Source organism: Vibrio sp. Vb1980, from assembly GCF_033338615.1.
Classification (GTDB): domain Bacteria; phylum Pseudomonadota; class Gammaproteobacteria; order Enterobacterales; family Vibrionaceae; genus Vibrio; species Vibrio alginolyticus.
In genome coordinates, this window is record NZ_JAWOSZ010000018.1 from 1 (window position 1) to 57671 (window position 57671).

Consider the following 57671-nt stretch of genomic DNA (forward strand, 5'->3'; position numbering starts at 1 on the left):
ATTTTGTTCGGCTCAATGAATACTGAACATTCCTTTCGCTAATAAATAGCAGAAGTAATGTTTGAATTGACTGTGCTCTTATTGGTTTTTACTTTTGAAAAAGTAAAACAAAACAGCTCAAGGCTGCTTCCCAATTCGAATGGTCACTTCGTTTCATTGAAACCTAATTTGATACCGAAGTATCGAATTGGATTATCATCAACGAGTGCCCACACAGATTGATAGGTCTATATTGTTAAAGAGCTTGCTTTGCGAGAAGTTTTTCTCTCAAAGCGGAGGTGCATTCTAGCGATTTAGTTGTTAGTGTCAAACACTTTTTTAAACTAATTTTTTGTAGAAGCTTTTTACCTCTTCGACCCTGCTAAAGCCTTGTGGCGTCTGCCGTGTCGATGGATGCGCATTATAGGGAGAAGATTTTCTTTGGCAATACTAAAAATGCATTTTTTCTAAAAAAACATGCCAAATGGATACTTTCCATCCAACCCTAAAATTACCCAGAAATAACACTCAGGATTTATACAATTTACCCACAAAAAGCTGTGGATAACTACTCATCACTATCAAAGAAATAAGAAATACGCGAACGCGGATTTAGATACTCTTTTACTTTATCCGGTAATTTTGACGGATGAATCGCGTTAACTATCTTTATATCTTTTGAGGCAAGATCAATGATTGGCGCTTGCGTCCTTGGTACTGATGGATCGTAAACCAAGACATTCGGGAATAATAAATGCGATGCATTCACTGAGATAACCAGGCCGACCATATTATTAGAAAGCTGAACTACGGTACCCGGAGGAAACACGCCCATAAACTTAATTAGGATGTTCAGGTTCTCTTCTTTATATAGGTGTTTACAGTTCTTATATAAATGAGAGAGTGCGGTATAAGGAATCTTTTGATCTGAGACTATCGGTGTATGACACAAGTTATCAAACGCATTGGCTACAGCAATAATTTGAGCAAACTCGTTGATCTCATCTCCTTTCAGGCCTTTAGGATAACCAGACCCATCTCTTAGCTCATGGTGCTGCGCGATCACAATTCTCGCGACTTCGGGAAAAGCCTCGATTTGACTCGCAAGATCGACGCCATATTTAGTGTGCAACTTTAAGTAGTTGGTTTCTGGCTCTGTTAGAGGTAGTTGCTTTCTTAATATTGCAGTCGGGATTTTTATTTTCCCGATATCATGGAATAGTGCGGAGAAGGAAAGCTCTTTCAACTGTGCTGCTGAGTACCCTTTAGCACGGCCAATCATCATCGAGATAACAGCCACGTTCAATGAGTGGAAATAAATATCTTCAAACTCATTTTTTCCGTTCATCAGATGTAACGTAACATTATCATCGCACATTAACTTCTCGACGATATCTTCAATAAGAAGCTTTGCTTCATCAACTGCTGCTGTCGGACGGTTACGGATTTTAGTCATGACTGAACGCATACGTGCCAGAGAGCGCTCAAACTCTTTTTCACACTGAATCACGCGTCGACGGTATGCACTTAACTTTTCTATGCGGTTCTGTTTTTCTTGCCACATTTTTTGAGTTTCATGATCTAACGACGCTTCATTTGTTACTCTGTCAGCTTGTCTTTGATCAACAGGGAGTGGAACGGCATCGCTTTGCTCTGGATTAAAGTAAACGAACTTTACGCCGAGGTGGCGGATCATCTCGACTTGCTCTTGGTCTTTAATCTTAAAGCTATTGAGTAGAAAGGGGTGATCGTTCCACTTTAGCGGAAGACGGATATGTAATCCGGGTTGAATACGATCGACCGTTAGTTTAATGGCTGCCACTTATTCACTACTGATTTATATTTCTTAAGAGAGTTAGAATACTAGTAAATTTTGTGAATAAATTCATCAGTAACTATCAAAACATCAAACCGTTATTTCTAAGCGACTCACTTAATTAGATAGAAGTAAGCTACTTTAAGGAGCGATCTGCTTTGCGTATTTTAAGCTTGGCCTCGAACACTGGCTTGTCTATTACTTCTTGATCTTTGACTAGCCCCATTAACGTTTGTACCGCTACACGGGCCATGTCACTGATAGGAAAGTGCACTGCTGATACTGTAGGGTAAAGACTTTCACAAAGATCAACACTGTCAAAGCTAGTTAATGAGATTTGCTCTGGTACAGAAATACTGTGCTCGTGTAAGTACTGCATTGCGCCAACCGTCATTTCTTCACTGCACGAAAAGACAGCCGTCACATCAGGGTGTCGTTGTAAAATTGCAGCCGTTGCATCATAACCACTTTGCCGACCATAATTCCCTTCTTCACACCAGCTTTCATCAATATCTATACCAGCATCCTTCATTGCATCAATATACCCAAGCTTTCTCAATACACTGTTATGACGTTGGGATGGACCGGCAATACAAGCAATCTTTCGATGACCACCAGCTAAAAGGTGCTCAACGGCAATACGGCTTGCATGATGATGGTTAAAGGTAACACAACGCTCTTCTATTCCTTCCACGTAGCGATCCAGAAGAACGAAAGGTGTTGGCTGTTTAGCTAATTCACGTAAGTCATCATCTGACAAATAACGACTATGAAGTACATAGCCGTCACAACGTAAATCATTAAAACGCTGAATTGCCTCTTTTTCACCTTGTGCAGAATGATGGCCTTGAGCTGTAATCAAAAACTTCTTATGAATATCCAGCTCGGTCTGAACCTGCTCCATCATCTCGCCAAAGAAGCCCCCCGTATAGTAAGTCACCAATAACCCAACCATATTACTGGATGAGGTTGCGAGTGAACGAGCAATTGCACTAGGACGATAATTCAATTGCGCCATAGCTTGCTCTACTTTTTTTCGAGTTTCCTCGCGAAATTTCCCCTCTCCATTAATAATTCGAGAAACGGTAGAGCGATTTACACCGGCGAGTTCGGCTACATCTTTAATCCTTGCCATAATGCTATTGGGTCCAACTGCAATTGTTATTAAATATTCGTTTGTGTAGAACGGCTGCCAGCAATTCGTAAGGTGCTATAGGGGGCGAAGCTGGCAGCCTTTAATCATACACCGACCATTTGATTGGTAGAAACAAGCTCAGAGTAATCCGTGACAGTTATGCCATGATGAGCTAACTGTTCTTTTAAAATGGGAGAGGTAAGAACTTGTAACTCTAGCTCTCGCTGAAGCGCATAGCCACTCTTTAAGATAAGCGCCTGATCGGCCTCTGCCGGGTGGCACATCACCTCAACCAAGTAATAGTCAGCTTTTAAGCTCAATAGATGTGCCATTAAGCCATCCAAGCTCACTTTTTGATCATAAAACTCATCAGTAAAGATATACCTGATTGTCATCGATTCTTGACACAAGCCAGTGCCCCGCAGTGGCACTCTGTATTCATTCGCTACTTCTTTAATAACGGGCAAAATTTGAGGGTGAGTATGCGCGTGATGATGGCTATCTAAGTGGCTTAGCTCTAACCCAAGCGATAAAAAATGTTCCACCTGAGCTTTTGCTTCATCATAAATGACCTGAGTTTCGAAGTCCTGCTTACTCCAAAGTTCGTCATAGTTGATAAAGTGCGATCGGCCGTTGGTCAAGTTAGGATGCTTCGTTATAGGCACACCTGCTGTAAACCTAAGATGAACGCCAGTTTTCAAGTCTGGATTATGGCGAGCTAGTTCTAAGGCATGTTGCTCAGCATCCATACCCACCATCATGGTGGTTGAATGAACCACACCTTGCTGATGAGCTTTAACGATGCCGCTATTTACACCTCTCGTTAAACCAAAATCATCAGCATTAAAAATGACTTTCATCGGCGCCCTTCCTTAGTTTTACAACGTCGTTAGTTTAAATTGAGGTAAATACGGAGCGTTCACCGCCAGAATATCATCCAGGATTGACTTGGCGCGGCCAATGTCAGGCACCAATGGGTTATTGGTTAATGCCATAAGCGCCTTGTTATAATTACCTTCGACAGCAGCTTCTATTGTTAGCTGCTCATACGCTTTAACTTGATGGAGTAATCCTTTGATATTGTTTGACAACTCGCCAACCGCAAGAGGTTTCGCCCCCCAGCTACCAATCACGGCACTACATTCAATCACAGCATCGTCAGGTAGGCCGTTGATCGCTCCATTATTTAAAACGTTAACAACATGAATACTATTACGATTGTTATAAATTGAATCAACTAGGTTCAGTGATGCATCAGAATAATAAGCACCACCCCGCTCCTCTAACTCTTTCGGCTTATGATCGAGGGTAGGATCTTGATAGAGCTTAAATAGCGCATTTTCTGTTTCCATTACCTGCTCAGCACGAGTGCCTTTTTCATCGGCACTTTGTTTCTCTTCAGCAAGCATGGCATCAGTTTGATAGAAGTAGCGATGATAAGGACATGGTATCGCCCCCAGTGCTTTTAGAAATGCCAGATCCCACGGTTCTTCCCAGATATTCTTCATACTGAAGTTGGCACCATCACCGACTTTCTCTAATACCGTTTGAGTAATATCTTCCCCATTGAGCCATGCTTTGTGTACCCACACGAGATGGTTTAACCCAGCAAACTCAAGTTGTAGCTCTTTTGGCTCGCACTCCATCATTTCTGCAATCATCATTTCCATTGAAACGGGCACATTGCATAAACCAATACTCTTTACTTTGGTGTACTTACTGACCGCTTCGGAAACTAAACCCGCTGGGTTGGTGAAATTGAGCATCCATGCGTTTGGAGCCAACTCTTCAATGTCTTTACAGATATCAAGAATGACCGGAATGGTTCGCAGTGCTTTAGCAAAACCACCAGGGCCCGTTGTTTCTTGGCCGATGACGTCGTACTTGATTGGGATTCGCTCATCGTTAGCGCGTGCAGCAAGGCCACCAACACGAAACTGCGTCATCACAAAATCTGCATCTTTTATCGCAGCACGGCGATCGAAACCGGCTTTTATCTCAATTTTTGCGCCGGCTTTATCGACCATTCGCTGAGCCAATCCTTTGATGATCTCAAGCTTCTCAGCTCCTGACTCAATGTCCACAAAATGAATCTTCTTAACGGGTAAATATTCTAAGCGCTTAATAACCCCTTCAACCAATTCCGGGGTATAGCTACTACCACCGCCAATAATGGCAAGTTTGATCGCCTCTCTAGACATTTTCATCCCCCTTTATTTGTTCGAGATTTTTTTGTTCAGTGCGACGATTTCTACAGCCATCTCTTGAGCCAAAATCGTAGTCATTAGGTGATCTTGAGCATGCACCATCACTAACGTCATCGGGACTTTCCCTTCTCCCTGATCTTCTTCAATAAGCTGAGTCTGTATTAAGTGGGCTTTATTAATACACTCTCTTGCTTGAGAGAGCTTCTCATCAGCCGCTTCAAAATCTTGTTCTCGAGATAAACGCAATGCCTCGTAGCTTAAACTTCTGGCTTCACCAGCATTGCAAATGATCTCCATTACAACCAATTCTTGTTCCATCATTTTCTCTCCGAAAATCGGGCCGCGGTAATTGCGGCCCATTAAGCACAGTTAAGCAGTAACGCCTTCGCCTGACGGCTGCGTGTCACCTTTAGTTTCCTTCGTCGTTGGTAGTTCTTGCTCCAACATTTGCTTCTCAAACATTTTGAAGAATGGGAAGTAGATGATTAGATCAAGAATCAATAAACCAATGACGAGCAATACTGGCGCAAAGGTCCAACCGCTACCCCACGAAGCACCTATCAGTGCCGGTGTTGTCCAAGGTGTTGTAGCGACACCCATACCCACAAAGCCGACATGCACAGCAAAATACGCAATCGTAGCGTTGATGACTGGAGCGAAGACGAACGGGATAAACAAGGTCGGGTTCATCACAACTGGGCTACCGAAGATCACTGGTTCGTTGATTTGGAAAAAGCCAGGCACCGCACTCATTCGACCAATGCTCTTAAGGTGAACAGAACGGCTAAACGACATCAGCATAACAAGAGCAAGTGTTGCACCAGAGCCGCCAATAAAGATGTAAAAATCCCAGAACGGTTGAGTAAATACGTTTGGAATCGGTTCACCTGCAACAAAGGCTTCAATGTTGGCACCAATGTTGGTCAAAAAGATTGGAGAAAGCAGTCCAACAACAATTGCAGCACCATGAATACCCGCAAACCAAAGCAGCTGGCAAAGCAATAAAGCGCCAATAATGGCAGGCAATGAGTTAGACGCACTAATTAGCGGTTTAAAGATAGCCATAACAGCGTCTGGAATCAGCATGTCGTACTGGGTTTGTACGAAAAGGCTAAGTGGATATAAGGTAATGAATATCGCTAAGACTGGTAGCAATACTTCAAATGATCGCGCAATCGCCGGTGGCACCTGCTCTGGCATGCGAATCGTAATATTGTGCTTTTTCATAAAACGGTAGAGCTCCACCGAGAAAAATGCACACATCACTGCGGTGAAGATCCCGGTTCCGCCCATGTGAGACATAGACAACGCGCCATCTTTAGCTGGGGCCGCAATGAGTAAAAAAGACATTAGTGACAATACAGCACTCGTGATCCCATCCATCTTGTAAGCCTTCGCTAAACTATAAGCAACGCCCAGCGAAACAAAAATAGTCATGATCCCCATCGACATGTTGTAGGGCATCATTATGGTATCAAAATGTGTAGTGGCGAAATCGAGCCAAATTCGACCAAAAGTAAAGGTTGTATCTTCGGCAAATGGGGGGAATGCAAAAATCAAAATGAAACTGCCGACAATAATAAACGGCATTGCGACAATAAAACCGTCTCTCATTGCGCGAACATGGGGCTGATTCCCCACTTTAGCTGCTATAGGGGCTATATGCTTTTCGACTGCGCCTATAATTGCGTCATAAAGCTTCATAGAATCCATCCTTATTTTAGGCAAAAGAATCCCGCATCAAATATTTATATTTGATGTACAGTTATCTTTTTAATTTAAAACTATAGTTTAGTTAATTAATTCTAATGCTTGCTCTAGTACTTCTTCTCCCTTCATCATTCCATAATGCTGAGGAGAAATAGCATCAATGTTTTTACCATGCTCTTGCGCCGTTTTTCTTAGCTCTTCTAGCTGAAAACGTACTTGAGGCCCGAGAAGACAAACATCGTACTCTTTAATTACATCTTCAAACGCATTCACTGACATTGCATCAATTTTGCACTCAATTCCTTTATTTTCAGCAGCTTGCTCCATTTTCTTAACAAGCATACTGGTTGACATCCCTGCGCTACAGCATAAAAGGATCTTTTTCATAGCCTTACTCCCGTTGTGTAAATTTCAACCTGTAAAAACTGTAGCAAAAATAACCAAGACAAAAAAGCGCAACCGGTTGCATTATTCGTGAACACAATCCCAATTTAGAAAATACTACCTATTTTTTTGTAATTATTTAGGTCTAGGATAAAAGTCATAAAATAATTTAATACATCACATTAAGTTTCAAATTATCAATATTTTACTACTGACAACGTCGTTATTAATTTCTTAAAAGGAATAGAGAATGAAATTTAATAAATTGGCTATTGCAGCGCTTGTAAGTGCCGCACTATCACAACACTCATTTGCTCAAACCGACTCTAAAGGCACCATTTATCTAACGTTTGATGATGGACCAATCAATGCATCTATTGACGTTATTCAAGTACTTAACCAGGAAGATATCAAAGCGACGTTTTACTTTAATGCTTGGCATTTAGATGGAATTGGTGATGAGAATGAAGACCGTTCCCTAGAAGCCTTAAAGCTCGCATTAGACACTGGTCATATTGTTGCGAACCACAGTTACGATCACATGGTGCACAACTGCGTGGATGAGTTTGGACCGAACAGTGCTGCGGAGTGTAATGCGACCGGGGACCACCAGCTTAACTCGTATCAAGACCCTGTTTACGATGCCTCAATGTTTACGGAAAACTTATCTGTGTTAGCAAAGTATTTGCCGAACATTACAAGCTACCCGAACTACAAGGCAACAGAGTTTGCTAGACTGCCCTACACCAACGGTTGGCGCGTGACGAAAGACTTCAAAGCAGATGGGTTATGTGCCACGTCTGATAACCTGAAACCTTGGGAACCAGGATATGTATGCGATACATCCAACCCATCCAACAGTGTAAAAGCAGCTATCGAGGTTCAAAATATCCTAGCGAATAACGGCTATCAAACTCACGGTTGGGATGTGGACTGGGCACCCGAAAATTGGGGCATTGAAATGCCAGCAAACAGCCTTACAGAAGCAGAAGCATTTCTTGGATATGTGGATTCCGCGTTAAACACTTGTGCACCAACAACGATTAACCCGATCAACTCCAAAGCTCAAGAGTTCCCATGTGGTACACCTTTACACGCCGATAAAGTTATCGTATTAACTCACGAGTTCCTATTTGAAGATGGTAAGCGTGGCATGGGGGCAACGCAAAACCTGCCTAAGCTCGCTAAGTTTATACAGTTAGCAAAACAAGCGGGTTACGACTTCGACACAATGGATAACTACACGCCGAACTGGCAAGTTGGTCATAACTACGACGCTGGCGATTACGTCTTACACCTAGGTACTGTATACCAGGCTGTAACAAACCATACTGCACAACAAGATTGGGCACCGTCTCCAACCTCTAGCCTCTGGACAAATGCAGACCCAGCCACTAACTGGACTCAGAATGTTTCCTATAAACAAGGCGATGTGGTGACTTATCAAGGTTTGCGTTATCTAGTTGATGTACCGCACGTGTCCCAAGCAGACTGGACTCCGAACACTCAGAATACCTTGTTCACAACTCTATAGGCTGTTCCTACTATCACCATGTAGTAGTTTGCGCGAGGCATACCCCTCGCGCTTTTTTGTTTTGAAGATCCAGATACAACAAAGCCCCGACTTTCATCGAGGCTCTGTCTTAAAATATGGTACCGGTGGACGGAGTTGATTGGACTGGCATTCCTGCCGCCACCGCGAAGGCAACGCTAACTTTCTTTTGATATTTACGAACACCTAAAACGACGAAAGGCCGCTATAAAAGCGACCTTTCTAATATGGTACCGGTGGGCGGACTTGAACCGCCACGCCCGAAGGCAACGGATTTTGAATCCGTCGTGTATACCAATTTCACCACACCGGCATCTTTGGGCTATTGCCCTTTGATGGTTGGCATTATACGTAAGCTTTTGACCTGCGCAAGCAGAAATACCTTAAATAACTATCGTTTGCTGATAATTTCGCCACAAAGTGTGACAAAGCTGTACTCATAAGAAACGTACGCTCCATTTTCTACTACTCTTCCAGATGAAAATGAGTATACGAAACTCTTTTTAAGTTCTATTCACTGTAATATCAGAAACATAACCATTCCCAATGCTCGACAACGCATTATGGAGCATCTCTGCGGCATCTTCTGCTTGCATGAAGTGACTCGTGTCCATCGTATTGCCGCTTGATTTCCAGAATTCCGTATCCATTCCACCAGGATAAACCGCGATAATTTTCATAGGTTTTCCTTTTAGCTCCAAACGAACCGACTCAATTAATCCTTTGACGGCCCATTTCACTGCACAATACGTAGACTCTTGCGCTTTAGGTTGTTGCGCGGCTGTGGACATGATCATGACCACTTTTATTGGATGATCTTTGTAACGCTTTACTAACTCTCTTAGCACATGAATCGCAGAATTCAGGTTGTTATCAATCAACTTTTGAATCTCTTCCGGCTCCTGCTCTTCCAGTAAGCCAAAATAACCACTTCCCGCACTATGAATGACCATTTCAGGGGACTGTTTCACCCCATCAAAGAGCTGTTTCACATTTTGGTGCAATGAGAGGTTGCAAGCTTGATAACCAACGTTATGAGAGAGTTGTTTTGCTAGTGCGGATAGTTTTTCTGTATTTCTTCCTATTACATACGTCTCTTTGCCTTCCGCATCATAACGCTTTGCTAGTTCCGCCCCTAAGCCGCTACTTGCACCTGTAATTACAATCATGCGCTACCTCTTTTCAATCACATACTTTTAATTCATCTATCAATTAAGGTAACAGAATCGTGGTAATTCACACCTCAAGAGCACCATTCTTTGAAGCAAGCAGCTTTCTTACTTTCGTGATGCATGAAATATCAAGCAGAACGACGGGCATTTAACCTATGCTTAAGCAAGAATAACTTTCTGAATTTTCTATCGACTTTCTAGTGAGAACTGAATAGGAGCAAAGAATGACTGGGTCAAAATGGCAGTGGTTACTGAAACAGATGACACGAAAACTGTGGGTCCGGACGTCACTCTACGCATTACTAGCTGTTGCTACCGCCTTAATGTCGATTGTTTTAAACCAGTTCATTACTCTGCCCCCTGCCATCAACGTCAGCAAGGATTTGTTGAACAACATATTAAATATCCTCGCAACCTCCATGCTTGCAGTGACTACATTCTCTCTCAATATTATGGTCTCAGCGTACAGTGCCGCTAGTGCAGGGGTAACGCCGCGAGCGACAAAACTGTTGATGGAAGACAGCACAACACAAAATGCCTTAGCAACCTTTCTTGGCTCTTTTCTATTTAGTTTGGTAGGAATTATCGCGCTAGGTATTGGGGCCTATCATCAACAAGCACAAATTTATCTATTCATCGTGACTATCGCCGTAATCGTGATGATCATACTCACTCTGCTACGTTGGATTCAGCACCTTTCCGTACTAGGAAGGGTCAGTGAAACCACTTCATACGTAGAGCAAGCCTTGTTAGATGCGATAAGAAAACGGGGCAAAGAGCGCTGGCTAGGTGCTCACCCATGGAGCCACCCAGAGCATAAGCCCAGAGGAAGTAAACCTATTTTGAGCCAAGAAATTGGCTACTTACAGCATGTTGATATGCATCACCTCGATAGTATTGCTGAAGCAAACCAATGCACCATCTACCTTGAGCGACAACCGGGAAGTTTTGTGTACGTAGGTCAACCATTGGCTTGGGTTTGTGGTGAATTGCCAGACGAAAGCGAAGTAACGGCAGCCTTCACGATTCGAACGGAGCGTTCATATGATCAGGACCCTCGCTTTGGTTTAGTCGTTATGGCGGAAATCGCCTCACGAGCACTATCTCCGGCTGTAAATGATAATGGCACCGCAATTGACGTTCTTGGGCGTTCTGTACGAGCACTTTCATTATGGGGAGACCTACTCAGTGAGCCGCCTACCAAAACTCGATATCCTAGACTATTTGTGCCCGCATTGAGCTGCCAGGATTTGTTTGATGATGTCTTTTTGCCGATAGCACACGATGGTGCAGCGCAACTCCAAATACAGATTCGCCTACAAAAGGCCTTGCTAGCTCTCTCTAGTATGCACCCTAAGTTATTTTTGTCACCAGCAATCAAGCTGTCAGAAAAAGCTTTAGAGCTTTCATTAAGCCAACATTATACCGAAGATGAGAAACACCAACTCTCTCAGCTATCTAATCTGGTCACAGACCAAAAAGCCAATGGTTAAGAGAGTCGAATTCAGTTGAAACATATTGCTGCACGGCCTCGTGTATCATGACATGTGCTGATAACGTAGGGCAGAAAAGTCTCTTCGTTTATACACAATTAAAGACTCTGTGCGTTAGGTCTCTTTTCTCTTGGTGAGGGAATCTATATTCTGACGCACAATTTTTAAGGTAAGTGATGGAATAATGACAACGTCTACAACTCTTCCACCTGCTGGTCTCTTTCGCCGACTTGCAGCGTTGATTTACGACACATTGATTATTATCGCAATTGAAATGATGGCCGCTGGTATTGTTATGGCCGTTGTGTTTGCACTAAATGCAGCAGGATTGTTGAGCTATGGCGAGTACGCTGATGCCGCAGATATGCTCGGAAAGCACCCTGTATTCAGCCCTCTATTTACACTTTATCTTGCGGGTGTGTGGATATATTTCTTTGTGTTCTTCTGGACGCGAGCAGGACAAACTCTTGGGATGCGCGCTTGGAAGCTTCGAGTTCGCAATGCCAAAGACGGAGCACCAATTACGGTAACTCAAGCTCTGATTCGTATTTCGACATCTGGCTTTGGCTTGGCAAATCTGACTGTACCGATTGATCCGAAGAAACGTGGTTTCCACGACATTTGGGCCAAAACAGAGGTTGTTGTATTACCTAAGGCAAATTAACTTGTCTAGGAACACAAAAAAGGAAGGCGTAATGCCTTCCTTTTACATTTGGTTCGGTAAAACTTGGTTTATTCGATGATGCTTCAGTTATAGCTTTCTTCGTAGCAGTGCAATCGCAATAGCTAAGAACACCAAACTCGGGGCCAAAGCACCAAACACTGGGGATATGCCATACACCAAGCTTAATGGGCCAAAGAACTCACTGGATATGTAAAAAGTAAACCCGGCAACCACGCCCGACAATACCCTTGCCCCCATGGTCACGCTTCTGAGTGGACCGAAAACAAAAGATAGCGCCATTAACATCATCACAGCAATTGAAAGCGGCTGAGTCAACTTACGCCAAAACGCCAACTCATAGCGAGATGCATCTTGTTCCGATGCTTTTAGGTAAGTCACATAATCATACAAACCGCTCAGTGACAGTTCTTCTGGCTTCACGGTCACCACGGCTAGCTTATCTGGTGCCAAAGAGGTGTGCCACTCCATCTGTTCGATGTCTTGCTTCGAAATTACGTTTTCATTTTCCATGTCCGTAATTTGTACGTAGCGCATCAGCCAGTTGTTATCTTGTTGGTAGTCGACTTCTTCGGCGAAAATAACTTTTTGTAGATTCTTATCATCATCAAAACGCCACATATTTAAAGCATAAAGCTTGTCGTCTTCGACTTTACCTATAAAGATAAAGTCGTTTGCGTCACGAGCCCACACACCTGAGCGCACAGACACAATGCTACCACCTGATATCGCAAACGCACGTAAGTCACGGGCCATCTTCTGGGCCTCAGGAGCGCCCCATTGACCTAACGCCATAACGACTATCATGAGCGGGACGGCCGTTTTGAGTACCGATAACCCGATATCTAGCTTAGAGAAACCAGCAGCTTGCATCACCACCAGCTCAGAGCTTGAAGCCAACATACCTAAGCCGATCAGGGCACCGAGTAATGCCGCCATTGGAAAGAACATTTCGATATCACGCGGCACACTGAGTAACACAAAGTACAACGCATGAGTGAGGTCGTACACACCTCGCCCTACTTTACGTAGCTGTTCTACATATTTGATGATGCCCGATAAGCCAACAAACGTCGCTAAAACCAAGGCAGTGGTAGAGATGATGGTTCTACCGATGTAAAGGTCTAAGATTTTGAACACAGCTTACGCGAGCCTCTTCTTGCGGAATTTGTCTTTTATTCGTCTAGCAGCAACGCTGTCCATCATATTCGCCATGATAGCAACAATCAGCAACATCGTATTGATTGGCCACATACCAATAGCAGCCGGGATGTCACCATCTTCTAATGCAGATTTGGTTGCACTGATCGCCAAGAAATACGCTAGGTAGATCAGAATCGCAGGCCCCATTTTGGCAAACCGTCCCTGACGCGGATTCACCGCAGACAAAGGAATAACGAGCATTGTTAAGAGTGGAATACACACAAATAACGAAATTCGCCATTGTAGCTCCGCTTGCGCCTCTGGATCTGGGTGACCTATCAAGTCAACCGTTGGGTATGCTTCCCAGTCTCGCCCTTTCTTTTTGACCTCACGTTGGCCGATAACACCTTCGTATTCATCGAATTTCGTGATCATATATTCAACGCGAGTAGGCACACCTTCATAACGCGTACCTTCTTTCATAGTGATGATCTGACGACCGTCCGAAAGCTCTTTTACTTCACCAGAAGATGAGAACATCACACTCGGTAACACTGAATCTCGAGGGCGCATCTGCGCAACAAAAACGTTGCTCAAGGTATTGTCTTTAATGTCATCGATGAACACAACCGATGAACCGTCTGGTGTACCTTGGAACTGACCTTTTTTAAGTAGGTCAACGCTGTTTTCTGACGCTACCTGCTCATAAAGCTGCTCAACGCGGTCTTGAGACCACGGCGATAGCCACAACGCATTGAAAGCCGCCACCGCTGAAGTAATCAACGCTAGGTATAAGGCCGCTTGAACCAAGAATTTATTACCAATACCTGTCGCGTTCATTACGACAATTTCGCTCTCTGCATACAGACGACCAAATGTGATCAATATGCCGATATACAGACTTAAAGGCAGCATTAACAGACCCATTGCTGGCATATTCAAACCAACAATCGAGAAAATCAATCCAGCAGGAATATCCCCATCAGAAGCATCAGCAAGAACACTTATGAATTTCTGGCTTACAAACACCAAAAAAAGTACGAAAAAAATCGCAAATTGGCTCTTGAGTGTTTCGCGGATCAAATATCTAACAATAATCACGCTGAAATTACCTATACAAAACTTGTTTTTTTGGTCGAATCACTATAGTTTCCCGTTGAACCATTTATTTTTTTAAAAATTATAAACTAGATGTTAGTCGCTTAATCAGCTCTGCATGTAAGCCTGGAGCTAAAATTCAACAAGTAAGCGATCATTATCTAACATTTAGAGCAATTTGTCTTCAGGATGTAGGAGTACGCATGGAGTTCAGTGTAAAAAGTGGCAGTCCAGAGAAACAACGTAGCGCATGTATCGTTGTTGGTGTGTTTGAACCACGTCGCCTTTCTCCAGTAGCCGAACAACTTGATAAAATCAGTGACGGTTACATCAGTTCACTACTTCGCCGTGGTGATCTAGAGGGTAAACCTGGTCAGATGCTGCTACTGCATCAAGTACCAGGTGTTTTGTCAGAGCGCGTTTTACTTGTCGGTTGCGGCAAAGAGCGTGAACTTGGCGAGCGCCAGTACAAGGAAATCATTCAAAAGACGATCAGCACACTTAACGAGACAGGCTCAATGGAAGCGGTATGTTTCCTAACTGAACTGCATGTTAAGGGTCGTGATACATACTGGAAAGTGCGCCAGGCTGTAGAAGCGACTAAAGATGGTCTATACACATTTAATCAATTCAAGAGCGTGAAACCTGAGACTCGCCGCCCACTGCGCAAGCTTGTTTTCAACGTACCAACGCGTCGTGAATTGAACTTGGGTGAAAAAGCAATCACTCATGGTCTTGCTATCGCATCAGGTGTCAAAGCCTCAAAAGACCTTGGCAACATGCCACCAAACGTAGCAAACCCAGCTTACTTAGCCTCTCAAGCTCGTCGTCTTGCTGACGATTACGAAACCGTAACCACCAAGATCATTGGTGAGCAAGAGATGGAAAAACTGGGTATGACCTCTTACCTAGCAGTAGGCCGTGGTTCTAAAAACGAATCTATGATGTCTATCATCGAGTACAAAGGTAACCCTGACTCAGATGCAAAACCGATTGTGCTCGTAGGTAAAGGTCTAACCTTCGACTCAGGCGGTATCTCTCTAAAGCCGGGCGAAGGTATGGATGAGATGAAGTACGACATGTGTGGTGCGGCATCGGTATTCGGTACAATGAAAGCGCTAGCGAAGCTAAACCTACCAATCAACGTTATTGGTGTTCTAGCGGGCTGTGAAAACATGCCTGGCAGCAACGCTTACCGTCCAGGTGACATCCTAACGACCATGTCTGGTCAAACTGTAGAAGTTCTGAACACGGATGCGGAAGGTCGTCTTGTTCTTTGTGACGCACTGACTTACGTAGAGCGTTTCGAACCAGACTGCGTGGTTGACGTTGCAACGCTAACTGGTGCTTGTGTTATCGCACTAGGCCACCATATCAGCGGCGTAATCTCTAACCACAACCCTCTTTCTCATGAGCTAGTAAACGCTTCTGAGCAAGCGAGTGACCGTGCATGGCGTCTACCAATGGCAGACGAGTACCACGAACAGTTGAAAAGCCCGTTTGCGGATATGGCAAACATTGGTGGTCGCCCTGGTGGCACAATTACTGCGGGTTGCTTCTTATCTAAGTTCGCGAAGAAGTACAACTGGGCACACGTCGATATCGCAGGTACCGCGTGGAAATCAGGCGCAGCGAAAGGCTCAACGGGCCGTCCTGTCTCAATGCTTGTCCAATTCCTTTTGAACCGCAGCGGCCAAGAGACAGAAGAGTAATTTCTGAACAGAATCTAAAAGGGCCGCAAGGCCCTTTTTTATTATCCTAATTTTCTAAAATGAAAGTGGGACTTAAGATGGTCTTAGGAAGAGACCCAAGGCAAGTGAGAGAATGATGCAAACTGCAACCTTCTACATCATTAACGAAGAGAGCCCGCAAGCAACGGTGGCTGGCTTTGAAGAATACATCGTGTTTTTGGCTCAGCACTTTGCTCGCCAAGGCGCTAAAGTGTATTTAAACTGCCAAGACAAACCACACGCCGAGCAGCTCGCTGAAGCCTTTTGGCAAGTTGATGCAGACAAGTTCATGGCACATAACCTCGTAGGCGAGGGACCGAAATACGCCACCAATATTGAAATCGGCCATGAAGGTGTAAAACCTAATTGGAACCGTCAGCTGGTAATTAATTTGGCGGAAAATGAGACAACCTTTGCGAACAAGTTTGCTCAAGTGGTAGACTTCGTGCCCTGCGAAGAAAAAGCTAAACAACTCGCAAGAGAAAGATATAAAATTTACCGTCAAGCAGGTTACCAGCTGCAAACGATCGAAATTCAATATCCTTAACGGTCAATCCTTATAGTTAAGGCGATCTTGTTAAGATCCCTCACTTATAAAGATTGACTAAGATTCAACCATCAACGTATCCATTAAAAGAGCGCTATGGAAAAGACATACAACCCAACTTCAATCGAACAAGCTCTGTATCAGACTTGGGAAGAGAAAGGCTACTTTAAGCCACACGGTGACACTACTAAAGAATCATACAGCATCATGATCCCGCCACCGAACGTCACTGGTAGCCTACACATGGGCCACGCGTTCCAAGATACGATCATGGATACGCTTATCCGTTGTGAACGTATGAAGGGTAAAAACACCCTTTGGCAAGTAGGTACTGACCACGCTGGTATCGCAACTCAGATGGTTGTTGAGCGTAAGATCGCTGCAGAAGAAGGCAAAACAAAACACGATTACGGTCGTGAAGCTTTCATCGACAAAATCTGGGAATGGAAAGGCGAATCTGGCGGCACTATCACTAAGCAGCTTCGTCGTCTTGGCGCATCTGTAGACTGGGATCGTGAACGCTTTACGATGGACGATGGTCTATCTAACGCCGTTCAAGAAGTCTTCGTACGTCTATACGAAGACGATCTAATCTACCGCGGTAAGCGTCTAGTTAACTGGGATCCAAAGCTACACACAGCGATTTCAGATCTAGAAGTAGAGAACAAAGACACTAAAGGCCACATGTGGCACTTCCGCTACCCACTAGCAGATGGCGCTAAAACAGCGGATGGCAAAGACTACATCGTTGTTGCAACGACTCGTCCAGAGACCGTGCTAGGCGATACGGGTGTTGCAGTTAACCCAGAAGATCCACGTTACAAAGATCTTATCGGTAAAGAAATCATCCTTCCTATCGTTGATCGTCGCATCCCAATCGTGGGCGATGAGCACGCAGATATGGAAAAAGGTACTGGCTGTGTGAAAATCACACCTGCGCACGACTTCAACGACTACGAAGTAGGTAAGCGCCACCAGCTACCAATGATCAACATTCTGACTTTCGACGCGAACATCCGCGACTCAGCAGAAGTATTCAACACTAACGGCGAAGCAAGCGACGCTTACAGCACTGAGCTACCAGCTAAATACCACGGTATGGAGCGTTTTGCCGCTCGTAAAGCTATCGTTGCTGAATTCGACGAGCTAGGTCTACTTGAAGAAGTGAAAGATCACGATCTACAAGTTCCTTACGGCGACCGTGGTGGCGTTGTTATCGAACCAATGCTAACTGACCAATGGTACGTACGTACTGCGCCTCTAGCGAAAACCGCAGTTGAAGCAGTAGAAAACGGCGACATCCAATTCGTTCCTAAGCAATACGAAAACATGTACTTCTCTTGGATGCGTGACGTTCAAGACTGGTGTATCTCTCGTCAGCTATGGTGGGGTCACCGCATCCCAGCTTGGTACGACAACCAAGGTAATGTTTACGTAGGTCGCACTGAAGAAGAAGTTCGCAAGAACAACAACCTAGAGTCAGTCATTGAACTTCACCAAGACGAAGACGTACTGGATACGTGGTTCTCTTCTGCACTATGGACGTTCGGTACTCAAGGTTGGCCAGAGCAAACTGACGATCTGAAAGTATTCCACCCTTCAGACGTACTAGTAACTGGTTTCGACATCATCTTCTTCTGGGTTGCGCGCATGATCATGATGACCATGCACTTCGTGAAAGACGAAAACGGCAAACCACAAGTACCATTTAAGACGGTTTACGTTACTGGTCTAATCCGTGACGAAAACGGCGACAAGATGTCCAAGTCGAAAGGTAACGTACTTGACCCAATCGACATGATCGATGGTATCGACCTAGAGTCTCTCGTAGAGAAGCGTTGTGGCAACATGATGCAGCCTCAACTAGCGAAGAAGATCGAGAAGAACACTCGTAAGACGTTTGAAAACGGTATCGAAGCATACGGTACAGACGCACTGCGTTTCACTCTTGCAGCAATGGCATCAACAGGTCGCGATATCAACTGGGATATGAAGCGTCTTGAAGGTTACCGTAACTTCTGTAACAAACTATGGAACGCAAGCCGTTACGTAATGATGAACACAGAAGAGCAAGATTGTGGCTTCAACGGTGGTGAGATTGAATACTCACTAGCAGACAAATGGATCGAGTCTCAGTTTGAACTAGCAGCGAAAGCGTTCAACAACCATATCGACAACTTCCGTCTAGATATGGCTGCGAACACACTTTACGAATTCATCTGGAACCAATTCTGTGACTGGTACCTAGAGCTAACTAAACCCGTTCTATGGAAAGGTACTGAAGCGCAACAGCGTGGTACTCGCCGTACACTAATCACGGTACTTGAGAAGACGCTACGTCTAGCTCACCCTGTGATTCCTTACATCACAGAAACTATCTGGCAAAGCATCAAGCCACTAGTTGACGGTGTTGAGGGCGAGACAATCATGCTACAAACTCTGCCTCAGTTTGACGAAGCGAACTTCCACCAAGAAGCGCTAGACGACATCGAGTGGGTGAAAGCGTTCATCACTAGCATCCGCAACCTACGTGCTGAATACGACATCAACCCTGGTAAGCCGCTTGACGTTATGCTGAAAGCAGCAAATGCAGAAGATGCCTCTCGTCTAGAAGCAAGCAAGCAAGTACTGATGTCACTAGCGAAGCTAGAAGCAGTACGCGTGCTTGAAACTGGCGAACAAACTCCTGCATGTGCGACAGCACTGGTTGGTAAGTCTGAGTTGATGATCCCAATGGCAGGTCTGATCGACAAAGATGCTGAGCTTGCTCGTCTAGATGGCGAAATCAAGAAAACTCACGGCGAAATCAAGCGTATCGAAGGCAAACTAGGTAACGAAGGCTTCGTAGCGAAAGCACCTGAAGCAGTTGTTGCTAAAGAGCGTGAGAAGCTTGAAGGCTACAAAGAAACGCTAGCTAAGCTAGAAGAGCAGAAGACAACGATCGCTGCGCTTTAAGCCTCAGTGAAAGAGAAGAATTAACACTTCTCACTTTTGGTTCAAAAGGTTGGTCATCATGGCCAACCTTTTTTGTATACATTTCACCAAAACCATCATCAATAGCTTCCCCCTATCACAACAATACTCATTACCCATTATCATTAATGAGAATTATTATCGATAATGAACTCATCGAAACAAACACGATTGAGTAATTATCATGAAAAAGACACTAACTTTCGCAGCACTGCATTTTACTATCGCATTTAGTGTCGCTTACGTACTCACAGGCGACATTCTAATTGGTAGTTTAATTGCCATGATTGAGCCTTCAGTGAACACCGTAGCCTTCTACTTTCATGAAAAGGCATGGGCAAAAGTCCCAGCACTTAAAGCTCGTCAGTGGATGACCAAATTAAAAACCGCAAGCTTTGCGACCGTGCACTTCAGCGTCGCTTTTACCGTGGTTTACTTACTAACAGGTGATGCATTCGTCGGCGGCGTAATGGCGATGCTAGAGCCGAGTTTGAACACGGTGGCTTACTACTTCCACGAGAAAGTATGGATGCGTAAATCATCAGAAAAAGCTCCAGCACCGCAGTTTTGTTTACATCACCACGCTTAAACATGGAGGCTCACTACGTCTCCTAACGAGAAAAATGACATTTACCATTGACAAGGTTGCGCACCGCAATTAATTTAATTGCGGTGCGCAACTTTATTTTTAGAGGTAAGTGATAATGAACGCTCGTCAACTTCGACACTACTCCCGTCAAGCCGTCCGATTGCTTGGTATGCTTGATAAACAATGCAGCGATGTCGCTCTCACTCCAGTGCAAGCGCACGCATTGGGTGAAATCCAATTGCAGCCATTGACCATCAATCAGCTGGCACAGCAGCTTAATGTCGACAAGTCCAACGCGAGCCGAACCGTTACTGGTTTGATTAAATTAGGTTTGGTCGAGAGCATCGAAAACCCAAAAGACAAACGTAGTCAACTCGTAGCGATTACAGAGCAAGGCCAACAGGCGTTATCACAACTGGACCAACAGCAAAACCACTTCTTTGAACAACTGCTTACCCAACTCGATGACAGCGAGCAAGAGCAACTCAAACTTGGTCTAGAGACTTACCTAAAAGGGCTAACAAAAGTGTGTCAGTCTGAGGAATACGTTCTTCGACCTCTTACTAAAGCAGACAACCCGCAAGTCGCAGATGTGATTCGTAAAGTCTCTGCAGAATACGGCTTAACCGCAGACAAAGGTTATGGTGTGGCCGATCCAACGCTTGATGATATGTATTCGGTTTACAATCAATGCGGGGCCGCCTATTGGGTCATTGAACATCGCGGAGAGATCGTTGGTGGCGGTGGCTTTGCCCCTTTAGCGGGCGAGCCAAATGTGTGTGAACTACAAAAGATGTACTTCTTACCTCAAACACGAGGACACGGTTTAGCCAAACGCATCGTCGCATTGAGCTTACAATTGGCGAAACAATTTGGGTATCAGCAGTGCTATTTAGAGACAACTGAATGTCTGAGAGAAGCGGTAAGCTTGTATGAAAAGCTAGGCTTTGAGCATCTCGATGCCCCGCTTGGACAAACAGGGCATGATGCATGTGAAGTCGTAATGATTAAGATGCTGTAATAGATAATATTATTAGACGTTAAAGCACAACATGGGTAACACAAAGCTCCTGGCTCAAGGCAACAGTGAAGTTTTGGTGCTGCCCATCCAACTCAACAGACAACTGGTAGAGATCACTTGGATCAGGATCAGTAAGATCGGCATACTTTGGCGCTTCGATCTGGAATAAAGCGCTCGCATGCTCCGCTCGGACATCAATAGGAATATGGTAAGTCATGCCATTGAACTTAACCGATGCCGATACTAAACCCGGCGCAAAAGTTTGGTAGTACAAATCCACCTTAAACTCACAACCACCACCGTGGTGCCAAATCTGTTCAGTAGCCACGCGGTCTAAACGCACATTGCGAATAAACTGCAGATACGGCTCTTGCCATACCCCTAAGCGCTCGTCACTCTTTTGGTATTCATGATCTGCAAGTGAACACAACTCCGGTTTATCCTCATCCAACAGAAGATCTTCTTCTTCCTCAAGGAATAGGATCTCAAAACGGTTGCGCCCCATCTGCATGAACGGGCGAATGTCTTTCTTGTAGACATTTTGAGAACCGTCACAGTCAAACAATGCTACTCCGTTCAAACGCACTTCTGCATGGTAATCCACACCACCCAACACCATTTCTACCGCTGGGAATGCCATCATGGATTCATCCACTTCAATGTCATGCATCAGGTGCCACTCTTGCTGACGAATTGCTTCTTCTGTCAGTTCAGCTGGCAATACCTGACTCAAAGGAGCAGGGAAAGTAATGTCATCCTGTGGGATAGAAAGGTCCGTCAGTGGAGAGACTTGCCATAAACCGGCGAGTGAGAGTTGCATATACACCTTGAGCTAGATCAATTTTCACGCATTATAGGGAGAAATCCCCTATAAACTCAATGTGAATTATTTATCGCCTCCACATTCGTCAGTTTTTCAAGGAATAAAAAAACCAGCGTTAAACGCTGGTTTTTCCAAAAGTAGTGAGCTTTGATTACTCGTCGTCTTCATCTTCTTCAGGGTAAAGCGCATCTTCGCCTTCGTAGTACGTACCCCAACCGTCATAGATGATGTCGTATTTTTCTGCCAAGTGAATCAATTTTTCAACTTGCGCATCAATCGCTTCTGCGTCTAGTGCGGACTCCATAGTCGCATCACAGCAAAGCAACTTGTTACCATCTTCATCTTCAGTTTCTTCTGCTTCAAGAACTTCAAAGCCCATCTTGAATGCTTCAACTACCGCTTTTTCTAGCGTGTCAAAATCTTCGGCAAACAGGTGGTGCTCAATTTCGTATAGCGAATCTGGATCGCTGCCATCTTCTAGCAATGCTGCAATGATATCGCGAGTCTCTTCCTTTTGAATCTCAATTAATTCTTCTACTGATAGATATTCATCTTCGTGAGACATGTTTTGGCTCCAGATTAGTTACTTGATGGAAACACAATACCCGATACTGAGTATGCTGATCCGGTGAAATATGGCATGGATTGCGATGAAAAGCCACAAACAAACATCATACCACTGCGATTCTTATCGGTTATTTGAATCTAAATATTAAACCGACCACACAAAGAAACAAAAAATTAACAAAGAATGGCATTTTTTAATATTCAGAACATCCTAATTGACACTTAATGTGGTTATTTTCTCTTTCTATGCGTGTTTATGATGCTTTCTTGAATACACTCACGTGTAAAACGAAGAAGCATAACGAATAAATTCACTTTAATAATGCATAATTTAGAATAAAAATGCACGTTTTATGCACTGTGCGTGTATTCTTTCTCAACGGGAAAATTAGAATAAAAACGCACGCACTCTAATTTTAGTAAAATAGCATTTATATCTAATAATAAATTTCATAAGAATAAAAATAAAAATAAAAAACTCACAAAACCAGAAACACCAGAATATAAACAAAGCTTGATAACTTGCATCTTTCTAGGAAGCTTGTCATAACTAATGGCTGGAAAATTTGTAAGGATACAAAATGAGCAAGCTGTACGTTGGATCAGAAGTTGGTCAACTTCGACGAGTTCTATTAAATCGCCCTGAACGCGCCCTAACCCACTTAACTCCGTCAAACTGTCATGAGTTGCTATTTGATGACGTTCTTGCTGTAGAAGCGGCAGGTGAAGAGCACGATGCATTCGCACGTACGCTGCGCGAGCAAGACGTTGAAGTGCTTCTCCTCCACGATTTACTGGTCGAAACCCTCGCCGTTCCAGAAGCAAAACAATGGCTGCTGAACACTCAGATTTCTGACTTTCGCTACGGGCCAACATTTGCGCGAGACCTACGCCAATACTTTTCAGAAATGGATGATGAACATCTTGCCTGCATCTTTTTAGGTGGCTTAGCTTACTCAGAGCTACCGATCTCCTCATCTTCTATGCTTCCAAAAATGAAGCGTCCTCTCGACTTTGTTATTGAGCCGCTACCTAACCACCTATTTACGCGTGATACCTCGTGTTGGGTTTATGGCGGCGTTTCTCTTAATCCGATGATGATGCCTGCACGTCAACGTGAAACAAACCACCTACGTGCGATTTATCGTTGCCACCCAATTTTTGCTGGCCAAGATTTTATCAAATACTTCGGTGACGATGATCTGCATTATGATAACGCGAATGTCGAAGGCGGTGATGTGTTGGTTATTGGTAAAGGTGCAGTTCTTATCGGTATGTCTGAGCGTACGACTGCGCAAGGTGTAGAGAACCTTGCAGCGAGCCTATTTAAAGCAGGCCAAGCGACCGAAGTGATTGCAATTGATCTGCCTAAACACCGCTCATGTATGCATTTAGACACCGTGATGACCCATATGGATGTAGATACTTTCTCTGTCTACCCTGAGATCATGCGCAAAGATCTCGACACATGGCGCTTAACACCAAAAGGCAACGGTGAAATGCATGTTGAAGCCTCACATAACTATCTGCACGCGATTGAGTCCGCTCTTGGCTTAGATCAGCTGAAAATCATCACCACTGGTGGCGACAGCTATGAAGCGGAACGCGAACAATGGAATGACGCCAATAACGTTCTAACTGTAAAACCGGGCGTAGTAATTGGTTACGAACGCAACGTATACACCAACGAAAAATACGATAAAGCTGGCATCAAAGTACTGACAGTACCTGGTAACGAGCTTGGTCGTGGTCGCGGTGGCGCTCGCTGTATGAGCTGTCCAATAGAACGAGACGATATATAACTTACTCGTCCCTTTACATTAGGTGAATCAAAACTAAGGTTGATGTGAATACATCAACCTTTTTTAGCTTTAATTAAAAATAATTATTCACAATAAAAGCATTTATATGTTTTAATGAATTCTATTAATCTAATCACATGTACTAAGGGACGAGCTATGGCTTTCAATTTACGTAACCGCAACTTTTTGAAGCTATTGGACTTCTCAACCAAAGAAATCCAGTTTTTGCTCGAACTGTCTGCAGAGCTGAAAAAAGCTAAATATGCAGGAACAGAGCAGAAGACACTTCAAGGTAAAAACATCGCACTAATCTTTGAGAAATCTTCGACTCGTACCCGATGTGCGTTTGAAGTCGCTGCCTTTGACCAAGGTGCTCAAGTCTCTTACATCGGCCCTTCTGGCTCGCAGATCGGTCATAAGGAATCGATGAAAGACACCGCTCGCGTCCTTGGTCGTATGTATGACGGGATTGAATACCGAGGCTTTGGCCAATCCATTGTTGAAGAGCTTGGTACTTATGCTGGTGTTCCAGTGTGGAATGGTTTAACGGATGAGTTCCACCCAACCCAGATCCTTGCTGACTTCCTGACCATGCAAGAGCACGGCCGTGGTAAACAGCTACATGAAGTAACCTTCGCTTACCTAGGTGATGCGCGCAACAACATGGGTAACTCACTTATGGTGGGCGCAGCGAAAATGGGCATGGATATTCGCCTTGTCGCGCCAAAAGCGTTCTGGCCTGAAGAAGATCTCGTGGCAACTTGTCAAACTATCGCGCAACAAACCGGTGCAAAAATCACGTTAACAGAAAGCGTTGAGGAAGGTGTGAAAGGTTGTGACTTCCTATACACCGACGTTTGGGTGTCTATGGGTGAGTCTGCCGAGGCATGGGATGAGCGTGTAGCGTTAATGACACCTTATCAAATCAATATGAACGTGATTAAGCAAACGGGTAATCCACATGTGAAATTCATGCACTGCCTTCCAGCTTTCCACAATGATGAAACCACCGTCGGCAAAGAAGTCGCTGAAAAATACGGTATGAAAGGCCTTGAAGTAACAGAAGAGGTATTTGAATCGGAATACTCCATCGTATTCGACGAAGCTGAAAACCGTATGCATACCATCAAAGCCGTGATGGTTGCGACGCTAGGAAGCTAAACCAGCGCGCAAAAACAGCCGATAAAAACCATGATGTAATCGCTTGCGCTCACGAAAGTTAAGCGTATAATGCTCGGCAATTTGTCTGAGGATTAAGAAATGACCACGCTGATTGCTGACGTAAAAACGCGATTTGCTCTCGCTAAGCGACTACGCTTACGTGGTGTTATTTTCGTTAATTCTATTGAATTTTAAAACCTCCCCATTGGGGAGGTTTTTTTATGTCCAAAATTCCTTTCGGTTATTTGGATGTAGTCATCAATGTTATAGGGAAGAAGATCATGGCGAACTCGCTTTACCAGAAGCACATCATCTCTATTCCAGAGCTTTCACGCGAAGAACTGGAACTTATCGTAGAAACAGCAGGTAGCCTTAAAAAAGCACCTCGACCAGAACTGATTAAAAACAAAGTCGTTGCAAGTTGTTTCTTTGAACCATCAACACGTACACGTTTATCGTTTGAAACAGCGATTCAGCGCATTGGTGGTGACGTGATTGGCTTTGATAATGATGGTAATACCTCTCTGGCGAAAAAAGGCGAAACACTCGCAGATTCAGTACAAGTCATCTCTTCTTACGTCGATGCCTTTGTGATGCGTCATCCACAAGAAGGCGCCGCTCGCTTGGCCTCTGAATTTTCAAATGGCGTGCCAGTGATCAACGCGGGCGACGGTGCAAACCAACACCCAACTCAAACGCTACTCGACCTATACACCATCGCGGAAACACAAGGGCGTCTAGACAACCTGAACGTCGCATTCGTAGGTGATCTAAAATATGGCCGCACAGTGCACTCACTGACTCAAGCCTTAGCAAAGTTTAACAACATCCGCTTCTTCTTTGTTGCACCAGATGCGCTGGCAATGCCAGATTACATCTGCGAAGAACTAGATGAAGCTGGCATTCAATATAGCCTACACACAGACATGGAAAGTGTGATTCCTGAACTGGATATTCTGTACATGACACGCGTACAGAAAGAACGTTTTGACGAATCGGAATACGCACATATTAAGTCGGCTTACATCCTAACAGCGGCACTACTAGAAGGCGCGCGTGAGAACTTGAAAGTGCTGCACCCACTACCACGTGTGGATGAAATCACAACTGATGTTGATAAAACGCCTCATGCCTACTTCTTCCAGCAAGCTCAAAATGGCGTGTATGCTCGCCAAGCACTGCTGGCGCTTGTTCTAAACGAAACGCTGTAATCGAGGGGAAAAATCATGGCTAAAGAAACTCAATTGCAGGTAGAAGCAATCAAAAATGGTACGGTCATCGACCACATCCCTGCGCAAATCGGCATCAAAGTATTAAGACTGTTCGATATGCACAATTCATCACAACGCGTAACGATTGGACTGAACTTGCCATCATCAGCACTCGGTCATAAAGATCTACTCAAAATCGAAAATGTGTTTATCAATGAAGAGCAAGCGAGCAAGCTAGCGTTGTATGCTCCTCACGCGACCGTGAATCAAATCGAGAATTATGAAGTGGTGAAAAAGCTCGCGTTAGAGCTTCCTGAGCGCATCAATGATGTATTTGAATGCCCGAATTCAAACTGTATTTCTCATAATGAACCAGTAGAAAGCAGCTTTAGCGTGTTCGAGAAGAAACAAGAAATCCGCCTAAAGTGTAAATACTGCGAGAAAGTGTTCTCACGCGAGATCGTAACCGAGCGATAAACACGCCGCACGACTAGGCTGTGATACGTTTAAAATACCCTGCAATGTCAGGGTATTTTGCTCTTTACCTACCGAGGGTTTAGAGGCAAACTGAGAATCTTTATTCCCTACAACTGATGGAAAAAATCAAATGACGAAAGTACTTCACACTGAGTCTGCACCAGCAGCAATCGGTCCTTACGTTCAAGGCGTAGATCTAGGTAACATGGTTCTTACTTCAGGCCAAATCCCAGTAAACCCAGCGACAGGTGAAGTGTCTGCTGATATCGCAGAACAAGCTCGTCAGTCTCTAGAAAACGTAAAGGCTGTAGTTGAATCTTCAGGTCTTAAAGTATCTGATATTGTAAAGCTAACGGTTTTTGTTAAAGACCTAAATGACTTTGGCACAGTGAACGAAGTTTACGGCAAGTTCTTTGATGAGCACGGCGTAGCAAACTACCCTGCACGCTCTTGTGTAGAAGTGGCTCGCCTACCAAAAGATGTTGGCATCGAGATTGAAGCAATCGCTGTTCGCAAATAATTGCACTTGCTGACAAACATAAAAAAACGGGTAGCTCAGGCTACCCGCTTTTTATTGTCTTTTCGTGATGATATCGCAGTAAAACTTAAGCAGCGTTGCGCTGTTTGACTTCTTCATCTAACGATTCAAGCTTCTCTTTCATCTGTTCACGACAGATATTCGCTAACTCGCGAATGCCCTCTTTACCATAGCCTTCAGTGCTGATTGGAGGTAGCATTTCAACAATCACATGACCATTGTTCCAACGGTTCAGCTTAATTTTATTCGTCGAGCTACATACGATAGGAATGATTGGCACACCTGCACCAATTGCCGCATGAAAAGCACCTGTTTTGAATGGAAGCAAACCACGCCCACGAGAACGCGTGCCTTCTGGGAACATCCACACCGAAACATCACTTTCTTTCATGCTGCTCACGACCTGATCGATAGTACCTTTTGCTTTAGAACGATTCGCTCGGTCAATCAGAATGTTACCCGTAAGCCAGTAAAGCTGACCAAACAGTGGCATCCAAGCCAAGCTCTTTTTACCTACTGTCACAACTTTCGGAGTCACAGCCGCAGAAACAGTAAACATGTCCCAGTTGTTCTGGTGGTTAGCAATGTAAACATGTTGGCCGCGTGAATACGCATCTTCAGGGATACGCAACTCTAACTTAATCCCAAACACACGAGACATCTTGGCAAACAAACGGCCAAAAGTGAAAACGTGCTTAGGGTTTCTAGGGCTTAATAGGCAGTAACCACAACCACCAATAAACATAACAATCGCAAAGATAGCGACAGCAAATACACGTAACAGTGCAATCATTCTTGTTCTCCAGGAACCGGCTTTTGCCAGATACAGCTATTAATATCTCTCTTTCCATAAAGGGAAAATATGGTCATGAGAGTGATATAAAAAAGCCGAAACTCAGGTTTCGGCTCTCTTGATATCCAAGTTACCTGCGGTGCAGTTTAACTTGCCTAGCTCACTCGCTCAATATTTGCGCCAAGTGCAGCCAGTTTATTTTCGATTTTGTCGTAACCACGGTCGATATGGTAAATACGATCAACGACGGTTTCGCCTTTAGCAATGCAACCTGCAATAACCAAACTAGCCGAAGCTCGTAGATCGGTTGCCATCACTTGCGCACCGCTGAGTGACTCAACATCACCACAGATAACCGTATTGCCTTCGATCTCAGCTTTAGCGCCCATACGCATGAGTTCTGGTACGTGCATAAAGCGGTTTTCAAAGATAGTCTCAGTGATTACGCCGCCACCTTTCGCCATCATGTTCAGTAGCGTAAATTGAGCTTGCATATCCGTCGGGAAACCAGGATGTGGCGCAGTACGTACACTTACCGCTTTTAGCTCGCGGTCGGTCATATCAACGGAGATCCAATCTTCACCCGTTTCGACAAGCGCGCCAGCTTCTTCCAGCTTGGCGAGAACCGCTTCAAGCAAATGAGCATTAGTGTTGCGACATACCACTTTACCGCCAGATACTGCTGCTGCGACAAGGAATGTTCCCGTCTCAATACGGTCAGCAACCACGTTGTGTTTACAACCGCCTAGGCGCTCAACACCTTCAATCGTAATGGTATCTGTGCCAGCGCCAGAGATTTTTGCGCCAAGCTTATTTAGGAAATCAGCGGTATCGACGATTTCAGGCTCACGCGCAGCGTTATCTAGTGTTGTTGTGCCTTCCGCCAGCGCAGCGGCACACATGATGGTGATCGTCGCGCCTACGCTGACTTTATCCATCACGATGTGCGCGCCTTTTAGACGACCATCCACTTCTGCTTTCACATAACCATCTTCTAATGTAATGGTTGCGCCAAGCTGCTCTAAACCAGAAATATGCAGATCCACAGGACGAGCGCCAATAGCACAACCGCCTGGTAAAGAAACCTGACCTTGACCAAAGCGCGCCACCAAAGGACCCAAAGCCCAAATAGAAGCACGCATGGTTTTCACCAAGTCATAAGGCGCACAGTATTCTGTAATACTGCTTGGATCAACATGAACAGAGCCATTGCGGCTTACTTTCGCGCCTAAACGCTTAAGCAATTCCATGGTTGTATCGATATCACGAAGGTGTGGTACGTTTGCCACTTCTACTGGCTCTTCCGCCAAGATAGACGCAAATAAAATCGGCAGTGCTGCGTTTTTTGCACCTGAAATGGTCACTTCACCAACTAGTGGTTTATCTGACCCAATAACTCGAAACTTTTCCATCAATAAACCTTAAAGCGACATCAATTTCTTATCACGAGCCCACTCTTCTGGTGTGAACGCTTTGATTGATAATGCGTGAATGTCGTTACGCTGGATGTATTCCATCAGAGGAGCATAAATTAGCTGCTGCTTCTTAACGCGGCTCATTCCATCGAAACAAGCATCAACAGCAACCACTTCATAGTGGCTACCTTCACCTTTCACATGCACTTCTTGAAGGTTTAGTGCTTCTTCTAATAACTGTTGTACTTTTGCGCTATCCACAATTTACCCCTGATAATTCTGTATGTGTTTGGCCACTAAAGATTCAACATTGCTCAGTTGAAACAAAGTGCGCAGTTGCGCCGGCACGAAACTGAGCATTATATGACAGTTTTGCTTTTTTGCATGCTCTAATAAGTGGATTAACATCACCATTCCTGCAGAGTCGACGCGCTCTATCTCTTTTAGCGAGCATTCCAGCTCCGATTGAGCAGGTTGCCATTGCTGTGCATACGCCCACAATGAAGGCACTGTATCTCTATCAAGTGCCCCTGTTAGCTTAAGAATGTTTTGATCCAATTGCCACTGAGCGGGAGTCTGGGCCATTATTTCTTCGCCTCGAAGCGGATCGGTTCTGCGGCCAATTTTTCTAGGTCTTTAGCAACAGATAGAATACCTTCTTGACGAATTTTACTGTTCCATTCGGATTGTTTACTAGAAAGCAAACTAATGCCCTCTGCAATCATATCGAATGCTTCCCACTCACCAGACTGGTTGTCTTTACGCAGTTTAAACTCAAGTTTGATGTTTGGACGCGGAGTATCGATGATATCAACTTTAATGCTTGTAATACGCTTAGAGTCATCAATGCTAGGCTCAGGACCAAACTCAATTTTTTGGTCAGAGTATTGCGTCAACACTTGTGCATAAGACGCAATTAGGTACGCACGAAATGCATCGATAAACTCAAGTACATCTTCACGCTTAGCACCTTTTAAGTTTGGACCAAGAAGTTTTAACCCTGCATAGCGGTAGTTGACGTAAGGCATTAGCTCTTCTTCAACGATCACTTTAAGTAAATTTGGATCTTGTTTGATTTTCGGCTGTTCGGCTTTCAATCTTTCGAACGTGACTTCAGCTACCTGCTTCATCATCTTATAAGGTTCAGTTTTATCCACCTCTGCTGCTGTTGTTCCAAAGACGCTAAACACAGCACAAACTGAAAGTAGTAATCTCGCTAACATAGTTATTCCTTACTTGAGTCGTCTGAACCACCTACGCTGTATAGTACTTGACCAATTAAGTCTTCAAGCACAAGCGCCGATTTGGTGTCTTCGATGGTATCACCATCCACCAGCATGACTTCATCATCAAAAACGAAGCCAGGTACTAAACCAATGTATTGCTCACCAATCAGGCCAGATGTCAAAATTTGTACGCTCGACGTTTCTGGGAACTGATTGTATTTGCTATTGATAGATAGTGTTACAACTGGCAATAAGTTGTCTGGGTTAAGCGAAATACTACTTACTCGACCAATCACAACGCCCCCCACTTTTACGGGCGAACGAACTTTTAAACTGCCAATATTATCGAACTCGGCTTTGAGGGTATAAGTATCACCAGAGCCAATGCTTTTTACGTCAGCAACTTGAAAAATCATCACAAGAATCGCGCAAATTCCCGCTAATACAAAGCTGCCAACCCATAATTCAGTTTTACGTGTTTGTTGCATGATTAATTCCCAAACATCAATGCGGTCAGTACAAAGTCTAATCCTAGTACTGCTAAAGAAGAATGCACAACAGTGCGCGTAGTTGCTCGGCTGATCCCTTCCGATGTTGGAATAGCATCATAACCGTTAAATAGAGCGACCCAAGTAACCGTAATTGCAAACGCAAAACATTTGATCATACTGTTACCAATGTCTTGTCCTAGCTCAACAGAGGACTGCATCGCTGACCAAAAACTGCCGTAATCAACGCCTTTCCAGTCAACACCAACAAGCTGAGCGCCCCAAATTCCCACAGCCATGAAAATCATAGCCAGTAAAGGCATTGAGATAACCCCAGCCCAAAACCGTGGTGCAATCACTCGTTTCAATGGGTCTACCGCCATCATTTCAAGGCTAGACAGTTGTTCCGTTGCTTTCATTAGACCTATCTCTGCGGTTAACGCAGAACCGGCACGACCAGCAAACAAAAGTGCAGTAACAACGGGTCCTAATTCACGGAGTAACGAAAGCGCTACCATTTGCCCCAAACTGCCTTCTGCGCCGTAATCCACCAACACAACATAGCCTTGTAGACTCAAAACCATTCCAATGAACAGACCAGATACGACGATGATCGCCAGCGACTGAACACCAACAGAATAAAGTTGCTTAACAAGCAGAGGAAAGCTTCTGATCGGTTGTGGCTTAGAAAATAGCGCCCCAATCAACATGAAAGTCGCACGACCAAATGCTCCGCAAATAGAAAGCGTGCGTCGACCCAACGAGGCGACAAAGTGAATGAAGTTATCGACCATCAAATAAGTCCTTTTCGATACTTTGAGAAGGGAAACGAAACGGTACAGGACCGTCGGCATCACCTTGTAAGAACTGCTGGACACGAGGATCAGAGTTTTGAGTCAGCTCTTCTGGCGTACCATAGGCGATGATTTTTCCATCGGCCATCAGGTATACCCAGTCAGCAATACTCATGACTTCAGGTACGTCGTGAGAAACCACAATAGAGGTCAAACCTAACGCTTGGTTTAGATTGCTAATTAGCTCAACCAAAACGCCCATAGTGATTGGGTCTTGCCCCACAAACGGCTCATCGTACATGATCAAGTCAGGGTCAAGTGCGATTGCACGAGCCAAAGCAGCGCGTCTTGCCATACCACCTGAAAGCTCACTCGGCATTAATTGCGCCGCGCCGCGCAGACCGACAGCTTCGAGCTTGAGTAACACCATGGTGCGAATCAAATCTTCCGATAAATCGGTATGCTCTCTTAATGGAAAGGCGACATTATCAAAAACATTCAAATCAGTGAATAAAGCCCCTGACTGGAACAACATGCTCATTTTCTTTCGAGCGTGGTAGAGTTTTTTACGCGAGAGAGAGGGAATATTGTCGCCATCAAACCAGATCTCTCCTTGCTCGGGATACAACTGACCACCAATCAAACGCAGCAGTGTTGTTTTACCAATTCCCGATGGTCCCATAATGGCCGTCACTTTGCCCTCAGGAACATGCAGATCAATATCATCAAAGATCATGCGTTCTCCCCGTGAAAAAGTGAGGTTGTTCACGGTGACTAAATCGTTGTTCGACATATCATCTCTTCTACTGTAGGAGCGTTGCAACTCACGGAATCATCAAGCAGATACTCATCGGAGTTGAATTCTACGTTTAATAAAGTAACGTCGGTACATTTATTAGGCTGCAATCATAAGCACATTGGCGTTGAATTTAAAGCACTGTTCAATTAAATAAAGTCGAGTATATCCCTGCAATTTCTCATGGTTTATGACCGAATTAGCACGAAGTGTTTAAATCCTAGACCAGAATTGCTCATTTAAATGAGTGAGATTTACATACATTTTCGTTACTAACCTTTAATTTATTCTTCGTTTATCTTCCATTTTAGGCCGCAAAAGGTCAAAATTAGCGGTTATTCATTTTACTTATTTAATACTTAGGAATTCTCATGCTCGAAGCCGTTGCGTTGCTTATAGTCGGTCTTGTTTTGCTTGTTTGGAGTGCAGATAAACTTGTTTTTGGCTCTGCAGCGATAGCCCGCAACGTCGGTATTTCCCCGCTTGTCATCGGCATGACAATCCTCGCGATGGGCTCATCCGCCCCTGAGATGATGGTATCTGCAACCGCTGCTTGGGATGGCAAAACAGATACAGCGGTGGGTAACGTATTAGGCTCAAACATAGCGAACATTGCGTTAATCCTAGGTATTACAGCGCTGATCAAGCCTTTGTCGATTAGCTCCGCCGTCATCCGCCGAGAACTTCCACTCATGATAGCCGTAACCGTACTCGCTGGTATTCTGCTTTGGAATAGCCATCTCGGTTTTTATGAGGGTGTCTTATTGTTTGTACTCTTTGGGGCATTTTTATTTGCTATGTTGCAAATCAGCCGCAAAGAGCAAAAATCAGGTGATGTTTTTCTTGATGACCAAGAGTCAGAGATCCCTGAAGGCGTCAGTAACCCTAAAGCAATCATGTGGGTGGTTATTGGCTTGATACTGCTTCCTTTGGCAGCCAGCATGCTGGTTGATAACGCGGTAATTATTGCTAAACACTTTGGTATGAGCGACCTTGTTATCGGTCTAACTATTATCGCCATTGGCACTAGCCTGCCTGAACTGGCCGCATCACTTGCGGGAGTTTTAAAGGGTGAAGACGACATGGCTGTCGGTAACATTATCGGTTCGAATGTGTTTAACATTCTGGCGGTAATGGGGATTCCTGGCATCATTAATCCATCGGTGCTCAGTGAGTACGCGATGGGACGTGACTTCTGGGTCATGTTAGGCGTTTCATTGTTACTTGTCGCGATGTGTTTGGGTAAATCACGCAGTATTAACCGTATTGAAGGTGCCATCTTGTTTGTGTGCTTCTTAGGTTACCAAGTGTACTTATTCGCAAACATGACCGCTTAATTACCACGATCAATAAGTAGAGATCTGATATGTCCAATCAATTTGATTTTCGCGCTGCTGCTAAACAAGTTCTTGATATCGAAGTTGCTGCTCTGCAAGAGCTAGATACCTACTTTGATGATCAATTTGAAAAAGCGTGTGAACTTATCCTTTCCAACAACGGCAAAGTTGTCGTTATGGGTATTGGCAAGTCAGGCCATATTGGTAACAAGATTGCCGCCACTCTGGCAAGCACTGGGACTTCGGCGTTTTTCGTTCATCCAGGCGAAGCCGCACATGGTGACTTGGGTATGATTAGCCCTGGTGACATTGTGCTGGCAATTTCTAACTCTGGTGAATCAAACGAAATTCTGTCTCTATTTCCAGTATTAAAGCGCCTGAATATTAAGATCATCAGCATGACAGGTAAGCCAGAATCAAATATGGCCAAGCTGTCTGACTTACACCTGCAAATTACGGTACCTCAAGAAGCTTGTCCGTTAGGCCTGGCGCCAACTAGCAGTACGACTGCCACATTAGTGATGGGAGATGCATTAGCCGTAGCTCTGCTTCAAGCTCGTGGTTTTTCTGCCGAAGATTTTGCCCTATCTCACCCAGGTGGTGCACTGGGGAGAAAACTGCTACTTAAGTTGTCTGATATTATGCACTTTGGAGAAGCGTTACCTAAAGTTTCTCCTGACGCATTAATTCGCGATGCCCTGCTTGAAATTTCAGAAAAGGGGTTAGGCATGACAGCCATCGTCGATGAGCACGATGCTATGCTTGGTATATTCACCGATGGTGATTTACGTCGTACCTTAGACAAGCGTATCGATATTCATACGACGGCAATTGGCGAGGTCATGACGACAAACCCAACCACAGCACACCCTGATATGCTGGCGGTTGAAGGTTTGAACTTGATGCAGAATAAAAACATTAACGCTCTGATTTTATGTAAAGACGAAAAAATTGTGGGTGCACTGAACATGCACGATTTACTAAAAGCTGGCGTGATGTAATATCAGCACAAACATTTAAATCATTTATTAGACGAATAAAGGCAATGGTCAGGGAAGTACTGAGCTAAACGATAGGCCTTCATTATATGAGTTTTACTCGCCTTATTTATTTGCTCTTGATCTTCGTTGTAGCGTGGTGCGGTTATTACCTACTAACCCCTAAAGGCAACGACGCAATTCAAGTAGCACCAGATTCTGAACTGCCCATGTTCAGTGGTTCTGGATTAGAAAACATCACCTACGGTGAAGATGGTGTCCGCAGTTACATCATTCGCTCCACTAACTTAGACCATTATGCTAAGAGTGGAGATACTATTTTTAATAACCCGACTTTGATGGTTTACCGTGAAGGTAGCGTCATTGAATGGAAGGTGACTGCCACAAGAGCAGTGTTAGATGAAGACCAAGTTTTGACTTTATATGACAAAGTCTTAATGCAAAATCTTCTGCCTGGTGCGAGTTTTGATACCATGGCAACAGACAAATTGGTCATTAATCTAACCAATCGTGATTTTAAAGCTGACCAACAAGTGATGTTGGTTGGACCACAATTTGAAACTACTGGAGGCGCAATGCAAGGCAACTTAAAACAGCATACTGCGACTCTGACAGATGAAGTTCAAGGTCGATATGAAACCGTTACACCTTAGCCTACTGGCACTGGTATTGGCGGCGCCTCAAGCGCTGGCACTCAAGTCGGATACTCAACAGCCGGTTTACATAAACTCTGACACCCAACAGGTGGATATGAAGAGTAACCAGGTTGTTTTTGAAGGCGATGTATCTCTTAAGCAAGGGAGCATCAATATCGATGCTGATAGAATCGTGGTAACTCGCGATCCTAAAACCGAAGCAATTAAACAGATTCAAGCATTTGGTAAACCTGCGAAGTTTTCTCAGCTGATGGACGATGGTAAAACACTTAGTGGTCAAGCTACGGAGTTGGATTACCGTATTTCTACAGACGAACTGACCATGAAAGGTCAAGCGCAGCTGGCGCAAGACAACAACACCATCAAAGGTTCTTCGATTCGTTACCAAATTGGTAAACAAAAGCTAGTCGCAGATAGCTCTAAGGAAGAGCGCGTTACGACCATTTTGCAACCCAATCAGATAGAGAACTAATATGGCAGTACTGAGTGCGAAAAACTTGGCGAAAAGCTACAAAAAACGCAAAGTCGTCACTGATGTTAGCTTAGAAGTTGAATCTGGTCAGATTGTTGGGCTGCTCGGTCCAAACGGTGCGGGTAAAACCACCTCGTTTTACATGATTGTCGGCTTAGTACCTCGCGATGAAGGCACCATTACCATTGACGACAATGACATCAGTATTTTGCCGATGCATAGCCGTTCACGACTTGGCATTGGCTATCTTCCGCAAGAAGCGTCGATTTTCCGTAAGCTTTCAGTAGAAGATAACATCATGGCCGTACTTGAAACTCGTCAAGAAATGACGAGGGAAGAGCGCCAAGATAAACTGGAAGATTTGTTGGAAGAATTCCACATCCAGCACATCAGAACCAGTGCTGGTATGGCACTATCAGGGGGTGAGCGACGCAGGGTGGAAATCGCTCGCGCTTTAGCAGCCAACCCTCAATTCATTTTGTTGGATGAACCTTTCGCAGGTGTTGACCCAATATCGGTTAATGACATCAAGAAAATCATCGAGCATCTACGCGATCGCGGCCTCGGAGTGTTAATCACTGACCATAACGTGCGTGAAACACTGGACGTATGCGAAAAAGCCTATATCGTAAGCCAAGGGCACCTAATTGCATCGGGAACTCCGGCAGAAGTTCTCAATAATGAACAGGTGAAACAAGTTTATCTCGGCGAACAATTCCGTCTATGATTATATTAGGAACGGTAAGATTCTGAGCATTACAAGGTAAGTAACACTGAATGAAACCTTCATTACAACTCAAGCTAGGTCAACAGTTAGCCATGACGCCACAGTTGCAACAAGCGATTCGCTTACTGCAACTGTCGACACTCGATCTTCAACAGGAAATCCAAGAAGCCTTGGATTCAAACCCATTATTGGAAGTTGAAGAAGGCCAAGATGAGCCTCTAGCAAACGGTGAAGATAAATCAGCGGTCGAGGCTGCTGATAGCAACAGTGCTAACGAACCAGCAGACATTGACGTTCCAGACAGTTCAGACGTAATTGAGAAGTCAGAGATCAGCTCTGAACTTGAAATCGATACCACTTGGGATGACGTCTACAGCGCGAATACCGGTAGCACTGGCTTAGCTCTTGACGATGATATGCCCGTCTACCAAGGCGAAACCACGGAATCATTGCATGACTACCTAATGTGGCAGCTTGACCTGACACCATTCAGTGAAACCGATCGTACGATTGCATTAGCGATTATTGACGCTGTTGACGACTACGGTTACCTAACCCTATCTCCTGAAGAAATTCATGAGAGCTTCGATAACGAAGAGATTGAGTTAGACGAAGTAGAAGCCGTTCGTAAACGCATTCAACAATTCGATCCTCTTGGCGTTGCATCGCGTAACTTACAAGAATGTTTGTTACTGCAACTGACGACCTTCCCAGAAGACACGCCATGGCTTGCTGAAGCCAAAATGATACTTGCGGATCATATTGATCACCTAGGCAACCGTGACTACAAGCTCGTCATCAAAGAGACTAAGCTGAAAGAAGCCGATCTGCGTGAAGTCTTAAAGCTTATCCAACAGTTAGATCCTCGTCCAGGTAGTCGCATCACTCCTGATGATACCGAGTACGTAATTCCAGACGTATCCGTTTTTAAAGACAATGGCAAATGGACCGTTTCTATAAACCCGGATAGCGTGCCAAAATTAAAAGTAAATCAACAATATGCTCAATTAGGCAAAGGTAATAGCGCGGATAGCCAGTACATCCGCAGCAATTTGCAAGAGGCAAAATGGTTAATTAAGAGCTTAGAGAGTAGAAACGAGACGCTACTCAAAGTTGCAAGATGTATTGTTGAACATCAACAAGATTTCTTCGAGTATGGTGAGGAAGCCATGAAGCCAATGGTACTCAATGATGTCGCTTTGGCTGTGGACATGCATGAATCCACGATTTCTCGTGTAACAACGCAAAAATTTATGCATACACCACGTGGTATTTTTGAATTGAAGTACTTCTTCTCTAGCCATGTTAGTACTGACAACGGCGGAGAATGTTCGTCAACAGCAATTCGTGCACTCATTAAAAAACTGGTCGCAGCAGAGAATACTGCCAAACCACTGAGTGATAGCAAGATTGCTGCTCTTCTGGCTGACCAAGGGATTCAGGTCGCAAGACGTACGATAGCCAAATATCGCGAATCCTTGGGAATTGCCCCTTCAAGTCAGCGTAAACGCCTATTATAAGGCACTAACTGAAAAGGAAAGTCTATGCAAATCAATATTCAAGGCCATCACGTTGATCTTACCGATTCAATGCAAGACTATGTAAATTCTAAGTTTCAGAAGCTCGAAAGGTTCTTCGACCATATCAATCAAGTGCATGTTGTACTAAAAGTTGAAAAAATTACTCAAATCGCGGAAGCTACGCTTCACATAAATCAAGGCGAAATCCACGCATCAGCCGATGACGAAAATATGTATGCCGCGATCGATTCGCTGGTAGATAAATTGGTTCGCCAACTTAATAAGCACAAAGAAAAACTAAACAGTCATTAATCATGCAACTGAGCGAAATACTGTCATTGGACTGCACCAAAAGTGCGGTCCACTGCACGAGTAAAAAACGCGCCCTTGAAATGATCAGCCGTATCGTGGCTGATCAAACGGGCCAAGATTCTACCGAGCTGTTCGAATGCATGCTCAATAGAGAAAAAATGGGCAGTACCGGTATCGGAAACGGTATTGCGATCCCTCACGCGAGAATGCAATCAAGCGACAAGGCCATTGCTGTCTTACTGCAATGTGATGAAGCAATCGAATTTGATGCGATTGACAATCGACCTGTCGATCTTCTTTTTGCGCTCCTTGTACCAGAAGAACAGTGCAAAGAGCACCTCAAGACTCTATCCTCTATGGCAGAACGTCTGAGCGATAAGCAAGTATTAAAACTACTGCGTAATGCTCAGAGTGATGAAGAACTTTACGACATCATGATTCACCAATAAGCAGGACTAACTCCATGCGACTAATCGTTGTTAGCGGGCACTCAGGTGCCGGTAAAAGTATTGCGCTTCGTGTACTGGAAGACTTAGGTTACTACTGTGTTGATAACCTGCCAGTTAACTTGCTGGACGCATTTGTTCATTCTGTTGCTGACAGCAAACAGAATGTTGCAGTCAGCATTGATATTCGCAATATTCCTAAAAAGCTAAAAGAACTGACGAGTACACTAGAACAGTTAAAAACTGAGCTTGATGTGACCGTGCTTTTCTTGGACGCCAATAAAGAAACGCTACTCAAACGCTACAGCGAAACACGCCGAATTCACCCGTTATCTTTAGGTGGCACCTCCCTCTCGCTCGATCAAGCCATCGAACGTGAGAAACAAATTTTGACGCCACTCAAAGCGCATGCAGATCTGGTCCTAAATAGTAGTGGGCAGTCTTTGCATGAATTGAGTGAAACCGTGCGTATGCGCGTTGAAGGCAGAGATCGCAAAGGGCTCGTTATGGTATTTGAGTCTTTTGGTTTTAAATACGGCCTGCCTTCCGATGCCGATTACGTATTCGACGTTCGCTTCTTACCTAACCCACATTGGGAACCAGCACTACGCCCGCTTACAGGTCTGGATGCTCCTATCGCCGCATTTTTAGAGCAACACCAATCGGTGTTAAGTTTGAAATATCAAATTGAAAGCTTTATAGAGAATTGGTTACCTCTGCTTGAGAAAAACAACCGCAGCTACCTGACCGTTGCAATCGGTTGTACTGGTGGTAAGCACCGCTCGGTGTACTTAACTCAGCAAATCGGTGAATACTTCGCCAACAAAGGACACCAAGTACAAATTCGCCATACCTCACTAGAGAAAAACGCTAAGGAGTAGCCGTGGAGTTAAGTCGTAAAGTATTGATTCAAAACCGCCTTGGCTTACATGCTCGTGCAGCAGTCAAACTGGTCGAACTGGCACAGAGCTTTGAAGCGGTCATCACCATCGACAATGAAGAAGACAAAACCGCCACAGCAGACAGCGTAATGGGCCTGTTAATGCTAGAGTCCGCTCAAGGACAATACGTCACGATCCACGCAACGGGTGGGCAAGCGGAAGAAGCACTGGATGCCGTTTGCCACTTGATCGAAGATAAATTTGATGAAGGCGAGTAGTTTACTCGCTTTTTTCTTACCTCCCATTATCTTTCTCTTCCCTGACCTAATAAATAAATTTGCTTAGTATCATAAGTTGTTATTAAAAGGCGCCTAGAATTAAGTTATTATTCAACGCATTGTAAATATCAGGAATTGGGAGGAATGAATGGCAGAGCAAATTGAATTCGACCAAGCTCACCAAGCCCTCCAAGAAGTCACAGAAGCGCTAGAAAATGGCCGCTTCGTCCATGTTCGTCGTCAATTACAGGACATGGAACCTGAGGATATCGCTCACCTTTTAGAAGCCTCCCCACGTAAGAGCCGTGAAGTTCTTTGGCAACTCACCGACCCTGAAGATTATGGTGAAATCCTTGACGAGCTGAACGAAGACGTCAAAGACAGCCTCGTATCCAAAATGGCACCAGAAGCGCTTGCAGAAGCGACAGAAGGCATGGATACCGATGACGTGGCTTACGTACTGCGTAGCTTGCCTGACAACCTGTCACGCGAAGTCCTGTCGCAAATGGACTCATCTGACCGCCTACGGGTCGAAACCGCCCTATCCTACCCAGAAGACACCGCGGGTGGACTGATGAACACCGACGTCATCACAATTCGTGGTGACGTAGATGTGGACGTAGTTTTGCGTTATCTACGTATGAAAGGCGAGCTTCCAGAAGCTACGGATGCCCTGTATGTGATCGATGAAGAGAGTAAGCTCATCGGTGAACTGCCGATCACGACGCTTATTACCACTCAGCCAGACGTAAAAATCATTGATGTAATGGAAGACGCGGACGAGGCCATCACCGTCGATACTAGCGACTCAGATGTTGCGAGTCTGTTCGAACGCCGTAATTGGGTATCTGCACCTGTTGTTGATGAAAACTTGCATTTGGTCGGTCGTATCACCATCGATGACGTGGTTGACGTTATTCGTGAAGACGCGGAACACTCGATGATGAGTATGGCGGGTATGGACGATGACGAAGATACTTTCGCGCCTGTTGTAAAATCAGCTCGCAAACGCAGTATCTGGCTTGGCGCTAACGTATTAGCCGCCCTTGCTGCTGCTTCCGTTTCTAACATGTTTGAGGCCACATTAGACCAAATGGCCGCCATTGCGGTATTGATGACGATTGTTCCGTCCATGGGTGGTGTCGCTGGTAACCAAACCGTCGCACTAGTGATTCGTGGTCTTGCTCTTGGTCATATCGGTGACTCAAACAAACGCGAACTGTTAATGAAAGAAGCCTCGATCGGCTTACTTAACGGCATCATGTGGGCGCTGATTATTGGTGGTATTGTTGTTGCTTGGAAAGGTAACTGGATGCTCGGAGGAATCATTTCCGCCGCCATGCTGACCAACTTATTGGTCGCAGGTATTGCCGGAGTAACGATTCCAATCCTATTGAAAAAAATGAACATCGATCCCGCTTTAGCTGGTGGTATGGCATTAACAACAGTGACGGATGTGATTGGTTTATCTGTCTTCTTAGGGCTTGCCACAATACTGATTACCTAACAGCAAAAACGAAAAAGCCTGATGAACACATCAGGCTTTTTTGATTCTGAATTGCTAGAAAAGCTTATTCACCCGCCACTTTCATGGTATCCAGTAGGATAGAGCCCGTTTGGATTTGTGAGCGCGTTTCAATATCACTACCAACCGCTACAATCTTGGTGAACATGTCTTTTAGATTACCTGCGATGGTAATTTCTGATACTGGGTATTGGATCTCGCCGTTCTCAACCCAGAAGCCTGCGGCACCGCGAGAGTAATCACCCGTTACCACGTTCACACCTTGTCCCATAACCTCTGTCACTAGAAGACCAGTACCGAGCTCTTTAAGCATTTGCTCGAAGTTTTGGCCTGTCGACTTCACGTACCAGTTATGAATCCCACCAGCGTGACCTGTCGGCGTCATCTTCATTTTACGTGCGGCATAACTGGTTAACAGATAAGTTGCTAGCACACCGTCGGTAATGATCTCACGGTCTTGAGTGTACACACCTTCACTATCGAATGGACTTGATGCCAAACCACGCAATACATGCGGACGTTCTGAGATATTGAACCATTCAGGAAGCACTTGTTTGCCTAGATGGTCAAGTAAGAAAGAAGATTTTCGGTACAGGTTACCACCGCTGATCGCCATAACGAGATGGCCAATCAAGCCTGTCGCAACATCAGCCGCAAACATGATTGGGTATTGACCTGTTTTTAGACGCTGCGCATCTAAGCGGTTAACCGTATTCTCTGCCGCCTTACGACCCACCGTTTCTGGGGTCCATAAGTCATCACGATGACGTGCCACGGTGTAGCTGTAATCACGTTCCATCTCGCCGTTTTGACCAACGCCAATTACACAACAGCTAGTACTATGGCGGCTAGACGCATAACTAGCTAATAAGCCATGGCTATTGCCATACACTTTCACGCCGTAATGACTATCATAACTCGCGCCATCACTTTGTTTGATTGCACTGTTATAACTTAGCGCCTCTTTTTCTGCTGCAATCGCCACATTGGCAGCATAGTCTGGATCGGGTGCGTCAGGGTGGAAAAGATCAAGCTCAGGGATATCTTGCACCATGTATTCTTTCGCTGCAGGGCCTGCAAATGGGTCTTCAGATGTGTAATGTGCAATATCTAGCGCCGCTATAACGGTTTGCTCGATTGCCGCTTCACTTAAATCAGACGTGGAAGCACTGCCTTTGCGTTGACCTCGGTAAACGGTAATGCCCAGCGCACCATCGCTGTTGAACTCGACATTTTCTACTTCACCCATACGAGTTGAAACACTTAAACCAGTGCTTTTAGTAATTGCGACTTCGGCGGCGTCAGATTTTGCCGATGCAAGCTTTAAGGCTCTTGCGACGGCTTGCTCTAGCTCGGTACGTTGCTCAGCAACCTGCTGTTTAATATCCATTGTCTTTCACATCTTGTCTTTGATGAACAATAGGATAACAAGAATTTCGCTTTCTCCCCATGATTCTTGTTAAAATAGTCATAATATTAATCAAAACACAGGCAACTGAAATGGCACGTAAGAATCAAAAAGCGCCATGGGAACCAGAAGAAGAGATCATCTGGGTAAGTAAATCCGAGATGAAGCGAGACATGGAAGAACTGCAAAAGCTAGGTGAGGAGCTTGTCGGCCTCAAACCTTCAGTTCTAGAAAAGTTTCCATTGAGCGAAGATTTGCGAGAAGCAATTGCTGACGCGCAACGCTTTAAAAATGAAGCGCGTCGTCGCCAATTGCAACGTATCGGTAAATTGATGCGTTACGAAGATCCAGAGCCAATCCAAGCCGCACTGGATAAAATTCGTAATAAGCACTCTCAATTAACGGCGGTATTCCACAAACTTGAAGCGTTGCGTGATCGCGTAGTGGAAGAAGGTGACAAAGCCATTGATGACGTAATGGAAATGTACCCAGAAGCGGATCGTCAGCGTCTACGCCAACTTGCTCGCCAAGCAGCGAAAGAGAAAAAAGCTGGGAAACCAGCAAAAGCGTACCGCGAAATCTTTCAGATCCTTAAAGGTCTAAACGAAGAAGAGTTTTAATTCGAGGGCTCACGCAATGAGCATTCGATTTAAACGCAAAAAGCAGACGTCAATGTCTGCTTTTTTTATCTTTGGTTTTACAGTCAGCGTTACACTAAGCGATTAACGCGGTCTCCGCGATCGAAAGCGTTAATGTTCTCAATCAGGATTTCCGCTAAACGTTGGATAGATGAGTCGCTGCCCCATGCAACATGCGGTGTCAGTAACAAATTAGGTAAACTCATATTGGCAATCAGCGGATTGCTCTCATCAGCCGGTTCTTGTGTAAAAACATCAAAACCAGCCGCTGCAATTTCTTGCTGTTTTAAGGCATCCACCAGTGCGCTCTCATCCACCAAACCTCCACGCCCTGTATTAATCAAAATGGCGTTGGACTTCATTTGTTTCAACTCTGCTTGACCAATTAAATTCTGAGTATGATCGTTGAGCGGGCAATGCAAAGTCAGCGCATCGGAGCGTTTTAATACTTCCTCAAACGACACATAACCTGGTCTACATTCTGCCGCCCCTTTACGCTCAGAAAACAAGACGGTCATTCCTAACGCATGAGCCAGATTCGCCGTCGCTTGCCCTAGTGCCCCGCTACCAACAACACCTAACGTGCTACCACCAATATCCCCGATTGGGTGCGTAAAAAAACAAAACTGCTGGTTACGCTGCCACTCACCTGCGGCAATATCTTGGTGGTACCCAAATAAATTCCGTCTTAAAGCGAATAACATTGCCATCACGTGCTCGGGCACCGAACGCGTCGCGTAACCACGTACATTAGCAACCGCAATATCATGATTAGCACAGTAGTTCACATCGACGTTGTTAAAACCAGTTGCGGCAACCGCGATCATCCGTAATTTTGGTAGTTGCTCTAATACATGTTGGTCAAGCAGGACTTTATTGCTAATCACGATATCGGCATCTGCTAACCTTTCTATTACCTGCCCAGGCGCAGTTAGGTCGTACTCACGCCAGTGGTGCGGAAAGCTAGGTCGTGGGATCTCAATATGTTCTGGGATGGTCGCTCGATCTAAAAATACGATGCTTGGCAAAGACATAACAACTCCTTGTTCACGGCTGAAAGACAGGATACATCAACCACAGTAACGAAATAGCCAAAAATAGCGAACTAGAAAGAACCGCTGTTGAGTGCAATTGGCATTAAGGGTGTGGCAACGTTTTATAATCAGGCAATGTACGCTCTGGCGAAAAATAGTTAAAGATCATCGCCTCGGCTTCAGAATAAAAGTCACAGGGTACAAAAATACTGCTCAGCTGATCCGTAGCTGGATGATAAAAACTTAGCTCCGCAGCGTGCAACTCTAAACGCTCTGAAAACTGATACGCCTCTTCGCTTGCATAAAACTCATCACCCACAATCGCATGACCAATCGCCATCAAATGCACGCGTAACTGATGCGATCGACCAGTAATGGGCAGTAGTCGCACAACGGTTGTATGGGTGCCATCAGGGTGCACTTCACGCTTCACTACTTGGAATAAAGTTTGAGATGGTTTGCCGTCGTCAAAACATACTTTTTGTCGTGGACGATTTGGCCAATCACAAATTAATGGAAGATCAATATTCCCTTCTTGCGACTCAACATGCCCCCAAACACGTGCGTAATACACCTTGTGAGTGAGGCGATATTGGAACTGCTTTTTTAATGCTCGCTCCGCGGGTTTGTTTTTCGCCAGCAACATCAACCCTGATGTCGACATATCCAAGCGATGCACAACTTGAATTTCTGGATGCAACTCTTTGAGGCGGCTCCACATGCTGTCGTAATGCTCTGCAAGGCGACCAGGGACAGACAGCAGCCCTGATGGCTTATTCACTGCCAGAATGTCGTCATCCTCAAAAACGATATCAACCCAAGGGTCGGTGGGAGGGGTATATTCAAGCATTGCCATGGGAGATCTCTACAAAATAAAAACGCCGCGATTATATACCCAAATAGCACCCAGATGCAGGATTCTGAAGAAAAGTTCAACCCAATAAAACAAAGTCAATCCTTTAGCATAAAAACTAAAAATAGCACGTTGTAAATTTAGTTTGACAACAAGACGCATAACTGAATAGAGTGCTAGATGCACACAGCATGATATTCGCAAAGAATACTTAAAATAAATACATCAAAACACAGCATTTAAAAGACATTACCGTTGCGCAGTATAGGGCGAGCGCTCAGTTTGTCATGTACTGCGGTATGTATCTCTTTAGAAAGATACATAAGATAAAAAGGACAATAAGCAATGGACTCCGCCGTTATAGATAAACCCCAATCCAAACTTTCCTTATTTTTTCGTTCACTAGGCCCCGGCATATTAATGGCATCTGCTGCGGTCGGTGGCTCTCACCTCGTGGCATCAACCAAGGCTGGTGCGATTTATGGTTGGCAATTGGCTGCACTGATTCTGCTCGTAAACCTGTTTAAATACCCTTTTTTCCGAGCGGGCGTACAGTACACCATGGGGACAGGGCTCACCTTGGTTGAGGGCTACGCGAAATTAGGTCGGCCTTATCTATGGCTATTTCTATTTCTTAGCGTGGTATCGGCCGTCATCAATACCGCCGCTTTGTTGATGTTTAGCGCTAGCTTGCTGGGCTACTTCATTCCGTTTTCACTATCAATGGCATCACTCAGCATCATTGTGATTGTCACCTGCCTGATCATATTATTTGCTGGCCATTACAAAGCGCTCGATACGCTATCTAAGGTGATCATGTCGGTGTTAACCATCGCGACTTTACTCGCTGTTTCTATCGCCTTTGGTAACCCTGTTGAGCAAGTAGCCAACTTCGAGCCGCCGTCACCTTGGTCTATTGCGGCTATTGGTTTTATCGTCGTGACAATGGGGTGGATGCCTGCACCGATAGAGATCTCCTGTTTAACCTCAGCGTGGCTAAAACGCCAATCAAGCCAGCAAGAAGTAACATACCGCTCTGCTCTATTTGACTTTAATGTCGGTTATATTGGCACGGCGTTTCTTGCCATTATCTTTGTATCTCTAGGCTCTTTGATGCTTTATGGTTCTGGCGTTGCGCTTGAAAGCTCTGGCGTTGGCTTCTCCCACCAATTGGTTGGCTTATATGCGGCAACGATTGGCGAATGGTCTCGTTACTTAATCGCGGTAATTGCGTTTTTCTGTATCTTTGGCAGCACGATTACCGTTATTGATGGCTATTCGCGCGTTATTTCGGATTCTCAACGCCTACTGCGCTCACAACCAGACACTAACCCTAAAACCACTTCAGCGATCATGCTGGTAGTCTCCTTACTTGCATTAGGTATTGTGGTTTTCTGGGCTTCTGCGTTATTGCCTATGCTGAACTTTGCGATGATTCTCGCCTTTATGACCACGCCATTCTTTGCTCTGCTAAATTACACCTTAGTGAGCAAAACTGAGTTACCTGAGCCTTTGGCTGTTGGACCTAAACTAAAGTGGTTGTCGATTGCAGGCCTGATTTACTTGTTTGGCTTCTTGGCTGTATTTATCTGGTGGAAGTGGTTGATGTAAATGAGATAGCTATCAGTGATTAATGCATTCCGCATAAAGAAACTAAACCGTAAATAAAGAAAAAGGTCTTCAACTGAAGACCTTTTTTAATGAGCAATAAATACTTACTTAGTTGTGGCTCACCACAATCAAACGCAGCGAGTCGAGCTGAACCTGAGCTTGGTTGATATAACCAGTAAGCTCTTTAATTTGTGCGTCGATAGCTTCAATTTCTTCGTCACGAATATTTGGGTTCACCGCTTTCAGTGCTTGCAAACGCTCAAGTTCTGCATTCAAACTATGCTGCATATCTTGATGAGCTTGCTTGCGTACTTCTTCGACCTTCTCTTCAATAAGAACATCACCAGCTTCAATTAAGCGGTGTACGTCTTTCTGTACCGACGTAACCAACTTGCTACCTAAGTGACGGTTTACAGGGCTGAGCTGGCGGTTAAAGCTTTCAAACTCCACTTGAGCAGACAAATCATTACCACGCGAGTCCATCATTAAACGGATTGGCGTTTTCGGTAAGAAGCGCGCGATACCACTGCGTTTTGGCGCTTGCGCATCTACCGCGTAAATCAACTCAAGAAGAATAGTCCCGACTGGTAACGCTTTGTTTTTCAATAGAGATACCGCAGACGTCCCCACCCCTTCACTCATAAGAAGATCGATACCACCCTGGATCATTGGGTGTTCCCAACTGATAAAGTGCATATCTTCACGAGATAACGCTGTATCACGATCAAACGTGATCGTCGCTCCTTCGTATGGCAGACCTGGGTAGCTTGGCACCATCATGTGCTCAGATGGGGTCACAATCAGGGCGTTTTCACCTTTATCGTCTTGATTCAGGCCAATCGTGTCAAAAAGAGAAAGTGCGAAGGTGACCAGATTGGTATCGCCGTCAGTTGATTCAATTTTCTCAACGATTTGTTGTGCTTTTTCCCCGCCATTCGAATGCATTTCTAATAGGCGATCACGGCCTTGCTCCAATTGGGATTTCAGCTCTTTATTCATTTTTGCTGACGCTTCAATGATCTCATCTAGCGTGCTGGTATCACCAGAGGCAAGAATTTCAATCAGATCATCGGAGTACTTATCGTAAACAGCACGGCCTGTTGGGCAGGTTTCCGCAAAAGCGCTCAGGCCTTCATCGAACCAACGTGCTAGGATCGCTTGCGATGTGCCTTTCAGGTAAGGAACATGAATGTCGATATCGCGATTTTGACCGATACGGTCCAAACGACCAATACGTTGCTCAAGCAAGTCTGGGTTAAATGGCAAGTCGAACATGACAAGTTGGTTGGCAAACTGGAAGTTACGACCTTCAGAGCCGATTTCGCTACAGATAAGAACTTGTGCTCCACCTTCTTCTTGCGCAAAGTAAGCCGCCGCTTTGTCACGTTCAAGAATCGACATACCTTCGTGGAAAACGGTGGCGCGGATACCTTCACGCTCACGCAGTGCTTGCTCCAATTGCAGTGCGGTACTCGCACGAGAAGCAATCACGAGGATTTTCTCGCTGCGCTTCTCTTTTACTTTTTCAAGCAACCAATTCACACGCGAGTCAAACTGCCACCAGCTCGCGTCATCGCCTTCAAATTCTTGGAAAATTTCTTCCGGGTAAAGGTTCTTCATCGCACGTGCTTCAGAACTCATCTTACCGCCAATCATTCCAGCAACACGCATTGATGTAGTGTATTGCGGTGGAATATCCATTGGCATCAGATGCACGTTACGCGTAGGGAAGCCTTTGATGGCCGCGCGCGTGTTACGGAACAAAACACGCCCTGTACCATGACGATCCATCAAGTTATCGATCAGCTCTTGGCGTGCCGACGCTTTAGCTTCTTCGTCCGCTTCACTTTCAATAATACGGAAAAGTGGTTCTACGTCTTGTTCAGACAACAACTCAGTGATCTGGTTTTTTGCTTCATTAGGTAGCTTTTCACCGGAAAAGAGTGAAGTAATCGCATCTGCTACGGGCGCGTATTGCTCTTCTTCCTCAACGAATGCTTCGTAATCATAGAAGCGGTCTGGATCCAACAAACGCAGACGAGCAAAGTGACTCTCACGACCAAGCTGCTCTGGCGTTGCAGTCAGTAGCAACACACCTGGAGTACGTTCAGCCAAGCCTTCTACCACTTGGTATTCACGGCTCGGTTTATCTTGGCTCCATTCAAGGTGATGCGCTTCATCGACAACCAGTAGGTCCCATTCACCTTCCAGTGCTTGTTCAAAACGCTTGCGGCTCTTGCGTAGGAAATCCAAAGAACACAGCACATATTGCTGAGTATCAAATGGGTTTTCTGCATCCGCAAACGCTTCGATACAGCGCTCTTCGTCAAAGATAGAGAAATGCAGATTGAAACGACGCATCATCTCAACCAGCCATTGATGCTGCAGTGTTTCAGGCACCACAATCAAAATGCGTTCGGCACGACCAGACAGAACTTGTTGGTGGATGATCATACCCGCTTCAATGGTTTTACCCAAACCTACCTCATCCGCCAACAAGACGCGTGGCGCGTGACGACGGCCAACTTCGTGCGCGATGTAAAGCTGATGAGGGATCAAACCTGCACGCATACCGCATAGGCCACGCATTGGGCTCTTATGCTGCTCAAACTGGTTGGTTAGCGCACGGTAACGCAGAACAAAGTTGTCCATACGGTCGATTTGACCGGCGTACAACTTATCTTGAGGTTTGTTAAAACGAATTTGGTTGCTAAGGAAAATCTCACGCAGAACAACAGCGGTTTCTTGCGTGTCTTCACGAGTACCGAAATAGGTGTAAAGACCTTCATCTTCCAGTACTTCTTCTACTTTTAGAGACCAACCTTCTTGGCAATCGATGACATCCCCAACATTAAAGGTGACTCGGGTAACAGGTGCATCGTTACGTGCGTAAACTCGGTTTTCCTCTGACGCTGCAAACATCAATGTCACAGTACGAGCATCCATTGCTACAACGGTACCTAAACCTAAATCGCTTTCCGTATCGCTAATCCAGCGCTGCCCCAAAGCAAATGTCATGAATTGACTACCTCGTTATTAGTTCTTGATTCGTATTTCTTGTTGGTCTACTCATGCCCGTAGGCACGGATAATAGTTTAGATCTGATTCTGGCTTCTGCTATGCCGATAGCATTCGTCATTCCAGTATGAACTGAGTATTTTTTAAGCCAGCTCAACATGATAAATCGGACGTAGCCTATACGCAGAAAAAGGTCGCTAATCTTACTTGAAGCTGTGATTTAGGTCACGCCGAAACCGCACCAAGCAGAAACTTTTTTTCCCAAACTCTAAATGCAATCAAATTGTAAAATACTCATGCCAATTATTAAGTTGTAGAACGTAAATATTACGTATACTTCTAATGAGGGGCGTTTAAAACCATTGCATATGATTTAAGCGCGTTAGTACACGATTAGGATCAACACGGGTTTGCAGTAAGTTGTCTTGCTACTCGGTTGCACACTAGCCGACATCAGCCCGACAACCTCTATTGCAAGCAATCAGAGTTAGGTCACTTCACACCTATTTGGAAACGACCTAACAACTCGCATGCAGAGCCGTACTACGGCAAGGAGACGCTATGGGCGATACCGATCGGAAACTGTTTGTACTCGATACCAACATTCTTCTTCATGAACCCTTTGCCATCTTCTCTTTCCAAGAACACGATGTCGTTATCCCCATGACCGTGTTGGAAGAACTCGACCGAATCAAAGACAGTAAGCGCGACGTTGCAAGAGATGCGCGCGTGGCTATTCGCACCTTGGAAGATTTGTTTAAAGAAGCAACGCCAGATGAAATCTCTGAAGGCATTCCTGTTTCTAAAGACAACCCCGACCAAGGTACTATTTCCATTTTGGCGGATTTTGAACTGCAGGAAACTGTCAAAGCCTTCGCCGACAAAGCCGGTGACAACCGTATTCTCAACGCGGTGCTTTATCTGCAAAATAAACGTGCACCACGTGAAGTGGTACTGATCACGAAAGACATCAACATGCGTCTGCGAGCCAAAGGGGCTGGTGTACGCTTTGTTGAGGACTATAGAACCGACCAACTGATTGACGACATTCAATACCTAACCAAAGGCTTTCAATTGCGTGAAGGTGATTTCTGGAGCGGTATTGAGGAAGTAGAAAGCTATGCTCTGGGCGGAAAAACTTACCACAAACTCAGTCGCGAACCCTTCGACCCAACCTTTATCAACCAATACGTTATTGATGAAGACAGTGACTTTGCTGGTCGCGTAGAAACCATCAATGAAGACAAGCTAACGCTTCTCGACCTGAGCCGCGAACGTCTAATGCATCGTAAGGCTTGGGACATCACACCTAAAAATATCTACCAGGGAATGGCGTTAGATGCCTTACTCGATCCAGAAATTGACTTGGTGATTCTAACGGGTGCGGCGGGTAGTGGTAAGACATTACTGGCAATGGCAGCAGCATTGGAGCAAACCATTGAAAAAAGCATGTTCGATAAAATTATCGTAACACGTAACACGCCAGATATCGGTGAATCCATCGGCTTCTTACCCGGCTCCGAAGAGGAGAAAATGATGCCGTGGTTAGCGGCGGTGACCGATACCTTGGAAGCACTACATAAACACGATCACTGCACTGAAGGCTCATTGAAGTACATCTGCGATAAAGCCAACATTCAATTTAAATCGATCAACTTTATGCGTGGCCGTTCGATTCAAAATGCGTTTGTACTGCTTGATGAGTGTCAAAACCTCACTGCATCACAAATCAAAACCATCATTACCCGCTGTGGCGAAGGAACCAAAATCGTCTGCTCCGGTAACTTGGCGCAGATTGACTCTCATTACCTCACCCCAGTGACATCAGGATTGACGTACATGGTTGAGCGCTTCAAGAACTTTGAAGGCAGCGCAAATATTCACCTCAACGGCGTGGTTCGTAGCCGCTTGGCGGAATTTGCTGAAGAAAACCTGTAATTGACACCGACTCACAAAGCAAAAGAGCGCTCTAATGAGCGCTCTTTTTATAACGATTCGACTGAGTTACTCCGTGCCACCCACTGTCAGTGAGTCCAGCTTCAAGGTCGGCTGACCAACACCAACTGGCACACTTTGACCTGCTTTACCACATACGCCAACGCCCTTGTCGATACTTAGGTCGTTACCGACCATAGACACTTGCTGCATTGCTTCGATACCTGAGCCAATCAACGTCGCACCTTTAACAGGGCGCGTAATTTTACCGTTTTCAATCAAGTACGCTTCCGATGCAGAGAACACAAACTTACCCGAAGTAATGTCCACCTGGCCGCCACCAAAGTTTGGCGCATACAACCCTTTCTCGACCGTCGAGATAATTTCTTCTGGCGTATGTTCACCTGGAAGCATGTAGGTGTTGGTCATACGAGGCATTGGCAAGTGTGCATACGATTCACGACGACCGTTACCCGTTGGATTTACACCCATTAGCCGCGCGTTTAGCTTGTCTTGCATATAGCCTTTCAGCACACCATTCTCGATAAGCGTGTTGTACTGACCGTTTACCCCTTCATCATCCACATTCAGTGAACCACGAAGGTCTTTTAACGTGCCATCATCGACGATGGTACACAACGAAGACGTCACTTGTTGACCCATTTTGCCAGAGAAAACCGAAGATTCCTTCCGGTTAAAGTCACCTTCTAGGCCATGACCTACCGCTTCGTGTAGCAACACGCCAGGCCAGCCAGAACCCAATACCACTGGCATCATGCCAGCTGGTGCGGCTTCTGCTTCAAGGTTGATTAACGCCATGCGAATCGCTTCGTCTGCGTAATGAAAAGCTTGTTTCACACCATTGCTTTCCGTTAAAAAGAAATCGTAACCGAAACGGCCGCCGCCACCAGCACTACCGCGTTCACGTCGTTCACCTTTTTGTGCGAGCACGCTAATAGACAAACGCACCAAAGGACGAATATCGCCTGCATAAGTACCGTCTGTTGCCGCAACAAGCATCTGCTCATGCACACCGCTGATGCTGATCGAAACTTCTTTAATCAATGGTTCTTTAGTGCGGATGTAAGCATCTAGAGATTTGAGTAATTCTGTTTTTTGCTGCTTTTCCCATTCAGCTAGTGGATTCACAGCCGCGTAGTACGCTTGGTTTTCGGTGCGTTTAAACGCTTGGACTTTGCCATTTTGCCCTTGCTGAGCAATACCGCGCGCCGCCATTGCACTCTGCTTCAGGCCTTCAGGCTGGATTTGATCAGAGTAGGCAAAGCCGGTTTTCTCGCCAGTTACTGCACGGACACCAACACCACAATCAATGTTAAAAGAGCCATCTTTGATGATGCTGTCTTCTAGAACCAGAGACTCATGCCAGCTGGACTGAAAGTAAATGTCCGCATAATCGATCTGGCGCGTCGCAATGCTGGCAAGCGTGTCAGCAATGTCTTGTTCTGTCAGACCATTTGGGGCAAGGAGTGCCTGTTCTATTTGGTTTGTGCTCATAGTTAGCTCTTTTATTTCCGTCTCAATTCATTTTGAAAGCGACTGTGTTGAGTCAGCGGCATATTCTGCCTTACTTGTTGGCTTTGTGACAAATCTATCTCAGTCACCAATAAACCTACTTCATCCTGAAGCTGTTTATGGATACGTCCCCAAGGGTCAACGACCATTGAGTGTCCCCATGTTTTTCGTCCACATGGATGCGTTCCAGTTTGTCCGCTTGCCAAAATCCAACATTGTGTCTCAATCGCTCTAGCTCGCAATAATACTTCCCAGTGAGCTTGCCCCGTCACAGCGGTAAACGCAGCGGGCACCACAATGATATCCGCCCCTTCTTGACGCAATACTTTATAAAGTTCTGGGAAACGTAAATCATAACAAATACTCAATCCAACACTGCCGATATCAGTTTCCGCAACGACTATTTGATTACCCGCCATAAACGTATCCGACTCACGATAACTACCATAACCATCGGCTACGTCGACATCAAACATATGCAGTTTGTCATAGTGAGCAATGCATTTACCGTGCGGCGGCAATACCAGTGTTGTGGTGGTGACACCTTTTGCGGTTTGAATGGGCATGCTTCCGACAATTAGCGTTAACTGGTTCTTTCTAGCGATTTCACAGAGCCGCTGTTGAATCATGCCACTGCCAAGTGGCTCTGCATGTTGATGATAAGCTTCGCGACTGGAAAATAGCACTGTATTTTCAGGAGTAAGAACAAGTTTGGCACCTTGCTTGCTCGCTAAAGCACACTGTTTTTCAATGAAGTCCAAATTCGCGTTAATATCCGGACCCGAAGTCATTTGAATAATGCCAACACGTTCCATGTGTTTCCTCCCTATTCCATTATATTCGGTGAGTTATTTGGCCTGTTCACGCAGTTTTTCTGGCAGCTTGTATTCACCTTTACTTCGCGAAATTTCTTTCACCGTTGGTGAATCTAGTGGGCCTTTCACTTCATAATTGACTTGAGTGAAGACCTCAACCACCGGAGATATCACCGTAGAGATGGCCAAGACATACAAAGCAGTTTGAGGCGCAACGGCAAACGCGGTCAGCATTGGTAGGCCTGATGTGATGTCTGGTGTGAATTTCACTTCCGCATCAACCATTCTGCTGTTCATATTAGCGATGCCGCGGATTTGCATTTCCCCTGCTAACGCATCCATTACGATATCATTGGTGATAAACACACCGTCTTGGATTTTGCCCGTTCCCGTGATCGAGTTGAATGCCATGCCTTTATCGAATACGTCGGTAAAGTCGAGCTGCATCTTACGGATGATAGAATCCAAGCTAAACAAGCCTAACAAGCGTGCCGCACCACTAACTTCACTGATCACGCCTTTACCAAATTCCGCTGAGACGTTTCCTTGCAAGGTTTGTGTCTTCATTGACCAAGGTGCGCCGTCCCATTCCATATTGGCATTGATCTCAAATGGTGCTTGTTGAATGCCTGATGTAATACCAAAGCGCTCCATAAGATCGGTGTTGTTATCACCTTTCATTTTCATGGTTAAGTTGGAATGACTACTCTCTTTCGTCAGGTCCCACCAACCACTCATATCAATGCGGTTTTTGCCGCTACTAAAGGTGATATTTTTCCACTCCAAGCGGTTCTGGCGACGCTGCAAATCAACATTCACTTTGCCCACTTTGTAGCCTTGCAGCCAAAAATCATCAATGTTCAAAGTTAAGTTTGGCATCTCAGCGTGAAACTTGCGGTCAAAATTGGTAATCAAAGGTGCGTTTTGATCTTCACTCGCAAAGATTGAGCTGCGCTCTTTGGTCATCTCTTCAAACCCTGGGATGTAGAGATGCAAGTGCTCTAAAGAGACCGATAGATCATAGGGTTTCAGATAGTTAGCTTTCCCTTTAACCTCTTGACTGTCCACATCGAGTTGCCAACTCAAATTTTTCTTGCTTGCTGAAAAATCCACATCATGAAACTCAATCCCACCGAGCTGTAAGTTTGGCGTTTCAACTTCAATGCGTGTCGGCAATGGAATGGTCGGCGTTTTCATGCTTGCCAAAACAGACGATGAAGGCTTGCTCTCAGAGACCTGCGCAAGCTCAGCCCATTGGTCTAAATTCAGTTCTTCGACGCGCACCGAAGCATCGTGCCCGACAATAGGACTAATCCGGAAGCCACCTTTGCCAACCATTAAATGAGTCGCAGTCAGAACCGGGACATCGCCAGCGATATCTATCTCAGTTTGATACTTCACATTTGGGATCTGTAGTCTTGCTGAAATACTCTCTTGGTTGCCGGATGCTTGCAGTTTCGCTTGCCCAGACTCGCCAATTTGTTTCGCTAAAGGATTAGGATATTGACTAGCCAGACGATTTAGCTGCGCCAGCACTTCAAGCTGATAAGTGAAACCAACATCATTGAGTTGCAAGTCAATGTCCATTTGCCACGGCGCATGGCCAGAAACAAGGTTTAACCAACGCTCACCGACATAGGGTTTGAGAGGCTCGACATCCCAATCTCCTAGTGTATTAATTGTCACGTTGTAGCCTTGCTCCGCACTCTCTCCATGGAAATCAAGAGAGATAGGCTGTTGTAATAATTCGGCCGACAAACCCGATGTGGTAACCACATCATTGTCGAAGGTGATACGCCCTGTGGCGTTTTCAAGCGTCATTGGCGGCGCTTCAATATCAACACGATTTTCTGTTAAATCGGCATAACCCCAAGCGCGAGACTCTTTCTCAAAATCAAACGGTATATTGAGTTGAAACTCAGAGTAAACGGGACCACTCACTTGCAGCGCTGTCAATGCGGCACCGACTGAATCCACTAATGGCGTCGCCATCATGTAGTCACGGACTTCATTACCCGGCGCGCTTGCTTTCGCTTCAATCTCAATGTGCCCACCTTCTGCCAACTCAGGGATTCGCCCAGTGATACGCTTGGCATGAACGCCATTTAGTGTGGCTGATTTTGAATCCAAATACATGGCATCATTTTCAAACAGCAAGTCTAGCTGCAAATCCGTGATGGTTGGCCATGCCGTATCAAAGCTAAATTTTGCGTCTTTTAATCCAACCCAAGCTTGGAACATGCCATTATGTTCTTTGTAAGGAAAATCACCTAACTCGCCATACCACAACAATTTCGCTGTATTCACTTTTCCGCCCTGAATCGCGGTCGAAAGATAGTCGGTCAAGTCTTG

55 protein-coding genes and 1 tRNA gene (1 of these 56 running past the window's edge) are annotated in these 57671 nt (G+C 45.0%); 28 read left to right on the plus strand and 28 right to left on the minus strand.

Annotated features, from left to right (window positions below; all coding sequences use genetic code 11):
* Window positions 1-547: 547 nt before the first annotated feature.
* From R7F64_RS20250 to R7F64_RS20280, 7 genes are all read right to left on the minus strand, one after another.
* Window positions 548-1801 carry an HD-GYP domain-containing protein gene (locus tag R7F64_RS20250; RefSeq protein WP_005381029.1) on the minus strand — a complete coding sequence of 418 codons (1254 nt, stop codon included), beginning with the start codon at window positions 1799-1801 and terminating at the stop codon, window positions 548-550.
* A gap of 130 nt (window positions 1802-1931) precedes the next feature.
* Window positions 1932-2930, minus strand: a complete 999-nt coding sequence (locus tag R7F64_RS20255) for a LacI family DNA-binding transcriptional regulator (RefSeq protein WP_318072041.1) — start codon at window positions 2928-2930, stop codon at window positions 1932-1934.
* A gap of 104 nt (window positions 2931-3034) precedes the next feature.
* Window positions 3035-3790 carry a chitin disaccharide deacetylase gene (gene chbG, locus R7F64_RS20260; RefSeq protein WP_318072042.1) on the minus strand — a complete coding sequence of 252 codons (756 nt, stop codon included), beginning with the start codon at window positions 3788-3790 and terminating at the stop codon, window positions 3035-3037.
* Window positions 3791-3808: 18 nt separating this feature from the next.
* Window positions 3809-5131, minus strand: coding sequence for a 6-phospho-beta-glucosidase (locus R7F64_RS20265; RefSeq protein WP_064377288.1), 1323 nt, complete (start codon window positions 5129-5131; stop codon window positions 3809-3811).
* 12 nt (window positions 5132-5143) lie between these two features.
* The gene (locus R7F64_RS20270; RefSeq protein WP_031777269.1) at window positions 5144-5455 is read right to left on the minus strand and encodes a PTS lactose/cellobiose transporter subunit IIA; all 312 of its coding nucleotides are present in this window, start codon (window positions 5453-5455) and stop codon (window positions 5144-5146) included.
* Between the two features lie 51 nt (window positions 5456-5506).
* Window positions 5507-6841 (minus strand): PTS sugar transporter subunit IIC, encoded by a 1335-nt coding sequence (locus R7F64_RS20275; protein ID WP_005381064.1) that lies wholly within the window; start codon window positions 6839-6841, stop codon window positions 5507-5509.
* A gap of 87 nt (window positions 6842-6928) precedes the next feature.
* The gene (locus tag R7F64_RS20280; protein WP_020480920.1) at window positions 6929-7234 is read right to left on the minus strand and encodes a PTS sugar transporter subunit IIB; all 306 of its coding nucleotides are present in this window, start codon (window positions 7232-7234) and stop codon (window positions 6929-6931) included.
* 247 nt (window positions 7235-7481) lie between these two features.
* Here R7F64_RS20280 and R7F64_RS20285 point away from each other — a divergent pair, with 247 nt between their 5' ends.
* Window positions 7482-8765 (plus strand): carbohydrate-binding protein, encoded by a 1284-nt coding sequence (locus R7F64_RS20285; RefSeq protein WP_158156880.1) that lies wholly within the window; start codon window positions 7482-7484, stop codon window positions 8763-8765.
* 246 nt (window positions 8766-9011) lie between these two features.
* On the opposite strand, the gene R7F64_RS20290 is transcribed toward R7F64_RS20285, so the two are convergent.
* Together R7F64_RS20290 and R7F64_RS20295 are read right to left on the minus strand one after the other, a co-directional pair.
* A tRNA-Leu gene (locus R7F64_RS20290) sits at window positions 9012-9096 on the minus strand.
* A gap of 190 nt (window positions 9097-9286) precedes the next feature.
* Window positions 9287-9952 carry an SDR family NAD(P)-dependent oxidoreductase gene (locus R7F64_RS20295; protein ID WP_318072043.1) on the minus strand — a complete coding sequence of 222 codons (666 nt, stop codon included), beginning with the start codon at window positions 9950-9952 and terminating at the stop codon, window positions 9287-9289.
* Between the two features lie 227 nt (window positions 9953-10179).
* Between R7F64_RS20295 and R7F64_RS20300 the strand changes: the two genes are divergently transcribed.
* Together R7F64_RS20300 and R7F64_RS20305 are read left to right on the plus strand one after the other, a co-directional pair.
* Window positions 10180-11448 carry a DUF2254 domain-containing protein gene (locus tag R7F64_RS20300; RefSeq protein ID WP_005385537.1) on the plus strand — a complete coding sequence of 423 codons (1269 nt, stop codon included), beginning with the start codon at window positions 10180-10182 and terminating at the stop codon, window positions 11446-11448.
* A 184-nt stretch (window positions 11449-11632) separates the two neighbouring features.
* A complete protein-coding gene (locus tag R7F64_RS20305) occupies window positions 11633-12112 on the plus strand; it encodes an RDD family protein (RefSeq protein WP_005385535.1) in 480 nt (159 codons plus the stop codon).
* An 87-nt stretch (window positions 12113-12199) separates the two neighbouring features.
* Here R7F64_RS20305 and lptG read toward each other — a convergent pair whose 3' ends face one another.
* Window positions 12200-13270, minus strand: coding sequence for an LPS export ABC transporter permease LptG (gene lptG, locus R7F64_RS20310; protein WP_005381071.1), 1071 nt, complete (start codon window positions 13268-13270; stop codon window positions 12200-12202).
* A 3-nt stretch (window positions 13271-13273) separates the two neighbouring features.
* The gene (lptF, locus tag R7F64_RS20315) at window positions 13274-14374 is read right to left on the minus strand and encodes an LPS export ABC transporter permease LptF (RefSeq protein ID WP_170897657.1); all 1101 of its coding nucleotides are present in this window, start codon (window positions 14372-14374) and stop codon (window positions 13274-13276) included.
* A gap of 200 nt (window positions 14375-14574) precedes the next feature.
* On the opposite strand from lptF, the gene pepA reads away from it, so the two are divergent.
* The 5 genes from pepA to R7F64_RS20340 all read left to right on the plus strand — a co-directional run bounded on the left by pepA (window position 14575) and on the right by R7F64_RS20340 (window position 21231).
* A complete protein-coding gene (pepA, locus tag R7F64_RS20320; RefSeq protein ID WP_005381073.1) occupies window positions 14575-16083 on the plus strand; it encodes a leucyl aminopeptidase in 1509 nt (502 codons plus the stop codon).
* Window positions 16084-16198: 115 nt separating this feature from the next.
* Window positions 16199-16648: a DNA polymerase III subunit chi gene (locus R7F64_RS20325; protein WP_031777270.1), complete on the plus strand. Its 450-nt coding sequence runs from the start codon at window positions 16199-16201 to the stop codon at window positions 16646-16648.
* A 96-nt stretch (window positions 16649-16744) separates the two neighbouring features.
* The gene (locus R7F64_RS20330) at window positions 16745-19603 is read left to right on the plus strand and encodes a valine--tRNA ligase (RefSeq protein WP_104975631.1); all 2859 of its coding nucleotides are present in this window, start codon (window positions 16745-16747) and stop codon (window positions 19601-19603) included.
* A 202-nt stretch (window positions 19604-19805) separates the two neighbouring features.
* Window positions 19806-20210 (plus strand): DUF2061 domain-containing protein, encoded by a 405-nt coding sequence (locus R7F64_RS20335; RefSeq protein ID WP_005381078.1) that lies wholly within the window; start codon window positions 19806-19808, stop codon window positions 20208-20210.
* Window positions 20211-20325: 115 nt separating this feature from the next.
* A complete protein-coding gene (locus tag R7F64_RS20340) occupies window positions 20326-21231 on the plus strand; it encodes a bifunctional helix-turn-helix transcriptional regulator/GNAT family N-acetyltransferase (protein ID WP_104975632.1) in 906 nt (301 codons plus the stop codon).
* A gap of 19 nt (window positions 21232-21250) precedes the next feature.
* On the opposite strand, the gene R7F64_RS20345 is transcribed toward R7F64_RS20340, so the two are convergent.
* Together R7F64_RS20345 and rraB are read right to left on the minus strand one after the other, a co-directional pair.
* Window positions 21251-22051 carry a glycosyl hydrolase 2 galactose-binding domain-containing protein gene (locus tag R7F64_RS20345; RefSeq protein WP_104975633.1) on the minus strand — a complete coding sequence of 267 codons (801 nt, stop codon included), beginning with the start codon at window positions 22049-22051 and terminating at the stop codon, window positions 21251-21253.
* 154 nt (window positions 22052-22205) lie between these two features.
* The gene (gene rraB, locus R7F64_RS20350) at window positions 22206-22619 is read right to left on the minus strand and encodes a ribonuclease E inhibitor RraB (protein WP_005381081.1); all 414 of its coding nucleotides are present in this window, start codon (window positions 22617-22619) and stop codon (window positions 22206-22208) included.
* A 583-nt stretch (window positions 22620-23202) separates the two neighbouring features.
* Between rraB and arcA the strand changes: the two genes are divergently transcribed.
* The 6 genes from arcA to R7F64_RS20380 all read left to right on the plus strand — a co-directional run bounded on the left by arcA (window position 23203) and on the right by R7F64_RS20380 (window position 27792).
* Window positions 23203-24423, plus strand: coding sequence for an arginine deiminase (gene arcA, locus R7F64_RS20355; protein WP_318072044.1), 1221 nt, complete (start codon window positions 23203-23205; stop codon window positions 24421-24423).
* Window positions 24424-24579: 156 nt separating this feature from the next.
* Window positions 24580-25584: an ornithine carbamoyltransferase gene (locus tag R7F64_RS20360; RefSeq protein WP_213915392.1), complete on the plus strand. Its 1005-nt coding sequence runs from the start codon at window positions 24580-24582 to the stop codon at window positions 25582-25584.
* A gap of 99 nt (window positions 25585-25683) precedes the next feature.
* Window positions 25684-25779, plus strand: coding sequence for a hypothetical protein (locus tag R7F64_RS20365; protein ID WP_005381084.1), 96 nt, complete (start codon window positions 25684-25686; stop codon window positions 25777-25779).
* A gap of 86 nt (window positions 25780-25865) precedes the next feature.
* The gene (pyrB, locus tag R7F64_RS20370) at window positions 25866-26795 is read left to right on the plus strand and encodes an aspartate carbamoyltransferase (RefSeq protein ID WP_005381085.1); all 930 of its coding nucleotides are present in this window, start codon (window positions 25866-25868) and stop codon (window positions 26793-26795) included.
* A 15-nt stretch (window positions 26796-26810) separates the two neighbouring features.
* On the plus strand, window positions 26811-27272 hold the full coding sequence (gene pyrI, locus R7F64_RS20375) for an aspartate carbamoyltransferase regulatory subunit (RefSeq protein WP_005381086.1): 462 nt from the start codon (window positions 26811-26813) through the stop codon (window positions 27270-27272).
* Between the two features lie 130 nt (window positions 27273-27402).
* Complete coding sequence (locus tag R7F64_RS20380) at window positions 27403-27792, plus strand: RidA family protein (RefSeq protein WP_005381087.1); 390 nt, start codon at window positions 27403-27405, stop codon at window positions 27790-27792.
* Between the two features lie 85 nt (window positions 27793-27877).
* On the opposite strand, the gene R7F64_RS20385 is transcribed toward R7F64_RS20380, so the two are convergent.
* The 8 genes from R7F64_RS20385 to mlaF all read right to left on the minus strand — a co-directional run bounded on the left by R7F64_RS20385 (window position 27878) and on the right by mlaF (window position 33319).
* Window positions 27878-28603 (minus strand): 1-acylglycerol-3-phosphate O-acyltransferase, encoded by a 726-nt coding sequence (locus R7F64_RS20385; protein ID WP_005381088.1) that lies wholly within the window; start codon window positions 28601-28603, stop codon window positions 27878-27880.
* A 155-nt stretch (window positions 28604-28758) separates the two neighbouring features.
* On the minus strand, window positions 28759-30015 hold the full coding sequence (gene murA / locus R7F64_RS20390; protein WP_005388419.1) for a UDP-N-acetylglucosamine 1-carboxyvinyltransferase: 1257 nt from the start codon (window positions 30013-30015) through the stop codon (window positions 28759-28761).
* 9 nt (window positions 30016-30024) lie between these two features.
* On the minus strand, window positions 30025-30279 hold the full coding sequence (gene ibaG, locus R7F64_RS20395; protein WP_005381092.1) for a BolA family iron metabolism protein IbaG: 255 nt from the start codon (window positions 30277-30279) through the stop codon (window positions 30025-30027).
* Between the two features lie 3 nt (window positions 30280-30282).
* Window positions 30283-30603: a lipid asymmetry maintenance protein MlaB gene (locus R7F64_RS20400; protein WP_005381093.1), complete on the minus strand. Its 321-nt coding sequence runs from the start codon at window positions 30601-30603 to the stop codon at window positions 30283-30285.
* Entirely contained in the window at window positions 30603-31241 is a 639-nt protein-coding gene (gene mlaC, locus R7F64_RS20405) for a phospholipid-binding protein MlaC (protein WP_033907408.1), read from the minus strand. The genes R7F64_RS20400 and mlaC overlap by 1 nt, the downstream gene beginning before the upstream one ends.
* Window positions 31242-31243: 2 nt before the next feature.
* Entirely contained in the window at window positions 31244-31732 is a 489-nt protein-coding gene (gene mlaD / locus R7F64_RS20410) for an outer membrane lipid asymmetry maintenance protein MlaD (RefSeq protein ID WP_005381099.1), read from the minus strand.
* 2 nt (window positions 31733-31734) lie between these two features.
* Window positions 31735-32526 (minus strand): lipid asymmetry maintenance ABC transporter permease subunit MlaE, encoded by a 792-nt coding sequence (gene mlaE / locus R7F64_RS20415; protein WP_206949690.1) that lies wholly within the window; start codon window positions 32524-32526, stop codon window positions 31735-31737.
* Window positions 32516-33319 carry a phospholipid ABC transporter ATP-binding protein MlaF gene (gene mlaF / locus R7F64_RS20420; RefSeq protein ID WP_005388422.1) on the minus strand — a complete coding sequence of 268 codons (804 nt, stop codon included), beginning with the start codon at window positions 33317-33319 and terminating at the stop codon, window positions 32516-32518. The genes mlaE and mlaF overlap by 11 nt, the downstream gene beginning before the upstream one ends.
* 374 nt (window positions 33320-33693) lie before the next feature.
* On the opposite strand from mlaF, the gene R7F64_RS20425 reads away from it, so the two are divergent.
* The 11 genes from R7F64_RS20425 to mgtE all read left to right on the plus strand — a co-directional run bounded on the left by R7F64_RS20425 (window position 33694) and on the right by mgtE (window position 42456).
* Window positions 33694-34659: a calcium/sodium antiporter gene (locus R7F64_RS20425; RefSeq protein WP_005381102.1), complete on the plus strand. Its 966-nt coding sequence runs from the start codon at window positions 33694-33696 to the stop codon at window positions 34657-34659.
* Between the two features lie 29 nt (window positions 34660-34688).
* Window positions 34689-35660 carry an arabinose-5-phosphate isomerase KdsD gene (kdsD, locus tag R7F64_RS20430; protein WP_005381104.1) on the plus strand — a complete coding sequence of 324 codons (972 nt, stop codon included), beginning with the start codon at window positions 34689-34691 and terminating at the stop codon, window positions 35658-35660.
* Between the two features lie 86 nt (window positions 35661-35746).
* A complete protein-coding gene (lptC, locus tag R7F64_RS20435; protein ID WP_005381106.1) occupies window positions 35747-36310 on the plus strand; it encodes an LPS export ABC transporter periplasmic protein LptC in 564 nt (187 codons plus the stop codon).
* Window positions 36291-36785, plus strand: a complete 495-nt coding sequence (gene lptA / locus R7F64_RS20440; RefSeq protein WP_005381109.1) for a lipopolysaccharide transport periplasmic protein LptA — start codon at window positions 36291-36293, stop codon at window positions 36783-36785. Before lptC ends, lptA begins: the two co-directional genes overlap by 20 nt.
* 1 nt (window position 36786) lies before the next feature.
* Complete coding sequence (gene lptB, locus R7F64_RS20445; RefSeq protein ID WP_005381111.1) at window positions 36787-37512, plus strand: LPS export ABC transporter ATP-binding protein; 726 nt, start codon at window positions 36787-36789, stop codon at window positions 37510-37512.
* Between the two features lie 50 nt (window positions 37513-37562).
* Window positions 37563-39032 carry an RNA polymerase factor sigma-54 gene (locus R7F64_RS20450; RefSeq protein WP_318072045.1) on the plus strand — a complete coding sequence of 490 codons (1470 nt, stop codon included), beginning with the start codon at window positions 37563-37565 and terminating at the stop codon, window positions 39030-39032.
* A 24-nt stretch (window positions 39033-39056) separates the two neighbouring features.
* Window positions 39057-39344, plus strand: a complete 288-nt coding sequence (gene hpf, locus R7F64_RS20455) for a ribosome hibernation promoting factor (protein WP_005381114.1) — start codon at window positions 39057-39059, stop codon at window positions 39342-39344.
* 2 nt (window positions 39345-39346) lie between these two features.
* Window positions 39347-39793, plus strand: a complete 447-nt coding sequence (ptsN, locus tag R7F64_RS20460) for a PTS IIA-like nitrogen regulatory protein PtsN (RefSeq protein ID WP_005381116.1) — start codon at window positions 39347-39349, stop codon at window positions 39791-39793.
* 14 nt (window positions 39794-39807) lie between these two features.
* The gene (gene rapZ / locus R7F64_RS20465) at window positions 39808-40671 is read left to right on the plus strand and encodes an RNase adapter RapZ (protein ID WP_005381118.1); all 864 of its coding nucleotides are present in this window, start codon (window positions 39808-39810) and stop codon (window positions 40669-40671) included.
* A gap of 2 nt (window positions 40672-40673) precedes the next feature.
* Window positions 40674-40949, plus strand: a complete 276-nt coding sequence (locus R7F64_RS20470) for an HPr family phosphocarrier protein (RefSeq protein WP_005381120.1) — start codon at window positions 40674-40676, stop codon at window positions 40947-40949.
* Window positions 40950-41097: 148 nt separating this feature from the next.
* Complete coding sequence (gene mgtE / locus R7F64_RS20475; protein WP_005381121.1) at window positions 41098-42456, plus strand: magnesium transporter; 1359 nt, start codon at window positions 41098-41100, stop codon at window positions 42454-42456.
* Window positions 42457-42520: 64 nt separating this feature from the next.
* Here mgtE and pmbA read toward each other — a convergent pair whose 3' ends face one another.
* Window positions 42521-43864, minus strand: a complete 1344-nt coding sequence (pmbA, locus tag R7F64_RS20480; protein WP_005381122.1) for a metalloprotease PmbA — start codon at window positions 43862-43864, stop codon at window positions 42521-42523.
* A 110-nt stretch (window positions 43865-43974) separates the two neighbouring features.
* On the opposite strand from pmbA, the gene yjgA reads away from it, so the two are divergent.
* Entirely contained in the window at window positions 43975-44502 is a 528-nt protein-coding gene (yjgA, locus tag R7F64_RS20485) for a ribosome biogenesis factor YjgA (RefSeq protein WP_005381124.1), read from the plus strand.
* A gap of 89 nt (window positions 44503-44591) precedes the next feature.
* On the opposite strand, the gene R7F64_RS20490 is transcribed toward yjgA, so the two are convergent.
* Window positions 44592-45554: a D-2-hydroxyacid dehydrogenase gene (locus R7F64_RS20490; RefSeq protein WP_318072046.1), complete on the minus strand. Its 963-nt coding sequence runs from the start codon at window positions 45552-45554 to the stop codon at window positions 44592-44594.
* 103 nt (window positions 45555-45657) lie between these two features.
* Window positions 45658-46410, minus strand: coding sequence for a pseudouridine synthase (locus R7F64_RS20495; RefSeq protein ID WP_005381128.1), 753 nt, complete (start codon window positions 46408-46410; stop codon window positions 45658-45660).
* A gap of 342 nt (window positions 46411-46752) precedes the next feature.
* On the opposite strand from R7F64_RS20495, the gene R7F64_RS20500 reads away from it, so the two are divergent.
* Window positions 46753-48018, plus strand: coding sequence for an NRAMP family divalent metal transporter (locus R7F64_RS20500; protein WP_005381130.1), 1266 nt, complete (start codon window positions 46753-46755; stop codon window positions 48016-48018).
* Between the two features lie 108 nt (window positions 48019-48126).
* On the opposite strand, the gene rapA is transcribed toward R7F64_RS20500, so the two are convergent.
* Window positions 48127-51036 (minus strand): RNA polymerase-associated protein RapA, encoded by a 2910-nt coding sequence (rapA, locus tag R7F64_RS20505; protein ID WP_213908218.1) that lies wholly within the window; start codon window positions 51034-51036, stop codon window positions 48127-48129.
* A gap of 561 nt (window positions 51037-51597) precedes the next feature.
* Here rapA and R7F64_RS20510 point away from each other — a divergent pair.
* Window positions 51598-52974 carry a PhoH family protein gene (locus R7F64_RS20510; protein WP_005381133.1) on the plus strand — a complete coding sequence of 459 codons (1377 nt, stop codon included), beginning with the start codon at window positions 51598-51600 and terminating at the stop codon, window positions 52972-52974.
* A gap of 66 nt (window positions 52975-53040) precedes the next feature.
* Here R7F64_RS20510 and tldD read toward each other — a convergent pair whose 3' ends face one another.
* The 3 genes in view from tldD to R7F64_RS20525 are tightly spaced (at most 33 nt apart) and all read right to left on the minus strand, a layout consistent with a single transcriptional unit that may run on beyond the window.
* A complete protein-coding gene (tldD, locus tag R7F64_RS20515; protein ID WP_005381134.1) occupies window positions 53041-54486 on the minus strand; it encodes a metalloprotease TldD in 1446 nt (481 codons plus the stop codon).
* Window positions 54487-54497: 11 nt separating this feature from the next.
* On the minus strand, window positions 54498-55319 hold the full coding sequence (locus tag R7F64_RS20520) for a carbon-nitrogen hydrolase family protein (protein WP_005388437.1): 822 nt from the start codon (window positions 55317-55319) through the stop codon (window positions 54498-54500).
* A 33-nt stretch (window positions 55320-55352) separates the two neighbouring features.
* Window positions 55353-57671, minus strand: partial view of a YhdP family protein gene (locus tag R7F64_RS20525; RefSeq protein WP_318072047.1) — the 3' portion only. 1563 nt of this gene lie beyond the right edge of the window; 2319 of the gene's 3882 nt are visible here — the last part of the coding sequence; its start codon lies off the right edge, out of view; its stop codon occupies window positions 55353-55355.

Excerpts from the sequence above, each read along its gene's own strand:
- R7F64_RS20255 (WP_318072041.1), bottom strand. The coding sequence starts at position 2,930 with ATGGCAAGGATTAAAGATGTAGCCGAACTCGCCGGTGTAAATCGCTCT.
- chbG (WP_318072042.1), bottom strand. The coding sequence starts at position 3,790 with ATGAAAGTCATTTTTAATGCTGATGATTTTGGTTTAACGAGAGGTGTA.
- R7F64_RS20265 (WP_064377288.1), bottom strand. The coding sequence starts at position 5,131 with ATGTCTAGAGAGGCGATCAAACTTGCCATTATTGGCGGTGGTAGTAGC.
- R7F64_RS20270 (WP_031777269.1), bottom strand. The coding sequence starts at position 5,455 with ATGGAACAAGAATTGGTTGTAATGGAGATCATTTGCAATGCTGGTGAA.
- R7F64_RS20275 (WP_005381064.1), bottom strand. The coding sequence starts at position 6,841 with ATGAAGCTTTATGACGCAATTATAGGCGCAGTCGAAAAGCATATAGCC.
- R7F64_RS20280 (WP_020480920.1), bottom strand. The coding sequence starts at position 7,234 with ATGAAAAAGATCCTTTTATGCTGTAGCGCAGGGATGTCAACCAGTATG.
- R7F64_RS20285 (WP_158156880.1), top strand. The coding sequence starts at position 7,482 with ATGAAATTTAATAAATTGGCTATTGCAGCGCTTGTAAGTGCCGCACTA.
- R7F64_RS20295 (WP_318072043.1), bottom strand. The coding sequence starts at position 9,952 with ATGATTGTAATTACAGGTGCAAGTAGCGGCTTAGGGGCGGAACTAGCA.
- R7F64_RS20300 (WP_005385537.1), top strand. The coding sequence starts at position 10,180 with ATGACTGGGTCAAAATGGCAGTGGTTACTGAAACAGATGACACGAAAA.
- R7F64_RS20305 (WP_005385535.1), top strand. The coding sequence starts at position 11,633 with ATGACAACGTCTACAACTCTTCCACCTGCTGGTCTCTTTCGCCGACTT.
- pepA (WP_005381073.1), top strand. The coding sequence starts at position 14,575 with ATGGAGTTCAGTGTAAAAAGTGGCAGTCCAGAGAAACAACGTAGCGCA.
- R7F64_RS20325 (WP_031777270.1), top strand. The coding sequence starts at position 16,199 with ATGCAAACTGCAACCTTCTACATCATTAACGAAGAGAGCCCGCAAGCA.
- R7F64_RS20330 (WP_104975631.1), top strand. The coding sequence starts at position 16,745 with ATGGAAAAGACATACAACCCAACTTCAATCGAACAAGCTCTGTATCAG.
- R7F64_RS20335 (WP_005381078.1), top strand. The coding sequence starts at position 19,806 with ATGAAAAAGACACTAACTTTCGCAGCACTGCATTTTACTATCGCATTT.
- R7F64_RS20340 (WP_104975632.1), top strand. The coding sequence starts at position 20,326 with ATGAACGCTCGTCAACTTCGACACTACTCCCGTCAAGCCGTCCGATTG.
- R7F64_RS20345 (WP_104975633.1), bottom strand. The coding sequence starts at position 22,051 with ATGCAACTCTCACTCGCCGGTTTATGGCAAGTCTCTCCACTGACGGAC.
- rraB (WP_005381081.1), bottom strand. The coding sequence starts at position 22,619 with ATGTCTCACGAAGATGAATATCTATCAGTAGAAGAATTAATTGAGATT.
- arcA (WP_318072044.1), top strand. The coding sequence starts at position 23,203 with ATGAGCAAGCTGTACGTTGGATCAGAAGTTGGTCAACTTCGACGAGTT.
- R7F64_RS20360 (WP_213915392.1), top strand. The coding sequence starts at position 24,580 with ATGGCTTTCAATTTACGTAACCGCAACTTTTTGAAGCTATTGGACTTC.
- R7F64_RS20365 (WP_005381084.1), top strand. The coding sequence starts at position 25,684 with ATGACCACGCTGATTGCTGACGTAAAAACGCGATTTGCTCTCGCTAAG.
- pyrB (WP_005381085.1), top strand. The coding sequence starts at position 25,866 with ATGGCGAACTCGCTTTACCAGAAGCACATCATCTCTATTCCAGAGCTT.
- pyrI (WP_005381086.1), top strand. The coding sequence starts at position 26,811 with ATGGCTAAAGAAACTCAATTGCAGGTAGAAGCAATCAAAAATGGTACG.
- R7F64_RS20380 (WP_005381087.1), top strand. The coding sequence starts at position 27,403 with ATGACGAAAGTACTTCACACTGAGTCTGCACCAGCAGCAATCGGTCCT.
- R7F64_RS20385 (WP_005381088.1), bottom strand. The coding sequence starts at position 28,603 with ATGATTGCACTGTTACGTGTATTTGCTGTCGCTATCTTTGCGATTGTT.
- murA (WP_005388419.1), bottom strand. The coding sequence starts at position 30,015 with ATGGAAAAGTTTCGAGTTATTGGGTCAGATAAACCACTAGTTGGTGAA.
- R7F64_RS20400 (WP_005381093.1), bottom strand. The coding sequence starts at position 30,603 with ATGGCCCAGACTCCCGCTCAGTGGCAATTGGATCAAAACATTCTTAAG.
- mlaC (WP_033907408.1), bottom strand. The coding sequence starts at position 31,241 with ATGTTAGCGAGATTACTACTTTCAGTTTGTGCTGTGTTTAGCGTCTTT.
- mlaD (WP_005381099.1), bottom strand. The coding sequence starts at position 31,732 with ATGCAACAAACACGTAAAACTGAATTATGGGTTGGCAGCTTTGTATTA.
- mlaE (WP_206949690.1), bottom strand. The coding sequence starts at position 32,526 with ATGGTCGATAACTTCATTCACTTTGTCGCCTCGTTGGGTCGACGCACG.
- mlaF (WP_005388422.1), bottom strand. The coding sequence starts at position 33,319 with ATGTCGAACAACGATTTAGTCACCGTGAACAACCTCACTTTTTCACGG.
- R7F64_RS20425 (WP_005381102.1), top strand. The coding sequence starts at position 33,694 with ATGCTCGAAGCCGTTGCGTTGCTTATAGTCGGTCTTGTTTTGCTTGTT.
- kdsD (WP_005381104.1), top strand. The coding sequence starts at position 34,689 with ATGTCCAATCAATTTGATTTTCGCGCTGCTGCTAAACAAGTTCTTGAT.
- lptC (WP_005381106.1), top strand. The coding sequence starts at position 35,747 with ATGAGTTTTACTCGCCTTATTTATTTGCTCTTGATCTTCGTTGTAGCG.
- lptA (WP_005381109.1), top strand. The coding sequence starts at position 36,291 with ATGAAACCGTTACACCTTAGCCTACTGGCACTGGTATTGGCGGCGCCT.
- lptB (WP_005381111.1), top strand. The coding sequence starts at position 36,787 with ATGGCAGTACTGAGTGCGAAAAACTTGGCGAAAAGCTACAAAAAACGC.
- R7F64_RS20450 (WP_318072045.1), top strand. The coding sequence starts at position 37,563 with ATGAAACCTTCATTACAACTCAAGCTAGGTCAACAGTTAGCCATGACG.
- hpf (WP_005381114.1), top strand. The coding sequence starts at position 39,057 with ATGCAAATCAATATTCAAGGCCATCACGTTGATCTTACCGATTCAATG.
- ptsN (WP_005381116.1), top strand. The coding sequence starts at position 39,347 with ATGCAACTGAGCGAAATACTGTCATTGGACTGCACCAAAAGTGCGGTC.
- rapZ (WP_005381118.1), top strand. The coding sequence starts at position 39,808 with ATGCGACTAATCGTTGTTAGCGGGCACTCAGGTGCCGGTAAAAGTATT.
- mgtE (WP_005381121.1), top strand. The coding sequence starts at position 41,098 with ATGGCAGAGCAAATTGAATTCGACCAAGCTCACCAAGCCCTCCAAGAA.
- pmbA (WP_005381122.1), bottom strand. The coding sequence starts at position 43,864 with ATGGATATTAAACAGCAGGTTGCTGAGCAACGTACCGAGCTAGAGCAA.
- yjgA (WP_005381124.1), top strand. The coding sequence starts at position 43,975 with ATGGCACGTAAGAATCAAAAAGCGCCATGGGAACCAGAAGAAGAGATC.
- R7F64_RS20490 (WP_318072046.1), bottom strand. The coding sequence starts at position 45,554 with ATGTCTTTGCCAAGCATCGTATTTTTAGATCGAGCGACCATCCCAGAA.
- R7F64_RS20495 (WP_005381128.1), bottom strand. The coding sequence starts at position 46,410 with ATGGCAATGCTTGAATATACCCCTCCCACCGACCCTTGGGTTGATATC.
- R7F64_RS20500 (WP_005381130.1), top strand. The coding sequence starts at position 46,753 with ATGGACTCCGCCGTTATAGATAAACCCCAATCCAAACTTTCCTTATTT.
- rapA (WP_213908218.1), bottom strand. The coding sequence starts at position 51,036 with ATGACATTTGCTTTGGGGCAGCGCTGGATTAGCGATACGGAAAGCGAT.
- R7F64_RS20510 (WP_005381133.1), top strand. The coding sequence starts at position 51,598 with ATGGGCGATACCGATCGGAAACTGTTTGTACTCGATACCAACATTCTT.
- tldD (WP_005381134.1), bottom strand. The coding sequence starts at position 54,486 with ATGAGCACAAACCAAATAGAACAGGCACTCCTTGCCCCAAATGGTCTG.
- R7F64_RS20520 (WP_005388437.1), bottom strand. The coding sequence starts at position 55,319 with ATGGAACGTGTTGGCATTATTCAAATGACTTCGGGTCCGGATATTAAC.